Source organism: Enterobacter cloacae complex sp. SYL001 (genome assembly GCF_049237025.1).
Lineage (GTDB): Bacteria > Pseudomonadota > Gammaproteobacteria > Enterobacterales > Enterobacteriaceae > Enterobacter > Enterobacter intestinihominis.
On record NZ_JBMKJI010000033.1, the window covers coordinates 1 to 43877 of the forward strand.

Genomic DNA, 43877 nt, shown 5'->3' on the forward strand with positions numbered 1-43877 from the left:
CAGCCGGACCAGGGCATCGCTGACAGCCCTCAGTCATTTAGAAAGCAACTTTATTGCTTCTGCATAAAAAAATTACTGGGGATCCCTCAGCCCTGTGGGAGAGGGCCAGAGTGAGGGCACAGCCCGCAGCGGAGTTTAGCGGCTAAAATGTCTGGAGATGGCGCCCTGTCCTGAAGCCGTCACAACCACCTCCCTGTACCCCGCCACCCGCTGGATCCACCCTTTGCTTTCCAGATAAAGAAGCAGCGCTGCGCCGGCTTCGCCTCCGAGATGAAACCGCCGCTCGCTCCAGTCCAGGCAGGCGCAGCACGCTTTTCGGCGCGAATGAGCGCTTAACGAAACGCCGAGCTTCAGAAACTGCTCCCGACCATACGGCGTGAGCGCTGAACCGTCTACCTCCAGCCAGCCTGCTGCCTGCATGAAATCGTAGATCTGCACCGCCACCGCGCCTGCGAGATGGTCGTAGCAGGTCCGCGCCTCCCGCATGGCTTTCGGCGCGGTAGTTTCCGGCGGGGTAATGCGGCTCCACGAAAGCCCCATCATCTGTTCCACCAGCGCCGCCACGTCGTGCCCGGCAAGACGATAATAACGATGCCGCCCTTGCGACAGGCAGGTAATTAGCTGCCCTTCAACCAGCCGGGCAAGATGCCCGCTGGCGGTCGACGGCGCAACGTCTGCCGCCGCACTCAGTTCGGTGGCCGTCCACGCCCGCCCGTCCATTAGTGCACAGAGCATTTTCACGCGCGACGGATCGGCCATTGCAGCCGCTACAGCGGCAATGGCCTTTTCCAGCATCGCGCTGTTATCAGAGGGTAAGCTCGTCTTTAACATTTGTCGCCCAGGGTGTGGTGATCTCAGCGGCCAGATTATCATCATCCGTCAGCAGAATAAGGTGATTCGCGTGGTCGCTGTACTGAGTCAGGATAGACACGCCCTTTGCGGCCAGCGCCGCCGCTATCTCGCCCAGCTCGCCAGGACGCTCCTGCTTAAGCTTTCTGATCACCGGCTTTCGCAGCGCCTGCACGGTAAACCCGGCGTCGAGCAGCACACGGCGGGCTTTTTCCCCGTCCTCCACCAGGAAATGGGCATCCGTACCGAAAACGCCGCCCCCCTCCAGCCCCACGCCGTTGCGGCCTAACAGCTGTCCAAAGCGCGCCAGCTCGCCGGGTCTGTCGCTAAAAATCACATGAACGTCATACATCCGCGTGCCCTCTCGTTTCGGAGCTGTACTCCCGCACCAGCTGCGCCACACGAATACGGTAGAAAGAAAAAATCGACTCCCGGCCTTCGGCCTGCGCGGCCTGATGGAAGACATTCTGCTTCCAGCGGCGGACGGCCTCTTCATCCCGCCACCAGGAAAGGGACAGGATTTTGCCGTCGATGCTCAGGCTCTTAAAACGTTCTATATCAATAAAGCCGTCGATGTCCGCCAGCAAAGGCTTGAGTTCAGCGGCAAGCTGCAGATAGCGCGCCTGATGATGAGGCTCCGCTTTGGCTTCAAAAAGGACTGCGATCATGGGTGTCTCTCCGTAGTGAGGGTGTGGAGAGAATGCAGGAGGAAAAACCACAATGCTTCGGTATGGAGCGAAGTGTTTGCCGGATGGCGCTGCGCTTATCCGGCCTACGGGCTCATGTAGGCCCGGTAAGCGTAGCGCCACCGGGCAGGGTTTAACCCACCATCGACTTCGACTCCATAAACGCCCCAATCCCCCACTCGCCTGGATTACGGGCGCTGGTGGCGATGATCCGCGAGCGCGGAATTATTCCAGGTTAGCCTTGTTCAGACCGTAAGCCGCATCCAGCGCGCCCGGCTCCATGCGGGAGGTAATGCCCAGGCGGTTCCAGGCGTTGATCGCTACGATGGCGAAGTTCAGCTCTGAAATCTCGACATCCGAGAAGTGCTCCGCCACGCTGCGGTACAGCGCATCGCTCACGCCATGTACGCCAATCTGGGTCAGCGCTTCGGTGAAGGCCAGCGCCGCTTTTTCACGGGCGCTAAACAGCGGGGACTCGCGCCAGGCCGCCAGATGGTACAGGCGCAGCTCGCGCTCACCGGCGATTTTAGCCTCTTTCGAGTGCATATCCAGACAGAAGGTGCAGCCGTTCAGCTGCGATACGCGAATGTCGATAAGGTGCTTAAGCGCCGGGTCGATGGAGGTTTTCGCCACCTCCATGCTCAGGGCAGAAAGCGCGTTGGCAAGTGCAGGTGTGGCTTTGTGGTGGTTTACGCGGGTGCTCATTGTCTTTCCTCTTTTTGTGCCGTTTTTTTCATGCGATAAGGCAAATCTACGCCGTTAATGACATAGTAAAAAGACACAAAAAGCGTGAAATGAGGTAGGACATGAAGCCGGGCTATCATGAGATTTATTCCCGCTATCGCGACAACATCACGCGCGGCGTGCTGAAGCCGGGCGATAAAGTGCCTGCCATCCGCGTGCTGGCGGAAGAGCTTAAGGTCGCGCGAAAAACCGTCGAGACGGCGTATGCCATTCTGACGGGCGAAGGGTATCTGGTAAGCCAGGGCGCGCGCGGGACGCGGGTGAACCCGGATCTTCTGCTGCCCGCGCAACACGCCCCCGCAGAACAAGCGACCGGCACGCTGCCGGCGTCGTTGATTAGCCAGCGCGAACGGGCCGGTTTTCTGCGCCCCGGCATTCCGGCGCTCGACAGCTTCCCCTATAAAAATGGCTGCTGCTGGCGGGCCAGGCGACGCGCGCCATGCGTCAGGATGAAATGCTCAACCCGCCGGTGCTGGGCTGGTATCCGCTGCGCGAGGCGATTGCCCGCTATCTCAATATCTCGCGCGGGTTATCCTGCACCGCCGAACAGGTACTGATCACCAGCGGCTACAGCGGCAGCCTGCGCCTGATCCTTGACACGCTTGCCAGCCGCAGCGACAAGGTGGTGTTTGAGGATCCGGGCTATTTTATGGGCCAGCAGCTGCTCAAGCGGATCGTGCCCCGCCTGCACACCGTGCCGGTTGATCGCTGCGGCATCGATACGGACTACCTGCTCCGTCATCATCGCGACGCGCGTTTTGCCATCGTTACCCCGTCGCATCAGAGTCCGCTGGCGGTGACGCTCTCACTGCCGCGCAAGCAGCAGCTGCTCGACTGGGCGTCACAAAACGAGGCGTGGATTATCGAAGACGATTATGACGGGGAATTTCACTACACCCGCAAAGTGCTGCCGTCGATGAAAAGCCTCGACCAGCATGACAGGGTGATCTTTATGGGCACCTTCAGCAAAACCATCATGCCTTCACTGCGCATGGGCTACGTGGTGATGCCCGCCAGCACCGTCGGGGCCTTTACCGACTGCGCGGACATTACCACCAGCGGCCAGCCGGTGCTGACGCAAAAAATCCTCACCGCATTTCTCAACGAAGGGCATTTTTTTCGTCATCTGAAAAAGATGCGCGCCCTGTATCAGATCCGCCGCGACTGGATGATTGCCGCCCTGGGTGAGGTCTATGGTGATCTGTTCTTCACCGAGCAAAACGACGGTGGAATGCATATTGTCGCGTTCCTCGCAAAGGGAAGCGCTGACCGGGAGATCGCCCGCTGCTGGCAGGAACAGCAACTACAGGTTAATGCGCTGTCGGAGTGGTATCGCGGGTCGGGCAAACGCTACGGGCTGGTGATGGGCTATAACAACGTGCGGTCATATCAGGAGGCGGTTGAGCTGCTGGAAAGGCCGAAACGGCAGACGCTTGCGCTGTTGAGTTGAAAACCGCCGGGTGGCGGCTGCGCCTTACCCGGCCTACGGTCTCCTGTAGGCCCGGTAAGCGTAGCGCCACCGGGCAACCCTATGCTTACACATCATATCGCGATAACCCAACGTCCTTGAGCTGCTCGTCGCTCATCTGGCTCAGAATGCGGCGGGTACGGTTGATGCGATACCAGTTACGCAGCGTTTTCGCTACCCAGACAAACGCGATAAACGGACGTTTTGAACGATTCTCGTAGAATTCCATGATGCTCTCCTCGCTGTGCCAGTGGGGTTATCATCATGGAAAACGGCCAGTACAATACAGATTCAAAAACTGCTTTTGTTTACCATACAGATCCGCTAAAACGGTATCTGCATGGCGTTTTACCCACCAGTCTGTACTGGTTTAATAATCTGTATGGTGAAAACAAAGGATACAGCATGACGCGCTATCAACATCTGGCCAACCTACTGGCGGAACGTATCGAACAAGGGCTGTATCGCAGCGGCGAACGTCTGCCGTCGGTACGCACGCTGAGCCAGGAACACGGCGTGAGTATCAGCACCATACAGCAGGCCTACCAGATCCTCGAAAATCTCCAGCTGATCACGCCCCAGCCGCGCTCCGGTTATTTTGTCTCGAAACGCAAAGCGCAGCCGCCCGTACCGGCGATGACGCGCCCGGTGCAGCGCCCCGTGGACGTCACCCAGTGGGATGAGGTGATGATGCTGCTGGACGCCCGCGCCGACAAAGAGATGATCTCCTTTGGCGGCGGCTCGCCGGACATCAACCAGCCGAGCCTGAAGCCGCTGTGGCGCGAGATGAGCCGCATTGCGCAGCATAACCCTGGCGAAATGCTGAGCTATGACGTGCTCGATGGTCGTCTGGAGCTGCGCGAGCAGATCGCCCGCCTGATGCTGGACGGCGGCTCCACCGTGGCGGCAAACGAGATTGTGATCACCAACGGCTGCCACGGCGCGCTGTCGATCGCCCTGCTCTCGGTGTGCAAGCCGGGGGACATCGTGGCGGTCGAGTCGCCGTCGTTTCATGGCACCATGCAGATGCTGCGCGGCTTCGACATCAAGGCGATTGAAATACCTACCGATCCCGAGACCGGGATCAGCATCGAGGCGTTAGAGCTGGCGCTGGAGCAGTGGCCGATCAAAGCGGTGATCCTGGTCCCCAACTGCAATAACCCGCTCGGGTTTATCATGCCGGAAGCACGTAAAAAGCAGGTGCTGGCGCTCGCCCAGCGGCACGATATTGTGATTGTGGAGGATGATATCTACGGCGAGCTGGCCGCAGAGTACCCGCGCCCGCGCACCATTCACTCTATGGACATTGATGGCCGCGTGATCCTCTGCAGCTCCTTTACCAAAACCGTGGCGCCCGGGCTGCGCGTCGGCTGGATTGTGCCGGGGCGCTATTACGACCGGGTGATGCACATGAAATACGCCGCGGGCGGTTTTAACGTGCCGGGCACGCAGATGGCGGTGGCGGCGTTTATTCGCGACGGCCATTACCATCGCCACGTGCGGCGCATGCGCCAGATTTATCAGCAGAATATGGAGACCTATACCTGCTGGGTGCGGCAGTATTTTCCGGCAGAAATATGCGTTACCCGCCCGCAGGGCAGCTTCCTGCTGTGGGTCGAGCTGCCGGAGATGGTCGACATGGTGTGCGTCAGCAAGCAGCTGTGCCGTCTGAAGATCCAGGCTGCGGCCGGGTCGCTGTTTTCCGCCTCCGGTAAGTACCGCAACTGTCTGCGGATCAACGTGGCGCTGCCGCCGACGGATAAACATCGCGAGGCGTTGAAAAAGATGGGTGAGGCGATTGTGATTGCGATGGAGGGGTAGTGCGGCCTGTTGCCCTCACCCCGGCCCTCTCCCGCAGGGAGAGGGTGAAAACCGATCCCGTAGGCCCGGTAAGCGCAGCGCCACCGGGCATTGGCTAACGACTCAGAACGTCCACGAAACGCTGCCGACAATGCTGCGCTCTGCACCGAAGTAGCAGTAAGAGAGCGAGTTACACGCCGCAACGTAGCTTTTGTCCGTCAGGTTATTGACGTTCAACTGCGCGCTCACGTCCGTGAGCCCCACTTTCGACAGGTCATACCCCACGACCATATCCACCAGGGTGTATGACGGTAGCGTATGGGTGTTCTGACGATCGCTGGCGATCCCGTTGACATAGCGCACGCCGGAGCCGACGGTCAGGCCGTCCAGCGGACCGCTTTTGACGTCGTAGCTCAGCCAGGCGCTGGCCATGTTACGCGGGGCATAGACGGCGCGCTTGCCCTCCTCTTCCGGGCTGCTCTTCTTGTAGCGAATATCCGTATAGGTGTAGGCCGCCTGCATGCGCAGGCTATCGGTCAGCTGTCCAATCGCCTCCAGCTCAACGCCTTCGGATTCGATTTCACCGATGGAACGGTACGGATCGGTCGGCTCCTCTTTAGTGGCAATGTTCTTCTGGTTGATGCGGAACACCGAGGCGCTGAACTGGCTGTTCATCCCCTCCGGCTCATACTTCACGCCCGCTTCCCACTGCTTGCCCTTCATCGGATCCAGGATATTCCCCTGCTCGTCGGCAAAGCTGGTCGGCGTAAAGGCGGTGGAGTAACTGACGTACGGCGCGACGCCGTTATCAAACAGATACAGCAGCGCCGCGCGGCTGCTGAAGTTGTTTTTATCCAGATCGCTGCGGGTATGGTTGAAGTTGTCGACGTTCGACACGCTCACCTGGTCGTAACGCCCACCCAGCGTGAGGCGCCAGTGGTCAATGGACATCTGATCCTGCAGGTAGTAGCCGGTCTGGCGCAGCTTATGCTTTTCCCTGCTGTACTGGGTGATATAGTCCGGCTTCGCGCCATAAGCAGGATGGAAAGCGTCAATCGGCGGGAAGCCGCCGTAGTAGCCGGTGACGTTGTTGGTGCGGTCCTGGTAGTCCATGCCGATCAGCACGCGGTGGTTCACCTCGCCGGTATCGAAGCTGCCGTCGACCTGGTTATCCAGGGTGATGGCGTTCATCTTCTCGTCGGAGCCGGAATAGCCGCGGTTCAGCTCGGTGTCGTTCAGCCAGCCTGCGGCATACACCTGGTTCAGCTCGACTTTGGTGTGCAGGTAGCGCAGCTTCTGACGCACGGCCCAGCCGCTGTCAAACAAGTGCTCGATGTTATAACCGACCATGTTTTCCCGACGATCGTACTTGTCGTAATCGTCTTCACCTTCAAAAAAGGTGTTGGAGATTTTCTTACCGCTGTGCGGCACGACGGTGCCCTCATACGGCAGGCCGGAGTGGCTGCCGCCTTCCGGATCGCGGTGCAGGTAGGCCATCAGATCCAGACGGGTATTATCGGTGATACGCCAGGTCAGGCTCGGCATCAGCGCGTAACGCTCTTCTTTGAGCGGATCGAACTGGGAATCGGCATAGCGGGTCATCCCGCTGAGGCGCACCGCCACGCGGTCGTTATCATCAACCGGGCCGGTGACGTCGAACATCGCCCCGCGCTGGTTATTGTTACCGGCGAAGAGCTTGATCTCCCCGCCCGGATCGAACGATGGCTTACGGGAGGTGAGCGCCACGATGCCGCCCGGCGATGAGCGACCGTACAGCACGGAGGCCGGGCCGCGCACGACTTCGATACTGTCCAGGAACCACGGATCAACCACCAGCGAGCTGTGGGAATTGGTGTCGCCCATCATCTTCAGTCCGTCGAGGTAGACGTTGTCCAGGCTGCCGTCCGAGAAGCCGCGCAGCACCATGTAGTCGAAGCGGTTTGATGCCCCAATCTGGTTGCTGTAGACCCCCGGCGTGTAGCTCACGGCCTGACGCACGCTGGTTGCGCCCTGCTCTTCGAACTGCTCGCGGGTGACGATAGAGACCGATTGCGGGGTTTCAATATCCGGCGTTTCAAGCTTGGTGGCCGCAGACTGCATCTGCGAGGTCACCACCACGGTGTCAGTTTTTTGGGCATCCTGTGCCAGTAAAGGAAAAGCGACGCTACCGGTAACCCATCCCACCAGCAGTGCCAGACGCGATTTAGCAAACATAACCCTCTCCAGAGATATTTCTTATTGTTAATAAGAATTATTACCTTTTTGAGGGTGCAAACAGCTATGCGCGCCGCCAGGTTATGTATGCGCGATGCTAAACCGCACGGGATACGTTCGCGCGATGGACAAAATTACGTTAGCGGAATTTGCGCACGTCACCCGGTGAAATCCCGTAATGACGACGAAACGCGGTGGCGAAGTTGGTGGCATGCTGATACCCGCACATCCACGCCGCCTGCTGTACGCTGTGGCCTTCCAGCAGATAGCGACGCGCCAGCGCAAGGCGACAGTCGCGGAGATAATCGAAGAGTGTGTAGCCGTAGCGTTGACGGAACTTGCTGCGCAGGCTGCTTGGGCTCATGGCAGCAAGGGCTGCCAGCTGCGCGAGTGTATGGTCACGTTCAGGAGACTGTTCCAGCAGGCACCGGACGCGTTCCAGACGCGCATGCTCAGGGCGGCTCGGGCAGGGCAGCTGGCACTGGTTCAGGCCGTGGCCGAGCAGCTGGTACATGAGCCCCTCCAGCAACAGCTTACGCGAGAGCACGCTTCCCCCCTGCCGCTGTGCATGCTGAATGCCTGACATCACAAACTCGGGAACGTGCCAGACAAACGCGGGGGTATTCAGGCTTTGCCATTCCAGCAGCAGCGACTCAAGCAGGGCTTCACGTCCGGCATCGTGCGGGTACACGCCAAACGAGAGCGTTTTCAGCGTGCTGTCAGCATCGTGACGCGCGCTCATCACCTGATCTTCACTCAGACGCGAGCTGAACGCCATGCCCGGGCGGACGGGATAATCGATACCATTGAGCGTGAGCGTCACGCACCCTTCCAGCACCACCAGCATATAAAGCGGGCTGCTGTGGCGAGAGGTGGTTTCATAGGGCTGTAATACACGTACCTCGGAATGGGTCAGTGAAATGCCGGACGAGAGCGTCATCTCTTCAACATTCCCCTGCAACACGGGGCTGCCGCTGACCTGCTCATCTTTTAGCTGCGGGAAACGGTAGTCGATGCCGTAGCGCTCGCCGAATATTTGAAAATCCTCAACAAAAAAAATGCGCTTCGCTGATGTATTTTCACTCTGGAGCATAATTCGGAGCCTGCATCGGGGAAAGGACAGGCAAAACAGTACCATTCATTTGCCATGGCAGCAATCACCGGGCGCAGACACTATTACGCTCCGGACGAAGCCGGAGCGAAGGCGTATATTTCTTTACGAGAAATATATTTATGCTTCCTGCCACTCAGCAAAAACCTCTTTATGGTTTTTGGTCAGGACAACTTTATTATCTTCGACCTTATCGACCCAGCCGAGAGGAATAAAGTGGTGCTTGCCGCCTGATTCCGGATCGCTCTTCGCAAGCTTGATACGCTCACCATCAAGATGGTCCACAACCCCGACATGCGTTCCGCAGCTGGCGACAACCTGAGTGTGATCCTTAATTGCGCTTTTATCTACCATATTAATTCTCCTGTTTCGGTTATTTGCCTGTTGCACGAAATTAACTGTAGCGCATAAATTCGGACCTGAAATGCGTATTAGCATTTTGAAACATCATTGACAGAACCGAATATTATGTCTATTTAGCGCCGAATTGAAAAAAAATAAGAATGAGATGAATTATTAGCGACTGATTATTTTCCGTTCATAATTAAAGTATCGCAACCAACGAGGAGGTATTTATGACGATTCGCAACAATCGGACAGAAATTTCGCTGGCTCTTGGTGAAGCGGTCTTAGACATCGTGCAAAAAGGCCATGAGGTATCGCGAGAAAATCTCGCCCAGGCGATGAAAATTAAAGCGGAAAAAGAGCGCGACGATGAGCGGCTTCTGAACTACTGGAAGGCCTGTAATATGCTGGTTTAAACGTAGCGGCGTTTAGTCTGACTAAACGCCGCTGTCTGTTACTCGTCGAAGTACCAGTATCCCTGGTTAATCAATCCGGTCAACTCTTCCACAAACGCCGGATTATTCAGCGCTACACCCAGCTCGGCCTGGCCGAGCTGGGTGTAGCGGGACAGCGCGTCCGCCCCGTTCACATCCACCGTCTCCAGCTGTTCGCTGTTGATAAAGAAGCAGCCGTTGATGTTCAGCACGCGCAGCCCGCTCAGGCGTGATAGCGTTTCGCCCCCTTGCAGCGCGTCGAGCACCTCGTCTGCGGAATACGGCGGCTCGGCGGCGGCAATATCCAGCTCGTGACGCGGCGTGGAGACGAAGCTGCCGAACCATTTTGTAAAATCATCCGGCTTGCTAATCATGTCGATCATCATCTGGCGAATGCGATCGAGCTCGTACTGCTCCACGCGGCCCGGGTGTTCGCGGCAGGTCAGATCCGGATCGCTGTAGTGCTCGCCACCCAGATCGTTTTCCAGCGCGTAATCGGCAAAGCTGCTGATCAGATCGCGACCGTTCGGCCCGCGGAAACCGACAGAGTAGTTGAGCGCGGTTTCATGGGTGAAGCCGTCATGCGGGAATCCAGGCGGAATATAGAGGATATCGCCCGGGGCCAGATCTTCGTCAATGATTGGCTCAAACGGATCGACGTGCAGCAGGGCCGGATGCGGACAGAACTGACGCATCGGCAGCTTGTCACCCACGCGCCAGCGACGGCTACCCATCCCCTGAATAATAAACACATCGTACTGATCGATATGCGGCCCAACGCCGCCGCCCGGGACGGAGAAGGAGATCATCAGGTCATCGAGACGCCAGTCCGGCAGGACGCGGAACGGACGCACCAGCTCTGCGGCGGGCATATGCCAGTGGTTCACCGCCTGCGCCAGCAGAGACCAGCCGGTTTCACCGAGGTTATCGAAATGCTCAAACGGGCCATTGCTCGCCTGCCACTTGCCGTTAGCATGGCTTACCAGGCGGCTGTCGACTTCCGGCTCCATCGCCAGACCCGCCAGTTCATCAGGGGTAATGGGGTCGACAAAATTCGGGAAGGCATTTTTCAGCACAACGGGTTGTTTTTGCCAGTATTTTTCAAGAAATTCCGGCCAGTCGAGGTTCAGTTGATACGCCATGGTTAGCACCAGTGAGAGGGGAGACAGGCGCGATTATAGAAGAGACAGCCAGGGGGGAACTTGTCATGGGTCAATCGAGCGCGCGTAGGTCGGGTAAGGCGAAGCCGTCACCCGACGCACGCGCGGGCTAAAACTTAATCCAGGTTCAGCTCGTCATAATGGGTGATCAGTTTGCCCACGATGCCGTAGTCCAGCGCTTCCGCCGGTGACATCCAGAAGTTACGGTCGGTGTCCTTCTTCACTTTCTCCAGCGGCTGGCCGGTGGCGTCAGCAATCAGTTTGTTCACGCGTTCCAGCATGCGGATAATCTCGCGCGCTTCGATTTCGATATCCGTTGCCTGACCGCGCACGCCGCCCAGCGGCTGGTGGATCATAAAGCGGGTATTCGGCAGCGAGTAGCGGTGCTCTTTTTTCGCCGCCAGGAAGATGGTGATCCCGGCGCTTGCCACCCAGCCGGTGCCAATGACGTGCACTTCCGGTCGGATAAACTTAATGAAGTCGTGGATGGTGTCGCCCGCTTCCACGTGGCCGCCCTGGCTGTTGATGTACAGCTTGATCGGATCGTTGCTGACGCTTTGCAGCAGGATCATCTGAGTGATGACTTTCTGGGCCAGTTCCTGGTTGATCTCACCGGAGATGACAATCGAACGGGATTCCAGCAGTTTTTGCTGTAGAGCGCCCGCGCCGCTTGTTCCTTCCGCTTTTTCTTTATCGTCACTGCTTTTCAGTGTGTAGTGCATCGTTATGTCCTCAGCTTGTCGCGCTCAAAATCAGAGTGTAGCCTGTTTTACCCGTCGGCGTCCTCACACAAAACATCGTGGCTCAGGATGAATATCGCCTGTGTCACGCTCTGGCTTCGCAGCCGGAAAGGTCTCTAAAAACAGCGTTCCGATCCTAACCAATTCGCCACATTTTTATTACACTTTCATATCATCTTCATATTGCCGAATGATAATAATTATTAATGTGTTAGTATGAATGAGGATAGCAAACAGTCGCTTACGTTCAAAAAGGCGCATTTTATTCTCGATGGTTTACTGATCACACCGGGGCGGTGAATGGAACACATTGTTTATGTGGTTGATGACGATGACGCAGTCAGGCAGTCCGTTGTTGGGCTGCTGGAATCAGCGGATATACACGCCCTTGGCTTTTCCTCAGCAGAAGCCTTTCTCAGCCATCCCTTTGAGGATTTGCCCTCCTGCGTGATCCTCGATATGCAGATGCCCACGATCACCGGGTTTGATGTCGCAGATGCGCTGAAAGCCAACGGGCGGGAAATACCGATCATCTTTCTCACCGGTCACGGCACCATCCCTATGTCCGTCCGGGCGATCAAAGGCGGGGCCTACGAATTTCTCACTAAACCCGTTGAATCCAGCGCCCTCATTGGCTCTATCGAATCCGCGCTCAGGCTGGCACAGCACAACGCCGCCCGCGTCAAAGAGCACTACGCCCTGAAACAGCGCCACATGTCCCTCACGCCGCGCGAGCATGAGGTGCTTGAGCTTGCCATCAGCGGCAAGCTCAACAAGCAGATCGCCGCCGAGCTGGGCGTCAGTGAGATTACGGTGAAAGTACACCGCCGCCGGGTGATGGAGAAAATGCAGGTCCGCTCCGTGGCCGAGCTGGTCAGGGCCGTCGAGCGCCTGACAAAACATCAGCCAGCGGAATAACCGTTACGCCTCCTGTCCGGCAAGCGGCAGCGCGAAGGTAAACACCGTGCCGTACGGCTCTCTGCGGCGCGCGCTCAGTTTTCCCCGGTGCCGTTCAATGATGCTGGCGCTGATGGTCAGCCCCATCCCCATTCCCTGCGCTTTGGTCGAATAGAACGAGTCAAAGATCCGCTCGGTGAGCTCCGGCTCAATGCCGCTGCCGGTATCGGCGATCTCAAAGATCACCTTCCCTTCGGCGCAGTTCGCGGTGGCGATCGTGATGCTGCACGGGCGATCCGTCACTTCCGCCATCGCTTCCATCGCATTCATCACCAGGTTAAGCAGCACCTGCTGGATCTGCACGCTGTCGCCGATGATAAAGCTGTCGTCAGCGTTCAGGAGATAATCAACGCTTATGTGTCGCAGCTCAAGTTCGCTGCGGGAGAGCATAATAATGTGGTGGATCAGGAAGTGCAGATCGATGCGCGTAAACGTGGGGTCCTGTTTGCGCGTCAGAGATTGAATGCTGCGGATGATCTCCCCTGCCCGCTCGCCCTCGGCAGCGATCTCCTCCAGCCCCTCTCGCACTTTGTCCAGCCGCGCCGGATCGCGGTTGAGCCAGCGCAGGCTCGCGCCGGCGTTCGAGACAATCGACATCAGCGGCTGGTTGATCTCGTGCGCGATCGAGGAGGTCAGTTGCCCGACGGTGGTGGCCCGTGAGACTCGCGCCAGATCCGCCTGCGCCACCCGCATCGCATCTTCCGCCGCCCGCTGGCTGGTGATGTCGGTAATGATGCCGTAATACTCATTCACTTCGCTGCCCACGCCCACCGGATCGCCAATCCCGAGGATGTAGCGAACGGAGCCGTCGGTGCGGATAATGCGAAACTCCGCGCGCATCGACAGCCCGTCACGCACGCTCTGATTAACGAGGTTACCGATCCGGCCATAATCATCCTCATGCACGAAGGTCAAAAACTCCGCCATTGAGATCATCTTTTGCTGCTCCGGCAGGCCAAGAATACGGGCGTACTCTTCGGACATAAACATCAGATCCTGCACCAGCTCCCAGCGCCAGCTGCCGGTATGGCTGATCTGCTCACCCAGCATCAGCGAGGTCTGGCTGGCGCGCAGCTCTTTCTCCACCCGTCGGCGGTGGATGTTTTCCGCCAGCAGCTCGGCGTAGAGCCGTGCCGTCTCCAGCGAAACCGCCGCCTGCGCGCCCAGCAGGCTGACCACGCGCGAATGTTCGGCGGTAAACACTTCCGGCATCAGGCGGTTTTCCAGATACAGAACCCCCACCAGTCGCGCCTGTTTGAACATCGGCACGCACATCACGGCGGCGCCGGACGTCACCAGATAAGGATCCTGGCTGAACGGGTGAAATTCCTCCGGTTTGCCGGTGCGGATCTCCTGCCCGGTGCGGATCACCGCGGCCAGCACCGACAGCGGCATGTCCGTCGCCATCGGTGTCTCTTTCAGGATGCGAACCCGCACCCCGTCGGTGCTGGTCCAGGCGCTGGCTTCGATCTCCGGGATGTGATTATCGCTGACGCGAAGCAGCAGGCCACGCTGCGCCCCGGCCCGTTCAAGCAGCAGCGTCATCAGGTTTTCAATTAAACGCTCGAGGTTGATTTCTTCGGACAAGGCGCGTGAGGCTTTGATGACGCTCTGTAAATCGCGGATCACCTCGTTCTGGGCAAATGCCACGGTGTCGTACGCGCGGCTCTGCCCGGAGGCCAGCAGATGCGGGAAATCCTGCTCCATCTGACGCACCTTGGCCTGCGCCCCAGCGCGGCCCCAGGCGGCAATCGAACCGCGGAAATGGGCGTCGGAGGCGGTCGGGTAGCCGCAGGCCAGCGAGAAACGCCCTGCCAGCTCGTGGGCCAGGGCATTGATCGGGTTAAACCCGCCCTCCCGCGAGAGCCGCACCGCCTTTTCATACTGCTCCAGCGCGATGCTGTTCATGCCGTCCAGACGGACGATTTCGGCATAAATCAGCGCCTCTTTATCGGCAAACGTGCCCGGATTGATCCGCGCCCAGAGGGCAATTTTGTCGTAATGGTGATGAATACTGCGGCGATAATCCGCCGAGAAGGTCTCCGGCGAAAGCTGGCGGGAAAGCGCCAGCGCGCTGTAAAAATGGTAATCCAGCAGATGGATATGGCCCGGCGCGGACCACGCATACCAGCCCGCCCTCTCTAAATCCGCCTGCGCGTCGGCGTATTCGCCGCAGGTAAAGTGCGCCATCCCGCGATAGAGCCAGTACCAGAACAGCATGGTCGAGGTCTGCTCGGGCGCCTGCTCCGGCGGTGCGGGCAGCAGATCGTCAGGCAGCGCCTGGGCGGCGCTCCATGTGCCCGTCACCGGCGTGCGTAAAAACTCCACGTAGCGGCGCTGAATGTGCAGAACGGTTTCAATGTCCTGATAATCCGTTTTACGCACAAAAGCCAGACCGCGATCGATGCTGGTCAACACGCCGTCCAGATGATCGCCCCGGGAGAGGAAGTTAATGATCTGATGACAGGCCGCGAAGCAGGCCATCGTCATGTCGCCGTGGGTCACCGCCGAGGTAAAGCAGGCCTTGGCGCACTCGATAGTGTACGACAGCGGCTGGGTCCAGACGCTGAGCTGGTCGAGCGGCAGCAGAGTTTTAGCTTCATAGGCATCATAGCCGTGGCGGTTCACCAGCTCGCGAGCCAGCGTGCCGTACTCAAACCCGAGACGGTATTCGGCGTAGCGGTGGCCAATCAGCACGCCAAACCAGGCCATCGCCGTGGTGGATGCGCCGGTTATGCCGCGATCGAGCGTGAGGTGCATCATCCGGCACAGGAGTAAGAAGTGCAGGCGCGGGCAGGTAAAGCTGGCGAAAATACTGGCGCTGTAAAGCAGGTTCATTACCGCTTCGGTCTCCGCGCTCTCCATCAGCTTAAGCTGAGTAAACGGGTTCTGCGGCGCGTCGGCGGTGCGTTGACAGAACTGCTGCCAGGCCTCGTCACATTCGGCATTTTCCGGGTAGCGGCTGATCTGGATCCCGAACACGCCCAGCCAGCATAACGACGCCTCCAGCGCCAGGCGGATCTCCGACTGGCGCATATAGACTTCCGCCAGCAGGTTAGCGGCCAGCGCTTTCTCCGTCAGCCCGCCCGGTGAGCCGAGGATCGTATCGCACAGCGCGCGCGTGCGCTCCAGGTGCCCGAGCGCGAACTCACAGCCCGCCTCTTCGATATCCAGCATAAAGTCCGAGACCGGACCCGCGTTCCCCAGCGCTCTGGCGGTCTGGATGTAACTTAAGGCGGAAAGGTAATCGCCGGTACGCTTCGCACGCCGCGCGGCCTGGAGGCTCAGCTCACGGAATCTCTGGCGCTGCGGCGCAGGCTGGATGCAGTCCAGCGCGGCGCTGACGTGGTGAACCGCGCGGAACAGCAGTTCGTTACCCGCCGTCTGCCGCGCGGCATCCGCCAGCAGGCTGGCGGTGGTCAGGTGCAGATGGCTTTTCTCGCCCTCATCCAGCAGGGCAAAGGCGGCTTCCTGCACCCGATCGTGGGTAAAAGCGTACTCTTTCTCCGTCAGCACAATCAGCTGAGCGGTAACCGCCGGATGAAGGGCGTAGCGGATTTCCGCCGCCGACTGCCCCACCACGCGGCACAGCATCTCCAGCTCGCCCGTGCAGCCGAGGCAGGCGATGCTGCCCAGCAGGCGGCGCGTCTCGTCGGGCATCTCTTTGAGCTGTTCAAGCACCAGCGTCACCACGTTCTCGGTGTAATGCCGGGCGCGGATGGCCTGGAGATCGTAATGCCATTTCCCCTGATATTTGTTGTGCACCACCAGTCCGTCATCGACGATGCGGCGGAAAAATTCCTGAACGAACAGCGGGTTGCCGCCGGTTTTTTCATGGATCAGCGTGGCAAGATCGGAGGTGCCGGTACTGCGGGCATGAAAAATCCCCCCGAGCCAGCGTGCCACGGCCTTCACCGACAGCGGCTGCGGCACGATCGTCATGGCATGCTGCGCCGCCTCCGGCAGGCTCGCCAGCGCGGTCTGCAAGCTGGGATCAGAAAGCGAACTGAGATCGCGGTGCGCCACCACCACCAGCAGCGGGATGGCGCCGCAGGCGCGCAGCAGGTAATCGAGCGTTTGCAGGCTGGCGGCGTCGATCCACTGCACATCATCCAGCAGCAGCACCAGCGTCGCGCCCTGGGTGGCGAAGGTTTTCACCAGCGCCAGCACCATATGGCTGAAGCGCGCCCGCGCGTCGATGGAAAATGTATCCGCAGAGAAACGCGGTTTGTTCTCAAGAAATAAATTCAGCTCCGGCACCAGGCTGACAGCCAGCTCCTCGAAGCCTTCCAGCGCGCGCGACAGGCGGATTTTCCATGTCGCCACCTCCCCGGCTGGCAGCCCGAGCAGGTGCAGCGTGAGCGTCCGAAACGCCGAACTCAGCACGCCGTAGGGCAGCGTGGGAGAGTATTGATCGACCTTGCCCACCGCCAGCAGCACCTTGCGCTGTTGCAGCGATTTCAGCGTGGTGGCGATCACGGAAGATTTGCCGATCCCCGACGGACCGCCAATCGTCACCAGTTCCGGCGCACCGCTCTGGCTGACCCGCTCAAACGCGGCGATGACGTCGCTGGCCTGCGGATGCGCAGAGAAAAGCGAATCGGCAAGATGGATCGCCGGAGAGCGATCCTGCTGGCCGGGAATAAAGTCGACGATCTCACCTTCGGCGGTCAGCGTCGCCTGGCAGCGCCTGAGGTCGGCAATCAGCCCGTCGACGGTCTGATAGCGATTCTCCGGATTCTTCTCCAGCAGCTTAAGGATAATGGTCGACAGCATGCCGGGTACGTCCGGACGCACCCGGCCCGGCGCAAGCGGCTCGGAGGCAATGTGGTAATGCGCCCAGTTAGTCTGGTCATCAGCGCTCAGTTCAAACGGCAATCGCCCGGTCAGAAGTTCATAAAGCACGATACCCAGACTGTAGAGATCGCTCCGGCTGTCGACGGCGCGCTGGGTACGCGTGGTGTGTTCCGGTGACATGTAGGCGGGCGTGCCGCCAGACGCGGCAAGCCGGGACTGGGAGAATGCGTCGGAAGTGGCGCAGGAAAGACCAAAGCTGCACAGACGGCTGGTGGCGTCGTGATGAACGAAGATCGACCCGGGTTTGATATCGCCGTGGATCAGGTTGTGCAGATGCATCTGGCGCAGGGGACCGCAGATGCGGATCGCCATCTCGATAAAGCGGGCGATCCCGGAAATCGCCTTACCTGCCCGGCACGCCAGCAGTTCAAAGCAGAACGGCGCGTAGACCAGCGCAAAACGTCCGCGGTACTGGGTTGAAGCGACGGGCCGGATAGCCCAGCCGTCATGAAGTCGATCGCGCAGGGCAAACTCGTTTTTAAGCAGCCGCGTTGCCCGCTCCTCTTCTTCATCGCTGACCGCGGTGGCAATAATAAACGAACCGCCGGACTGGGGATGCCGCCCGTTCATCCAGGAGATGCCGCCCTCCTGCGCCAGCACGGTAAAAATAACATCCTCTTTCAGAACAAAAGCCCGCCCTTCATGGAGACTTCCCCGGGCGGGCCAAAATGCAGGCGACGTTTGTTCGTTCATCCGCGATCCTTATTGTCGGCGGGTCAGCTCCCGCTGAATATGATCCAGCAGAATATCGATGTTAATCGGCTTACGCAAAAATGCAGCGGCGCCCAGGCTGAGTGCATACCGCTGCATATTTTCATCCGCATGGCCGGAGATAAACAGTATTGGCGGCGGCGGCGTGGCCAGCAACCGCAGCTTCTCAAACAGCTCGATCCCGTTCATGCCGCGCAGCTTGATGTCGGTGATCACCAGCGACGCGCCGGACAGGGCGAGAGGGTGGCTCAAAAACACCTCTGCCGAATCGAAGGTATCGGTAGCATACCCTTCCGATTGCAGCAGGTTACTGAGCCCGCTGCGAACAGAGCGTTCGTCATCAATGATGGCAATGCGCCACGGCAGCGTCATGCTGTCTTTCCTCAAACAATTCGTTACGCGTCGCGGCTTTCCTTCGCGGGCGCTGGGGGCGCGGTACCGCTGATTTTCGGTACGCATTCATGACGAAACCAGGCCAGGGTCAGCGGTTCGCGGCTCACCAGACGACGTCCGATGGGGAGCAGTTGTTCACCCACCAGCATGCCGAACAGGCCAAGCAGCGCGACGACCGGCGGCGCCGGGGAATGCACGTCGAGCAGGGCGTAAATTACCCCAGCCGCGACCCCGCACACCAGCGAAATAATCCAGGCCTTCATGATGACGCTCCGGTCAGGTGCTGAACGTGGGGAACCGTCACCTGCACGCCAGCGGGATTATCGCGGGATAAAAGATGACGCATCGCCTGTTCCCCTGCCAGCATCCCCAGCAGGCCAATCAGCGCCAGCGCGGGCGGCGCGGGGGAACGCACCTTCAGCACGGCGTACATCAGGCCAATCAGCACGCCTGCCGCGAGGGATATCAACCCTGTACTCATTGTGAACTCCAGAGAAAAAGGCAGTGACGAGCCGGATGAGGGACCAGCCCGCCGCCGGGATTTAGCGTGCCGGAACCGGCGCTAAGGTACGGTGCTCGCTCTTCTGGCGAGACGGCGCTTTGTGCACCATGGTGTAGGCATAATCCACGCCCATGCCGTACGCACCGGAGTGCTCGCGCACGATATCCATCACCGCGGTGTAGGTCTCTTTATGCGCCCAGTCACGCTGCCACTCCAGCATCACCTGCTGCCAGGTCACCGGGATCACGCCCGCCTGGATCATGCGCTGCATCGCGAAGTCGTGGGCTTCTTTGGAGGTGCCGCCGGACGCGTCCGCCACCATATAAATTTCGTAGTCGCCTTCCAGCATCGCGCACAGGGCAAAGCTGTTGTTACACACTTCGGTCCACAGGCCTGCGACAACCACCTTCTTCTTGCCGTTAGCCTTCAGCGCGTCACGCACCTTCTGGTCGTCCCAGGAGTTCATGGAGGTACGCTCCAGGATGTCCTGGCCCGGGAACACATCCAGCAGCTCCGGATAGGTGTTACCGGAGAAGCTTTCGGTCTCTACGGTGGTGATGATGGTCGGGATGTTGAACACTTTTGCCGCTTTCGCCAGCGCCACGGTGTTGTTTTTCAGCACCTGGCGGTCAATAGACTGCACGCCAAACGCCATCTGCGGCTGGTGGTCGATGAAGATGATCTGACAGTTGGCTGGGGTTAAGACTTCGAGCTTTGTAGTGGTCATAAGATTATCCAGTGAGGTTAAAGGTTAAAATCGCCGCGAACAGCACGCCGATAAAATCGCATTCATCCTATGACCCACGCCGCTGGCGCGTAATTATCTCTTCGTATAGTTAACCTTAGGTATAGTTATACTTTGGTATACCTATCCTATTGTATAACTGGATCTTTCCCAAAACCGGTTCCCATAATCCTGACCATTCCCCTCTCAGTCTGGAGCAGTTATGGTTACCCTCGGTAAAGCCGATCTCATTCTGGTTAACGGCCAGTTTCACACCGTCGATCGCGAGAACCCTCTCGCGGAAGCCGTTGCCGTGCGCGACGGGAAATTCCTGGAAGTGGGCACCGTCGCCGAGGTGATGCAACACCACTGCGACGGCACTAAGGTGGTCGACTTAAAAGGCCACACCGCCATCCCCGGCCTGAACGACTCGCACCTGCACCTGATCCGCGGCGGGCTGAACTACAACCTCGAGCTGCGCTGGGAAGGCGTGCCGTCGCTCGCCGACGCCCTGCGGATGCTGAAAGAGCAGGCCCTGCGCACGCCGTCGCCCCAGTGGGTGCGCGTGGTGGGGGGCTGGAGCGAGTTCCAGTTTGCCGAGCGTCGTATGCCGACGCTGGATGAAATTAACGACGCCGCGCCGGATACGCCGGTGTTTATCCTTCACCTGTACGACCGCGCCCTGCTCAACCGCGCCGCGCTGAAGGTGGTCGGCTACACCAGGGACACGCCGAACCCGCCGGGCGGGGAGATCCAGCGCGACGCCAACGGCAACCCGACCGGGATGCTGATCGCCCGCCCGAACGCCATGATCCTGTACTCAACCCTCGCCAAAGGGCCGAAGCTGCCGCTGGAGCAGCAGGTCAACTCCACGCGCCAGTTCATGCGCGAGCTGAACCGCCTGGGGCTGACCAGTGCCATCGACGCGGGCGGCGGCTTCCAGAACTACCCGGAAGATTACGAGGTAATTGCCGAGCTGCACGAGAAAAAGCAGATGACCATCCGCATCGCCTACAACCTGTTTACCCAGCGTCCGGGCCACGAGCTGGAAGACTTTGAAAAATGGACCGACATGCTCACGCCGGGCCAGGGCAGCGACTTCTTCCGCCACAACGGCGCGGGCGAGATGCTGGTCTTCTCCGCCGCCGATTTTGAAGACTTCCTCGAGCCGCGCCCGGATCTCGCGCCGGGCATGGAGGACGAGCTGGAGCGCGTGGTGCGCCATCTGGTCGAACACCGCTGGCCATTCCGCCTGCACGCTACTTATAACGAATCCATCAGCCGCATGTTGGACGTGTTCGAGAAGGTGAACCGCGACATTCCGTTCAACGGGCTGCACTGGTTCTTCGACCACGCCGAAACCGTGTCACAGGCCAACATCGACCGCATCAAAGAACTGGGCGGCGGCATTGCCGTGCAGCACCGCATGGCCTTCCAGGGGGAATATTTCGCCGAGCGTTACGGCATCGAAGCCACCCGCCACACGCCGCCGGTGGCGAAAATGCTGGAGACCGGCGTGCCGGTGGGCTTAGGCACCGACGCCACCCGCGTGGCGAGCTATAACCCGTGGACCGCGCTCTACTGGCTGGTCTCCGGCCGCACCGTTGGCGGGATGCAGATGTACGATCACAGCGCCCGTCTGGATCGCGATACCGCCCTGATGCTCTGGACCCAGGGCAGCGCGTGGTTCTCCAGCGAGCAGAACCAGAAGGGGCAGATCAAAACGGGCCAGCTCGCGGATCTGGCGGTGCTCAGCAAAGATTACTTCCGCGTGCCGGAAGAGGAGATCAAGGGCATCGAGTCCGTCCTCACCGTGGTCAACGGCGATATCGTCTACGCTGCTGGCAGCTTTGGCCCGCTCGCGCCGCCCGCCATTCCGGTCCTGCCCGAGTGGTCCCCGGTGGTGAAGGTGCCGGGCCACTACCGCAGCGCGCCGCCGCAGGCCGCACGCGTCGGCATGAGCGCCGTCCACCACTGCAGCGGCCCGTGCGGGGTTCATAGCCACCAGCATGATTTCGCCCGCACGTCAGAGATGCCGGTGTCCGACGATAACGCTTTCTGGGGGGCGCTGGGCTGCAGCTGCTTTGCATTCTGATGAAACAAAATGACGCTTTGCCCCGGATCGATCCGGGGCTGTTCTTCCTGCGCCTGACCGGCAGCCTGCTGCTGCTGTACGTGCACGGCCTGCCGAAGGTGCTGCACTTCAGCGAAGAGCTGACGCGCATTGAAGATCCGTTCGGCTTCGGGCCTTACGCGAGCCTGATCCCGGCGATCGTCGCCGAGGTCATCTGCCCGCTGTTTATCATTGCAGGGGTTTACACCCGCCTGGCGTGCCTGCCGATTATCGCCGTGCTGCTGGTGGCGATGCTGGCGGTGCACCCGGACTGGTCGATTGCCGAAGGGCAGTTTGGCTGGCTGCTGCTGATTATCTTCACCACCCTCGCCCTCACCGGACCGGGACAGTGGCGGCTGCAGCGTAAGACGATGGAGAGGTTCGCATGACCCAGGTTAACGACGTTCGCGACGCACACGCCGAGACGACGCCCGCATCGGCGGCTTCGCCCTGGCAGCCGCTGAGCCAGCCGGTGTTCCGCATGCTGTGGATCGCCACGGTGGTCTCTAACGTCGGCTCATGGATGAGCGACGTCGGTATCAACTGGAGCATGCTGACCCTGAGCGCCGATCCTTTGGATATCGCGCTGGTGCAGGCGGCCAGCAGCCTGCCGATGTTCCTCTTCGCCCTGCCGTCCGGGGTGATGGCGGACATCGTTGACCGACGAAAATACCTGCTCTTCTCCCAGCTATGGGTATTCATCGCCGCTGCCGGGCTGACGCTGCTCTCTTTTACCGGACACGTCACCCCCACCGTTCTGCTGGCGGCAACGTTTCTGCTGAGCGTGGGCGCGGCCATGAGTTCGCCGCCGTTTCAGGCGATTGTGCCTGACCTGGTGAGCAAGCCCGAGCTGGGTTCCGCCGTGGCGCTTAACTCGCTCGGGGTCAACATCAGCCGGGCGATTGGCCCGGCGCTGGGCGGTTTCCTGCTGTCGCTGGCCGGGCCGTGGATGGTGTTTGCGCTTAACGCGCTATCCGTGGTCGGCGTGGCGTGGGTGCTGTGGCGCTGGCGTCCGGCGCCTTCCGTGCAGCGGCTGCCGCCGGAGCACTTCTTCTCGGCGGTGCGGTCCGGCATTCGCTACGTGCACGCCGCCCCGGTGCTGCGCAACGTGCTGGTGCGTACCGTGGCGTTCTTCGTTTTCGGCAGCGCGGGCTGGGCGTTACTGCCGCTGGTGGCGCGCCGCGAGCTGGGCTTAGGCCCGGCGGGCTACGGCGTGATGCTGGCGTGTATCGGCCTGGGGGCGATTGCCGGGGCGATCCTGCTGCCGCGCCTGCGCCAGCGGCTGAATGCCGATCGGCTGATGGTGGCCGCCAGCCTGACGTTTGCCCTCACCATGCTGGCGCTGGCGTTCGTGCGCCACTTCTGGCTGCTGAACCTGTTTGAGTTTTTTACCGGCTTTGCGTGGATTGCGGTGCTCTCCACCCTCAACCTTGGCGCACAGCGCAGCGCCGCCCGCTGGGTAAAAGCCCGGGCGCTGGCTGTGTATCTGACGGTGTTCTTCGGCTCGATGACCGCAGGCAGCGCCGTCTGGGGGCAGATCGCCTCGCAGTTCGGCACCCCGACCTCGCTGGTGGTTGCCACGCTGGGGATGGTGCTGGCAAGCGCGACGGCATTCCGCTGGAAGCTGGAGAAAGATCCGAATTTAAATCTCGACCTGAGCGGGCAGCCGCTGGACGGCGTGGAGATTGAACTCCCGAACGAGCGCGGCCCGGTGCTGGTGTCGCACGAGTACATCATCGACCCACAGGACGCGAAAGCGTTTTTGCAGGCCGTGCACGAGCTACGCCGGGTGCGCCGCCGCGCCGGAGCGATGAGCTGGGCGGTGTACGAGGATATCGAACGTCCAGGGCTGTTTATCGAGACCTTCCTGATGGGTTCCTGGATTGAGCATTTGCGCCAGCAGGAACGCCACACCATGAATGACCTCCTGTTGCAGAGCCGCGTTCTGGCTTTTCATCAGGGCACAACATCACCGGCAATTCGCTATCTGGTCGCGCCGGTATAACCATAACAATCACCTGCACAGGAACACACTATGGCACTGTTTAAGGCAAAAGACGGCACGCAGATTTACTACAAAGACTGCGGCGCGGGCAAACCGATCCTCTTCAGCCACGGCTGGCCGCTGGACGGCGACATGTGGGACAGCCAGCTAAACTACCTGGCCGAGCGCGGCTTCCGCGCCATCGCCTTTGACCGTCGCGGCTTTGGGCGTTCGGATCAGCCGTGGAACGGCTATGACTACGACACCTTTGCGTCCGACATTAACGACCTGATTACTACCCTGGATCTGCGCGACGTAACGCTGGTGGGCTTCTCCATGGGCGGCGGCGACGTGACCCGCTACATCAACAACTACGGCAGCGAACGCGTGGCTGGTCTGGCGCTGCTGGGCGCGGTGACGCCAATCTTCGGCAAATCCGACTCCTTCCCGCAGGGTGTGGATCAGAGCGTGTTCGACGGCATCCGTGACGGACTGCGTAAAGATCGCGCCCAGTTCATCAGCGACTTCGCCACCCCGTTCTACGGCATCAACGCTGGGCAGACCGTGTCCGCAGGCGCGCTGACCCAGACGCTGAACATCGCCCTGCTGGCATCCCTGAAGGGCACCATCGACTGCGTGACCGCCTTCGGCGAAACCGACTTCCGCCCGGATATGGCGAAAATCGACGTGCCGACGCTGGTGATCCACGGCAGCAACGACCAGATCGTGCCGTTTGAAAGCACCGGCAAGCTTGCGGCGGAGATGATCAAAAACGCCACGCTGAAGGTGTACGACAACGCCCCGCACGGCTTCGCGCTGACCCACCAGGATCAGCTCAACGAAGATCTGCTGGCGTTTGTGAAGTCGCTGTAACGTCGTCCAGGGGCATGTTGATCCGGCATGCCCTTATAGATCACTGTTTTAGGTAGTTATTCACTCAGGCTTGCAATCCCGTAAAATTCATTCGCCAGGTTACCGAAGCCTGTAATTTTACTGGAGAGCATATGGACGCAGTTGAGCAAGACGTCAGATTCGAATGGGCAGACTTTTATCAGGCTTTTGCCTCTCAGCTACTGACCTGGCGAAATCGAAGAGAGGAGTTGGTGGCGGGTATTCACCGCATTGCTGCTGAGATTGGTAGTATGTCACACCTACAGGACAAGCCCGCTAATGGCGTCCCCCATCCTTTGAAAGACATTTGTCCTTTCACCACTATGGGCTTGTTTAATCGCTCGCTTACCGTTACCAACCGAAGAAATATCGCAGCCAGCCTGGCAAAACTGATAGGCGTACGCGAAAAGGTTCCTGAATCGTTCGACGGTATTCCGCTACTTAACAATCAGAAATCATGGTTCTTTGGCTATGAGAAATCACGTAAGCCTGAAGACATCGATACGCTGTGGGAAATGTTTTCTCAGGCAATCTCCTTCGCCGACACCCCAAACGCCGATCCCGCTGACTTCCTCTTTTCTTATGACGCCGCATCTAACGTGCGCAATGTGGGCTGGAACCTGACAATGGGATTGTACTGGCTACGCCCCTGGTTCTACCCTACGCTGGATAGCCAGTCTCAGTACTACATCCAGAAAGTCCTGAACATTAAAATCATTAAAAAAGGTGCCAAAGGGCGCTGTAGCGGACACAACTATCAGACCGTAGCCCTGGCGCTCAAAAAGGCTTTTACCCAGCCAAACTATCCGGTTCACTCCTTCCCTGAACTCTCTCTGGCGGCATGGAATATCGATTTGCAACAGTCAAATGATGAAGTCGAGCGGATGACATGGAAAGCGTATTTGCTCAATAAGATCAAGGTGCTGTGCCTACGAAAAGACAGCCCATTTTTCTCTTTGAGGGAGTTAAAAGAGGCCTATCTGGATGAGATTAAGGCGGATTATCCCAATAACAATACTATTGAATCATCCATTTCATATTATCTGCAAAAACTACGTGATGATGATGAACTGGAGTTTCAGACCCCCGGCAATTATGAATACCTCAACTTCGATAAAGGTGAATTGCAGAGCATCACCGAGGAAACGGTTGAAGAGAACGTGCCCGCAGAAATCCCCCACAAGCCTTACGCGATAAGCAATTTGATCGATGAGGGCTGCTTTTTAGAAGAGGAAAAAATCCAATTCATCCTTCAGCGGTTACAGGCCAAAAAAAACCTGATCCTTCAGGGCCCGCCGGGAACCGGTAAAACCTGGCTTGCGCGCCGTCTGGCGTATTGTCTGATGGGCGAGGAAACCTCTAAGCGCATCAGCGCGGTGCAGTTCCACCCTACCCTCTCCTACGAAGACTTTATTCGCGGCTGGCGTCCTAACAATGAAGGACGTTTAGCACTGGTAGACGGGCCTTTTCTCCATGCAATCGACAAAGCAGTAAACGATCCGACAACTAAGTACGTGGTCATTATTGAGGAGATTAACCGGGGCAATCCTGCGCAAATTTTTGGCGAAACGCTGACGCTGATGGAGGCGGATAAACGTACGCCGAATGAGGCGCTTGAGCTCTCATATCGATCTGATATGGATGAAAAAACCTACATTCCTGAAAACCTGTATATCATCGGGACGATGAATATCGCTGACCGCTCGCTTGCCCTGCTAGACCTGGCATTACGGCGCCGCTTTGCGTTTATTGATCTAAAGCCCGAGTTTAACGACGCGTGGAAAAAATGGGTTAACCAACGGTTTAATGTGAGCCTGGACACATTAGCCCTTATCGAATCCAAATTAACCGCTTTAAATGAAAAATTGTCCAGGGATGCGGCCCTGGGACCTCAATTTTGTATCGGGCATAGCTATGTAACCCCACCTGCGGGGTTGAAAATTGACGACGGGATGACCTGGTACGAGCAGATTGTCGAAACCGAAATCTGCCCTTTACTTGCCGAATACTGGTTTGATACGCCGGAGAAAGTCCAGGATTCCAGAAAGGAGCTTCTCAGCGTATGACCGATCTTGCTGAACGTGACGATACGCAGGCTCGGGCAGCTGTATCGCGTATTCCTTTGCGGAATATCTGGCTATTGATGCTGTACGCCTCCAGTCTGTTTCGCCACCACGGGCGCAGCATGGTTGCCGCTGAAAACAACCCGGAGGAGATCCCGGCGCTGGTGGCCAGGATCCTGCTTCACGAAGTGGAGCAGCGGCTGTTAAGGCATTTAAGTATGGGATACCAAACTCGCCGCGCCACGCTTAACAGGGTAAGGGGACGCATTGATGTTCTGCGCACAACTAGTCGACAATTGCTTGAGCGGGCACAGGTAACCTGCCAGTTTCAGGAAATGACGCTGGACACACCACGAAATCGCTATGTTCGCTCTGCGTTAGAGCACCTTGTTCCGCTGCTCAGCAACGGCACGCTGGCTGCACAATGTCGCACAATGGCAATCAATTTGCGTCGTCGTGGTATTGAGGGGGGTATGCCCGGCAAAGGTGAACTGCCGTCAATCACACGTTTTGGCCGCCATGATGCGGCGGATAAAGCCATGGTCGATGCCGCGAAGCTGGCATTTGAATTATGGCTACCAACCCAAACTGCGGGGCAAAAACTGTTGCCAACGCCTTCTGATGACCCTTATTGGATGCGCAAGCTCTTCGAGAAAAGTATGGCGGGTTTCTATCACTTCCATCTTCCCAAAAAAGACTGGACAGTCGCTGCCGGAAAAGAGTTGAAATGGGGATTAACGTCTCAAAGTGCAGGGAGCGAAAGTATTTTCCCAACCATGAACTCGGACATTATTCTTGAGCACAAGCAACCTCCACAGCGCGTCATCATCGACACCAAATTCAATAACATTCTGACTAAAGGCTGGTATCGCGATAAGAGCTTGCGCAGCGGTTATATCTACCAGATTTATACCTATCTGCGAACGCAGGAGAACCGAACAGACCCATTATCTCTCTGTTCAGCTGGATTATTACTTCATCCAGCCGTCGATGTAATGCTCTACGAATTCGTTGAGGTACAGGGGCATAAAATCCACTTTGCCACCTTAGATTTAGCAGCAGATGCCGCCACAATGACTCAGCAATTATTGAAATTAGCGCGTGATTGCTGTGGGATAACTGACGTGAATTAAGTTCTGAAGTGGACGCCTGCATGACAGGCGCCCATTTCTCTTAGTTCGCCGGGGCCGGACGCTCCAGCCGCTCATTCTCCGCACGGCTATTTTCTACATGATGCCTACGCTCCGCCAGCAACCGACAAACCTCCGCATGCTTCTCCTCGGTAAAGGTAAAGCGCGACATAAAGCCCATGCGGATCAGCGACCCAATCGCCGGCAGCAGGCAAATCCCGAAGAACAGCCCCGACAGCACGCCTTCGCTCTGGATTTGCGCCTGCGGCACGTAGCCGATCATCGTCAGAAACACGCCGATTAACCCGCCACCCACCGCCACCGACATCTTGCCGGTAAAGGTCTGCCCGGAGAAGGTGATCGCCGCGCAGCGCTTGTTAGTGTGGTACTCCGCGTACTCGATGGTGTCGGCAATCATCGACGAGGTGAGGATGTTGGTCATCATCACGAACAGCGTGCTCAGGCCGAGGAGAATAAACAGCATCGTCACCTGTTGATACCCGACAAACCACATCACCACGCGCACCGCCACGTCCAGCCCGCAGAGGATCATAAACAGCTTCCGCTTCTGCATCCGGCGCGTCAGCATCGGGGCGACCAGGCACAGCACCGCCGCCACAATGCCCATCACGCCAATCGCCATCTGCAGGCTGCCGTCGCCCAGGTTGTTGATAAAGAAGTAGATATACAGCCCGCCCGCAACGTTGTGGAACACGCAAAAAAAGAACGACAGCAGGACGATAAACAGCGGCTTGTTCTGGCGCAGGTTGTGGAAGGTGTCGCGCATCGTCACCTTTTCCGGGCTGGGCGGGACGCGCTCTTTGATCTGCATAAAGCCGTTGAGCATCAGCGGCAGGCCCACCAGCATCATCACCAGCGCCGCCATAAAGTAGCCTTTATCGTTGCTGTACTGGGCGAAGAACGCCGCCAGCTTCGGGAAGAAGATATTGGCGCAGGCAATCCCGGCGTTCACCCCGAGCATCGCCGCCGTCACCGCGCGGGTGCGCTGGGCGGAGTCGTTGGTCATCACCGACGACATCGACCAGAACGGGATATCGGAGATGGCGTACAGCGTCCCCCACAGGATATACGTCACCCCGGCGTAGAGGATTTTGGTGGTCATGTCCGCTTCGATTTTATAGAACGACAGCAGCGTGACGCCGGTGATCAGCAAAGGCGCGATCAGCAAAAAGTGGCGAAACTTGCCGAACCGGCTGTTAATCGTGTCCATTATGCTGGCAAACAGCGGATCGTGAACCGCGTCCCACGCGCGGGCAATCAGGAAGATGGTGCTCGCCGCCAGCGCCGAGATCCCCAACACGTCGGTGTAAAAATAGTTAATAAACGAACCCACTAAACCAAAACTAAAACACTGACCTAAACCATAGCCAAAATAAGACCACAACTCGCGAGACGGTATTTTCATTGTCGTTGCCATAGTGCGTACCTGGTTGCCCGGCGACAGCGCGCCGGGTCGTTATTATTAGCCCTGCGGATTCGGGGCGATTTTGCGCAGCTTCTGCATCAGCGCAATTTCAGCGCGTGAGAACGGAATGCCGTTCTCCTCAAACACGTCGTGGAACCAGAGGCGACAGTAGTCCGTGGACTCCTTCATCACCACCGGCCACGGCAGCCACGTCTGGGTTTTGCCGCGCACCAGCCCCCACTGATACGGCGCAACCTTCGCCATGTACATCAGCGGAAGCTGCTCTTCAATCGTGCTGCCCACGTGGCGCGCCAGCCATTCGGTGCAGAACAGCGGGCGACCGAGCGCTTGCAGCTGCTGAATCATCGCCGTCATGCGCCCCGTGTGGGTGTAGGCGTGGAAGCTCACCACGTCCGAGAGCGCCAGCGCGGTCTGGTCCAGCGGGTGCTGGAAGAACGTCTCGCCCTCCTCTTCCGGCGGGACGCGCCACGCGCAGACGGTGAGCGGCTGGGTCGGGTCTTCTTCACGCACCCACTGGAACGCCAGCTTCATCAGCGCGTGGGCGCAGGTCTCCAGCTTCGCGTCGTACTGCACCTCCTGCGTGCCCGTCGCGAAAATGCCGCGGTTGCCCGGCTCGTTATACAGATCCCAGAGCAACACGCGCTTATCCTCGCGGAACTGGCGCACAACGTCGCGGATATAGCGCTCAATCTGTGGCCAGCAGTCGCGATCGCACACCTTGTCGCGTCCCGGGCTTGCCGCCGCCTGGCTGTTGTGTTTGCCCGGTACGGGCGGCTTTTGCGGGCCGAGGTACGGCTCGTCGCCGGAGAAACCGCAGTCGTCCATCAGGGTCAGCATGGTGCTGAACCCGTTGTCGTCGGCAATCGTCAAAAACCGGTCGATGCGCGCCATCAGCCCGTCGCGGTCGTGCTCCCAGACGATGAACGGCAGGTTGATGCGCAGGGTGTTATAGCCCGCGTCCGCCGCCCAGCCCAGCTCGCGGTCGATAGTGGCGGCATCGAAGGTCTCTTCCTGCCAGATATCGGTCCAGTTCACCGCTGTCGACGGCAGATAGTTGAACCCGCACAACCAGCCTTTTTGCTGATACCACGCCTGTGCCTGTTCTTTACTCCACTGCTCTTTCATTACGCATCCTCTTGCTGATAATGTTTAGCTAATAAATATTAGCTGTGGGATAAATGCGCAAATCGCGGTGCAAAGAAAAGCGACGCCTCTCACAAAGTTCACGCTTCGATGAATGAGAAACGTGATCGGCGGCGCTAAAGCGTGCGGTTAGGGTATGATGCAAATTCGCGAAAGGGAGAGGACGGATGAAGCGAAAAATGAAAGTGACGATGAACGATATTGCGCGGGCGGCGGGCGTGTCGCAGGCGACGGTATCGCTGGTGCTTAACCAGTCCCGCAACATCAAGCTCAGCGACGACACCCGCCAGCGGGTGATCAACGTCGCTACCGAGCTCGGCTACGACCGTCTTCCTGCCATTCACGCTCCGCGCAACCAGGAGGAGATCGCCCTGCTGGTCAGCTCGTTGCAGAGCTTCGACCCGTTTATCGACGCCATCAGCCAGGCGCGGGAAGCGGCGTGGCGCAACGAGACGCTGCTCACCGTCTACGACTACGGCGACGACGTGGAGCTGGCCCTGAACATCATCCGCCAGCTGGACAAGCGCAACTGCATTGGGATTATCCTTGCCTCTCCGGTCACGAACGTCGTCGATATGACGCCATTTCAGGACTGTACCCGCATCCCGCTGGTGCTGCTCAACCAGCGCGACCCTGGCTCGCCGCTGCTGCCGTCGTTTATCCCGGACGACTACGCCAACGCCTTCCAGGTGACTAAACACCTCATCGCCTGCGGCGCCAGCCGTATCGCCCACATCACCGGCGAGAGCTGGATGGAGGCCTCGCGCCAGCGTCTGGCGGGCTACCAGGCGGCATTGAAGCAGGCCGGTTTAACTTGTGACGAGAGCCTGGTGCGCCAGACCAACTGGCAGTTCAGCGAGTCCTTTACCGCCACCACGGCCCTGCTGGAACTGACCGAGCGTCCGGACGCCATCTTCTGTGCCAGCGACTGGCTGGCGATTGGCTGCTACCAGGCGCTGGCGGTGAATGGCGTGCGTATCCCGCAGGACATGCTGCTGGCGGGCTACGACGACCAGAAGATTTCCGAACAGCTCACCCCACCGCTGACCAGTATCCAGCTGCCCTACAGCGAGCTGGGACGGCTGGCGGTGGAGTACCTGTGCAATCAGGAAGATGCCGCCACACACGTGACGCTGGCGGGCAGGCTGAAGGTGCGCGCCTCAAGCCCCGTCTGAAGTAAATACCATGCCCGCATAGGGCTTCTCGCGACACGCCGCCAGCCGCGCGGCGAGGCTGCCCACGTGCAGCTCCAGCTTGTGCCCGTCCGGGTCGAGAAAATAGAACGACGCCCCCTCGCTTTTGTTCTGCTTCCAGACGGTGACGCCCGCCTGCTCAAGCCTTTGCGAGAGCGGTTCAAAATCCGCTTCCGCCACGGTAAACGCGTAGTGGGTGTAGTCGCTCTCCTGCGGTGGCACGTACTGGCGCGCCTCGTCGTAGGACAGGCAGACCCATAGATCGCCGCAGGTGAGATAGGCCCCGGTATTCCAGCGGGCGTGCAGCGCAAGCCCCAGCAGCTCGTGCCAGAAGGTGACGCTTTTTTGCAGGTCGCTGACCGCGAGGGTCAGATGGTTGAGTGATTGCAGCATGACGTGCCCTTTTGTTTTTCGCGCCGGACGTGATACGGTAATGAGATGAACATAAACCACGCCGTGCTCACCGTAAACCGCTGGTGGCTGCCTTCTTAAGGCGGCACGGAGTAGTTTTCCCCATTTTCAGATAGCCGCCGAAAGGCGGCTTTCACATTTCTAAGACCCCTTTCGGCATGACAACGTTAAGGAGTCTTTATGAACGCACCAACCATCCTCACCGGCGACCGCCCAACCGGCCCACTGCACCTCGGCCACTTCGTCGGATCGCTGCGCCAGCGCGTGGCGCTTCAGCAGACGCACAACCAGTTTGTGCTGATTGCTGACCTTCAGGGGCTGACCGACAACGGCAGCAACCCGCAGAAGATCCGCGACAACATCCCCGAAGTGCTGGCCGACTACCTCGCCGCCGGTATCGACCCGAACCTGACCACGATCTGCCTACAATCCGCCCTGCCCGCCCTCGCCGAGCTGACGATGCTGTATATGAACATCGTCACCGTCGCCCGCGTGGAGCGTAACCCGACGGTGAAAAACGAGATTGCGCAGAAGGGCTTCGCCCGCTCGCTGCCGGTCGGGTTTATGGCCTACCCCATCAGCCAGGCAGCGGACATCACCGCGTTTAAGGCCGAGTGCGTGCCCGTCGGCGACGACCAGTTGCCGATGATTGAGCAGACCAACGAGATTGTGCACAAGATGAACAGCCTGCTGCCCACCCCGGTGCTGCGCCACTGCAAGGCGATGCTGAGCGACACCAGCCGCCTGCCCGGCATCGACGGCAGCGCCAAGATGTCGAAATCGCTGGGCAACACGCTGCACCTGTCGGCCAGCGAAGAAACCATTCACCGTGCGGTAAGCGCCATGTACACCGACCCGAACCACCTGAAGGTGAGCGACCCGGGGCAGATTGAGGGGAACGTGGTGTTTACGTATCTCGACGCGTTTCACCCGGACAAGGAGAAAGTGGCGGCGATGAAGGCGCATTATCAGGCGGGCGGGCTGGGCGACCGGGTTTGCAAGAACGAGCTGGAGGCGTGTTTGCAGGAGCTGATTGCGCCGATGCGGGAGCGGAGGGCGATGTATATGCAGGACAAGGGGGAGCTGATGGCGATGCTGAAGCGCGGCACGGAACGGGCGCAGGGGGTGACGCAGGAGACGTTGAGGGAGGTGAAGGTTGGGCTGGGGGTGCCGGTGTTTAGTTAAAGTAGGTTTAGCGGTGAAGTGCGGGGGATTGGCATGAAGCCGCTAACTTGATTATTGCGTAAATAAGCGAGGCGCAAAAAATTCTTAAATGCATTATTAGCCATTTTCGTTTGTCATTCTGTTAAGAGCGATATATTCATAGACTCTTTATTTTTTTAACCGTCTCGGTAAATGCTATGGGCAAGTTTATTATTTACATGCTGAATATATTATTCTGTGGTTATGTACTGGCTACATGCCTCATTTCTTTGGTTGGTTTTGATAACTGGGAGGACCGTACAATCGCAATAACAATCATATTAGGAAGTGCACAACTTATTGCGACATTACTTAATCGGGCACTGCCTCATAAGTTACATATTTTAGGAGGGATAGCTGAACTGATAGAAGGTCCGCTATTAGTTATTGGCGCAATTGTGTGTCTGGATGTGTTTGAACCCAGGCCTATGAAGATTATTGGAATGTTCGCGTGGGTTATTTTTATGATGTTTCGGCCATCATTTACGAAAAGGAATAAAGAATGATATTCCCTGCCCGCACAAACGAAACGCTGGCGGGCAAGTTCAACATAGAATCAAGCAGCGGAACCCGATGTTGGACGTTCGTTCCACGCGTCGTGCGCTAACAAGTTACCGTCCTTGTACAAATGGGTAATCTTCTCATAATTAAACGCCACTTCCTCCATATGCCCCGTCCCCGGACAGCCTCGGGTGTCGTACATTACTGGACTCACAGAAATGACCTTAACGTTCTCGAGCGTGATTCGGTAATACTCCTCCTCCTGCCCGGAATAGTTAATATGGTAAAACCTGAATTCAGCCGTTTTAAGGGTCTGACCCGTTGCTGCCGCTTTGAACAGATAGGGCGAAGAGCTATCCAATTCCTTGGTAAACTGAAACGGCGAATGTTGGCGAGTGCCAGTGACCTTTCCCGTTGCCGAGTCGGTTGGCAGGCTGAGGTTATGTTGTAATCCTCTTAGCTCAATACTTCCCTCCCTTTGTGCAACGTCACAAGAACCACAAATCATTGTGCCGCCGTCATTGGTTAAAAAGAGATGTACAGGTACGGCCATTCTATTGCTCCTTGCGTTTTAGTCGTATAACCATTTGCCCGCTTTTGCGGATTCGATAAGCATTCCAATAGTGAAATCTGGAACCATCACCACCGGGAATTTTTTGAATGGATTCCATGAAAAAGGCTCATCAGGGTAGTAGGTGTTTATGTTAAAATTCCCTCTATCAACATCAAATTCTTTAAAAAATTCTTCCATTAAATCTTCTGCTTCAGTGACATCAAGCTGCATGTCAGTATCCAAATCAGTTTTTGCATTCAGTAATTTCTGCTTCGCTTCGTTATTCATCAGATAAACGCCGTTATAGCGTCTGGCTAAGGCGTAGATGCGCTGCTCAATATCCTCTACCATAGTTTGTCGCTGCCCCGTGCGATTCGATTATAATCACGTATTGCAGCATAGGTGATTAGCGATACATCAGCGACTAATATCACCATACCAACTAATGGAATCGTTCTTCCGATAAACGTACTGATTTGTGAAACCATCCTACAGCGTACAGTCCATGGCGTGTAGCCGCCAATCCATGTCGGGAGCCTAATGCCATACGGGAACTTAGCTTGTTTGAAATAGCGCCTCATGGCTTTCGAGGCTCGGGACGTTCCTTCCTTCGCTCCCGCGGGTTTCTTTCTGGTCTTCTGATTATTAGCACCGCTATATAACGCAGCAATACCAGCGACATCGTCAATACTAAAATGATCGGCAATTGACTCACAGTAAATCATAAAGAAAAGGCCGCCAGCGGTAAGATTTGTTCTGCCAGCATAAAAATACGTTCCATTTAGTTCTTCGGTTGTGTCCATAGTTCATTCCATTGAGTTGCTCCAGGAAGAATCATAAATGTTGGACAATAATTAAATTGAGATCTCTAACATACTTCTGAAAAAACTCCCTATATAACCACAATGATAAGAATACAGCCATATCATTCAGTTCAATAATATTATTGAAAAAACAGATTACCCCTTCCACTAATTTAAACACCCTCGTTTCAGGAACAAGGGTGTTCCAATACGTTATTATTTTGCTTGGCCTATATTGCGCTTAACTAACGGGATATCTCCAGTATCATTCAGCGCTCCCGGAAACGTCTTCAACCACTGCGCGACTTTTTGCTTATTTATATTCACCACACTCATACCTTCCAGGCATCCCCATAATTCTCTTGTATGTTGTGGCGTAATCACAATGCAGTCTTTCATGGCGCGGATTTTCACCGGCATGCCGTCGATAAAGCCCGCACGTTTTAACCAGTCGCCGCCCAAAAGAAGGTATTTCATATCGATGCGTGCATAGAGTTCGCAGCAGGCGGCACTGTCCTGCGGCGTTTCCGCGCGGGGATGAATGGGTGCCGCGTTGGGTTGGTTGCCGTGAAGACGGCGGGCGCTGTTTTTGCGTACCAGCTCGCGGTTTTCAATCATGCCGGTGAAAGCGTCTGATTCTGTTTTGCAAACAGTAAACTCTGGCTTAAAATTCGTCGCAGCCATTTTCAACTCCTTTTCAGTTGCTGGTGGTTAGCGGTATGGGGGTGTTGCAGCACCTTCATATCGCGAATTCTTCTTCAAATTCTCTTTGATACTTCCTTTGCCGTTCGGCGTAATTTCTGGTGCTCATTATACAGGACTGAATATAAATACAGCGGTTTGGCGTGGGGTAAATTTGGAATTTGCGAGGGGGATTCAGGAAATAGGGTTATGTGCGGTAAGGTCATGTTTTTGTTGATTGTGGGTTGATTGGTCTGGGTTTTGCGAGCATTATCGCAATTATTTACCCTCTTCCGTAACGCGATGGCTTCCAGCAAAACTCTCGAGCAGGCAATTGCCGACATCACCATCTGGCGCAAAGGCGAACAGCGTGCGCCGCATAAACCTTTATTGCTTCTGTACGTGCTGGCGAACTATCAGCATGGGCATGCGCGATTGTTTGACTATGGAACCGAAGTCCACGAACAGTTGCTTAGCCTGCTAGAACGGTTTGGCCCACAGAGGAAGACGCATTACCCGAATATGCCCTTCTGGCGGCTCAAGGGGGACGGGTTTTGGGATCTTCAGAATACTGAGTTCTGTTCGACCACGGGCAGCAAACAGCCGCCTGTTAAAGAACTTGTGGAGCAGAAGGTCGCAGGCGGGTTTGATGAAGAACACTTTGCGCTGCTGAATAAGAACAAAAATCTGATCGGCTCGCTGGCGCAGCAGATCCTTGAAGCGCATTTTCCTGAAAGCATTCAGGAAGAGATCGCGGATGAGATGGGTTTTGATATCCAGCAGATCCGTAAGATTCGCGATCCGCTATTCCGCCAGCAGGTACTGCGTGCTTAAAACTATGAATGTGCCATCTGCGGATTCAACATGCGACATGATAACGCCTCCGTTGGACTTGAAGCCGCGCATATTAAATGGAAGCAGTTTGGCGGGCCGTGTGAGATCCCGAACGGGCTGGCGCTGTGTGCGATTCATCATAAGGCGTTTGATAAAGGATCGATTGGGCTTGATGAGAGTATGCGGGTGCTGGTGTCCGAGGCAGTGAATGGGAATGGGATCGTTGGGCGGTTGTTCTGGGATTTTGCAGGAAAGCAAATTGCGCTGCCGGTGGTGAAAGGGAATTATCCAGGTGAGGGGTTTGTAGAGTGGCATCGGAGGGAGGTTTTTAGAGAATGAGTGCGAAGGCCGGACTCGAATTTTACACTCAATAGACTGATATCAATGTAGTTTATAAGCAGAGATAAATGGTTATACCCGCACTTGTACCCACGAGTTAAAATCCGTACAAAAAATAGACATTTCGAATGGGTATAAAGCCGTACCAGTAGAACACCGATATGGCTATCAAAGCAAGATTCACGCAGGCAGGAAAGTCTTCTTCAGAGTGAATCGCAACGGATAATCTAGACACTTCCGAGCCGTTGATAATACTGCTTTTCATATTCTGTCGGTGACATCTGATTGCTCGAACCATGCCGACGCTTACTGTTATAGAACATTTCGATGTAATCAAAAATATCGCTGCGGGCTTCTTCCCGCGTTCCGTAGATCTTTTTCTTTATCCGTTCGCGTTTCAGCAACTGGAAAAAGCTTTCTGCAACCGCATTATCGTGACAGTTACCGCGACGGCTCATGCTCCCCTCCAAGCCGTGTGCTTTTAGGAACGACTGCCACTCATTGCTTGTGTACTGACTGCCCTGGTCCGAGTGAACCAGCACCTGTTTTTGGGGATTACGCCGCCATACAGCCATCAGCAGTGCGTTCAGGACAATGTCCTTTGTCATCCGTGATTGCATTGACCAGCCGATAATTTTGCGTGAGAACAGATCAACAACCACAGCAAGATACAGCCTGCCTTCGTGGGTCCTGACGTAGGTTATGTCCGTTACCCAACGTTTATCCGGAGCATCCGGATTGAACTGTCGCTGGAGCCTGTTGGGCGATACGATACTGGCCTCGCCTTTGCGTGCCCGCGGGCTACGGTAACCGACCTGAGCCTTTATCCCGGCACGATTCATCAGTCGCCAGACTCTGTTCACTCCGCACTGTTGCCCGCTATCCCGCAAGTCCAGATGGATCTTGCGATAACCATAAACGCAACCGGACTCCAGCCAGAATTGTTTGATCTGTCCCGTCAGTCTCAGATCTACCTGATGGCGCTGAGAATACGGTTGCTTAAACCAGGCGTAAAAGCCACTGGGATGAACATCCAGCACCCTGCAGAGCAGACGAACAGGCCAGCAACGGGAGTTGTCACGAATAAAGGCGTACCTCAGTCGGACAGCTTTGCGAAGTACGCAGCGGCTTTTTTTAATATGTCCCGTTCGTCAGTAACCCGCTTCAACTCCTTCTGGAGTCGGCGGATCTCGGCCTGAGCATCTGACTGTTCTTTATTAGTGGATGAGTCCGGACCGTACTTCTTTATCCAGGCGTAAAGGCTGTGGGTGGTGATATCGAGACGTGTTGCAACGCTGGAAACAGAATGACCGCGATCAATAACCTGTTTGACTGCTTCAATTTTAAACTCTTCGGGATAACGTTTACCGCTCATGGGCACCTCTCTTTAAGTCATCTTAAATGACTCCGAGGTGTCTGTTAAACCCGTGGCGATTCAAGTTTTGACCAATTAGTAAAAGCGGCCAGAGAGCGTAACCGGGCATTTTTCGACAAGCTTGGATTGCCTTCCGCTTAGGATTGGTAAGGGGGAGTGAGCAATAGAATTTACTGTGTTGCTAATGTCAGGCCGCACTGGTGGTACAGGATTACAAACTCTTGCATCTTGCTTTATCAAAAACACGAGCACTTCAGCAATCGATATTTTGGAGCAGTAACGTTGAAAAACTGAATTATTTACAGTGTCTTTGGCTGAATTATCATTTTTTCCCAAAATGGCTGCATGCCTAAGCCACACCATATATGGCTCTTACTAACTGTAATAAAAGAATAAAATGTGGAATAAAGATCGATATTGTGCAATATCGATCTTTATCAACCACAGGATCAAAAAAATACGTCTAGCTATCTTTACGGCTAGGCATCTTTTTTATTTAGTGCTCAACTTCACGAAGTGAATTTTATACTGCGGAACTATCGCCCTGTCGATTCACTCTATCAATCTTTGAAAAATCAAACGGACTAACTCCCTTCTCCCGATTCGCATCCAGATAATCAGCCCACCACTGCACCATCAACCTGCGCTCCCCCAAGTGCTCAGCCTTATGAATGTATGCCGCACGCACAGAATTACGCTCCTGGTGACTCATCTGTCGCTCTACCGCATCTTTTGACCATAAACCCGACTCAATCAATGAGCTACACGCCATTGTCCTAAAACCATGCCCGCATACTTCAACTTTCGTATCGTAGCCCATAACCCGCAGAGCCTTGTTCACCGTGTTTTCACTCATAGGCTTACGCGGATCGTGATCGCCGACGAAAATCAGCTCTCGATTCCCATTCATACTTTTGATCTTTTCCAGAATAGCTAAGGCCTGACGCGATAAGGGAACAAGATGGGGCGTCCGCATCTTTGAACCACGCTGTGAATGTTTAACACCGTCCAGCGGTTCACGCTCACCGGGGATCGTCCACATAGCCGTTTCAAAATCCACTTCTGTCCAGCGTGCAAAACGCAGCTCGCTTGAACGAATGAAAACCAACAAAGTGAGTTCAACCGCCAGTCGGGTTAACGGCCTGCCAGAATAGTGATCGATGCGGTGAAGCAATTCAGGAATGCGATTAAGTTCCAGAGCAGCACGATGCTGTCTTTTCGCCGTAGCAACCGCACCGGCAATCTCTTGTGCTGGGTTGTAATCGATTAAGCCACTCTGCACGGCAAAGCGCATAATCGCGGTAGTGCGCTGCTGTAAACGGGCGGCGACTTCAAGACGCCCGGATGACTCCACAGCTTTGATGGGTACAAGCAGATCCCGTGTCTTCAACTCAGCAATGTTCCGCTTACCGATGGCCGCGAAGAGATTATCTTCCAGGCTTTTCAACACGCGAGCACTGTGCGACTCAGACCATTTCTGATTACTGGCATGCCAGTCTCTGGCGACTACTTCAAACGTTATCGCTTCTTGCTCTTGTTCTACCTTAACAGCTTTCTTGTTCTCACTGGGATCGACGCCATTCGCTAATAGCTTACGGGCCTCATCCCTGCGAGCTCTGGCATCTGCCAATGACACTTCAGGGTATTTCCCCAGCGCCAGCATCTTCTCTTTACCACCAAAGCGATAACGTAGCCGCCAGTATTTGGAGCCGTTAGGGTGAACCAGCAAAACCATGCCTTCACCGTCAGTTAGTTTGTAGGCTTTTGCTTCAGGCTTTGCCGAACGAACCTTCACATCACTCAGAGCCATGATGAGTATCCTTTCAAGGGTTCTGTGTGGGTACAAACATTATCGAACCGGGATATACCCGCAGTTGTACCCGCATCAGTAAGTTGATGTAGATTGAATCAGGTTGACTTAGGTTGAGTGAAAAAGCGAGGAAAGCCTTGCAGATACTGGATTTCAGGCACAAAAAAAGACGTCCGTTGACGTCTATTGATGTTCCGATGGTGCCGAAGGCCGGACTCGAACCGGCACGTATTTCTACGGTTGATTTTGAATCAACTGCGTCTACCGATTTCGCCACTTCGGCACTGAAGGGGATGCGGAAACGTTGTGGATTATACCTGTCGCGCGCCGCCATGCAAGCGACGACGCGCGAAACCCGCGCTAAGTGCCCAAAAAACCAGCGCCCTTCGTCACTCCAGCTCAGACACCGCCAGCCGAATCACCCCTGCCGCCTTCTGCTCCGGCAGCGCCAGCACCTTGGCCCACATCTCCTGCACCATATCGCAGGAGAGCTTCTCTTTGCCCGCCGCCTTCTCCGGCATCTGCAGCAGCTGGATGTCCTCACCGTACTTATCGGCAAGCGCTTTCATAATCGGCCGCACGTCCTCGACTGCCGCCTCGCGTTCGGCTTGGGTCACGGTGTGGCGATTTTTTCCGTAGGCCGCGCGCATCATGTCGGCGTCGGCCTGCATGCGCCGCGCCATCAAATCTTTATCCAGCATGCGCATCGGGTTGATGCCGCCCTTCACCATCGGGTAGAGGAAGCGGAAGCAGGCGTCGTCGCTCACCTTCTGGATGGCGGCGGTCTGCTCCATGTTGATGGTCATGTAGTTCACCACGTTGGCGTCCGGGGCGTTTTGCAGGCGCGTCATCTGCAGATGCAGGATCTGCGGCTGGATGGTGTCGATAATCTGCTGCTCCGGCTCGCCCGCTTTTTGCAGGGCGGCCATCTGGTCGAGGATGCGCTGATGCAGCGCGGGCTCCTGCTCCTTAATCACCTGCCAGGCGGGCATCGCGTTGAGGGCGTTATCCATCTGCCGTTCCGGGGCGCGCTGCCTGTCGAAAAACACCCAGAACGCCACGGCGGCAGCCGCAATGACGATAATCACAATACGGGTCCACTTTTTATTCATCTCGCATCCTTATCCTTGAGTTATGCCGGTTTACACCGGCACGCCGCTGTGGAAGCGAAACTCGTGGTCCGGTGTCGAGATAAGTGTGGCTTCAATTTCGCCAAAAAGCTGTATGCGCGGTGAGATATCGTCGTCGCTCACCTGCTGAGCCAGCGTCAGGTAGTCCTGATAATGGCGCGCTTCCGAGCGCAGCAGCGAGAGATAGAACTTCTGCAGGTCGTCGTCGAGGAACGGGGCCAGCGCGGCGAAGCGTTCGCAGGAGCGGGCTTCGATGTAGGCGCCGCAGATGAGCTTGTCGATTAGCGTCAGCGGTTCGTGGGTGCGCACGTCCTTCAGCATCCCTTTGGCATAGCGGCTGGCGGTGATTTTGACGTAGGGAATGTCGCGGGCCAGCATCGCCTCGCGCACCTGCCAGAAGTGGTGCAGCTCCTCTTTAATCAGCAGCACCATGCTGTCGATGAGCGCCTGTCCCCACGGGTCGTCGGTTTTGGGCATCACGCTTTTGCCAATCTGCCTGTGCAGGGCGATGAAGTCCGGCTCCGGGCCGTCGCGGAAGGTGAACTGTTCGTAGGGCTTGAGCCAGTCGAGCAGCGCATCGGCACCGCTTTCGTCGGCGACGTATTTACGCACGAGTAACAGCGCGGTCTGGGCGGCCTTGAGCTCGCACACCATATGGTCGGTGAGCAGCAGCGGCAGGTTCGCCGGGTCGCGGGCTTTATCAATCCATGCTTGCGGGGTCGGGCACTGGAGGAAGTTGAGTACGGGGGCGAGTATCTGCGGGTAATCCATGGTTCTGCCTTGAAAAAAGCGGTGGCGCGTGCCACCGCCTGAAACGCTTAGTGACGCACGCCGTCGTCGTCTTCGTCGACGTAATCTTCGTCGTCGCCTTCTTCGCCGTCTTCACCGTTCGGATCTTCGAAGTAGGTTCCCCAGCCGTCGTATTCCACGTCAAACTTCTCGGCCAGGTTCATCAGCTGTTCTACCTGCGCGTCGATCAGCTCCGCCTTCAGCGCGCCTTCGCTCAGGATATCGCAGCAGATGACGGTGTCGCCCTCTTCCACTTCCAGCTCTTCCGGCTCGGTCACTTCGTAACCCAGCTTGAAGGCTTCCACGGCCATTTTTTCCAGCGCTTCAAAGTCGTCCGCAGAGAAATGGTGTTCGATGGTGTACAGCGCGTCCGGATCGCTACCGTCTTCCAGCAGTTCTTCAATAATCAGACGCGTCTCTTCGCGTTGCTCTTCCAGTAATTCCGGGTTTGCCATGGGTCAATCCTCTTTAAAGTGCGGCAGATACTTCTATTTTCACACACGGACGGGTTTGCCTCCACCTTTGTTGGAAAGATTTGTGAAACGGGGTTGCAAATGAATAATTACACATATAAAGTGAATTTTAATTCAATAAGTGGCGTTCGCCATGCGAGGATAAAATGTCTGATCTGTACAAGAAACACTTTCTGAAATTGCTCGACTTTACCCCTGCACAGTTCACTTCTCTGCTAACTCTTGCCGCACAGCTCAAAGCCGATAAAAAAAATGGCAAGGAAGTACAAAAGCTTACTGGAAAAAACATCGCGCTCATCTTCGAAAAAGACTCAACCCGTACACGTTGCTCTTTCGAAGTTGCCGCATTTGACCAGGGCGCACGCGTTACCTGGTTAGGGCCGAGCGGCAGCCAGATTGGGCATAAAGAGTCAATTAAGGATACCGCACGCGTGCTCGGGCGGATGTACGATGGCATTCAGTATCGCGGTCACGGCCAGGAAGTCGTCGAAACGCTGGCGCAGTATGCGGGCGTGCCGGTGTGGAACGGGCTGACCAACGAGTTCCACCCGACGCAGCTGCTGGCGGATCTGCTGACCATGCAGGAGCACCTGCCGGGCAAGGCGTTTAACGAGATGACGCTGGTCTACGCGGGCGACGCGCGCAACAACATGGGCAACTCGATGCTGGAAGCGGCGGCGCTGACCGGGCTGGATCTACGCCTGGTGGCCCCGAAAGCCTGCTGGCCGGAAGAGAGCCTGGTGGCGGAGTGCAGTGCGCTAGCGGAAAAGCACGGCGGGAAAATCACCCTGACGGAAGACGTGGCGGCGGGCGTGAAGGGCGCGGACTTTATCTATACCGACGTCTGGGTGTCGATGGGCGAAGCCAAAGAGAAGTGGGCGGAGCGGATTGCGCTGCTGAGGGGGTATCAGGTGAACGCGCAAATGATGGCGCTGACCGGCAACCCGAACGTGAAGTTCCTGCACTGTCTGCCGGCGTTCCATGACGACCAGACTACGCTCGGCAAGCAGATGGCGAAGGAGTTCGATCTGCACGGCGGGATGGAAGTGACGGACGAGGTGTTTGAGTCGGCGGCGAGCATCGTCTTCGACCAGGCGGAAAACCGGATGCATACGATTAAGGCGGTGATGGTGGCGACGCTTGGGGAGTGATTGACTCCTCTGCGGTCTGGTGCCCTCACCCCGGCCCTCTCCCACAGGGAGAGGGAGAACACCCAGCCCGTAGGCCCGTGCAAGCGCAGCGCCGCCGGGCGAATCAGGCGACGATGCGGCCTGATGCCCTCACCCCGGCCCTCTCCCACGGGGAGAGGGAGAACA

At 57.0% G+C, this 43877-nt stretch carries 41 protein-coding genes, 1 tRNA gene and 2 pseudogenes; 16 read left to right on the forward strand and 28 right to left on the reverse strand.

All coding sequences use genetic code 11. The annotated features are described in order from the left end of the window. Positions 1 to 135 precede the first annotated feature (135 nt). The 4 genes from ACOTZP_RS21260 to ACOTZP_RS21275 form a co-directional block, all read right to left on the reverse strand. Complete coding sequence (locus tag ACOTZP_RS21260; protein ID WP_045307861.1) at positions 136 to 831, reverse strand: ArsR/SmtB family transcription factor; 696 nt, start codon at positions 829 to 831, stop codon at positions 136 to 138. After that, complete coding sequence (locus tag ACOTZP_RS21265) at positions 806 to 1201, reverse strand: amino acid-binding protein (RefSeq protein WP_271075038.1); 396 nt, start codon at positions 1199 to 1201, stop codon at positions 806 to 808. The genes ACOTZP_RS21260 and ACOTZP_RS21265 overlap by 26 nt, the downstream gene beginning before the upstream one ends. Next, positions 1194 to 1517 carry an antibiotic biosynthesis monooxygenase family protein gene (locus ACOTZP_RS21270; protein ID WP_023299242.1) on the reverse strand — a complete coding sequence of 108 codons (324 nt, stop codon included), beginning with the start codon at positions 1515 to 1517 and terminating at the stop codon, positions 1194 to 1196. Before ACOTZP_RS21270 ends, ACOTZP_RS21265 begins: the two co-directional genes overlap by 8 nt. A 243-nt stretch (positions 1518 to 1760) precedes the next feature. Continuing rightward, complete coding sequence (locus tag ACOTZP_RS21275; protein WP_022646934.1) at positions 1761 to 2240, reverse strand: carboxymuconolactone decarboxylase family protein; 480 nt, start codon at positions 2238 to 2240, stop codon at positions 1761 to 1763. Between the two features lie 101 nt (positions 2241 to 2341). Here ACOTZP_RS21275 and ACOTZP_RS21280 point away from each other — a divergent pair. Then, positions 2342 to 3729, forward strand: a pseudogene (locus ACOTZP_RS21280) (PLP-dependent aminotransferase family protein). 85 nt (positions 3730 to 3814) lie between these two features. On the opposite strand, the gene ACOTZP_RS21285 reads toward ACOTZP_RS21280, so the two are convergent. Next, the gene (locus ACOTZP_RS21285) at positions 3815 to 3976 is read right to left on the reverse strand and encodes a DUF1127 domain-containing protein (protein WP_003863073.1); all 162 of its coding nucleotides are present in this window, start codon (positions 3974 to 3976) and stop codon (positions 3815 to 3817) included. Positions 3977 to 4152: 176 nt separating this feature from the next. Here ACOTZP_RS21285 and ACOTZP_RS21290 point away from each other — a divergent pair, with 176 nt between their 5' ends. After that, positions 4153 to 5568, forward strand: coding sequence for a PLP-dependent aminotransferase family protein (locus ACOTZP_RS21290; protein WP_023305386.1), 1416 nt, complete (start codon positions 4153 to 4155; stop codon positions 5566 to 5568). 102 nt (positions 5569 to 5670) lie between these two features. On the opposite strand, the gene foxA is transcribed toward ACOTZP_RS21290, so the two are convergent. The 3 genes from foxA to ACOTZP_RS21305 form a co-directional block, all read right to left on the reverse strand. Further along, complete coding sequence (foxA, locus tag ACOTZP_RS21295) at positions 5671 to 7779, reverse strand: ferrioxamine B receptor FoxA (RefSeq protein WP_271075073.1); 2109 nt, start codon at positions 7777 to 7779, stop codon at positions 5671 to 5673. Between the two features lie 121 nt (positions 7780 to 7900). Continuing rightward, positions 7901 to 8854, reverse strand: coding sequence for a helix-turn-helix domain-containing protein (locus tag ACOTZP_RS21300; RefSeq protein WP_271075039.1), 954 nt, complete (start codon positions 8852 to 8854; stop codon positions 7901 to 7903). A 138-nt stretch (positions 8855 to 8992) separates the two neighbouring features. Further along, on the reverse strand, positions 8993 to 9226 hold the full coding sequence (locus ACOTZP_RS21305; RefSeq protein WP_003863067.1) for a DUF2171 domain-containing protein: 234 nt from the start codon (positions 9224 to 9226) through the stop codon (positions 8993 to 8995). Between the two features lie 221 nt (positions 9227 to 9447). Between ACOTZP_RS21305 and ACOTZP_RS21310 the strand changes: the two genes are divergently transcribed. Further along, positions 9448 to 9633, forward strand: a complete 186-nt coding sequence (locus tag ACOTZP_RS21310; RefSeq protein WP_010427252.1) for a hypothetical protein — start codon at positions 9448 to 9450, stop codon at positions 9631 to 9633. A gap of 38 nt (positions 9634 to 9671) precedes the next feature. On the opposite strand, the gene ACOTZP_RS21315 is transcribed toward ACOTZP_RS21310, so the two are convergent. Next, positions 9672 to 10793, reverse strand: coding sequence for a cupin domain-containing protein (locus ACOTZP_RS21315; protein WP_171932208.1), 1122 nt, complete (start codon positions 10791 to 10793; stop codon positions 9672 to 9674). A 134-nt stretch (positions 10794 to 10927) separates the two neighbouring features. After that, a complete protein-coding gene (locus ACOTZP_RS21320) occupies positions 10928 to 11533 on the reverse strand; it encodes an ATP-dependent Clp protease proteolytic subunit (RefSeq protein WP_022646928.1) in 606 nt (201 codons plus the stop codon). A 318-nt stretch (positions 11534 to 11851) separates the two neighbouring features. On the opposite strand from ACOTZP_RS21320, the gene ACOTZP_RS21325 reads away from it, so the two are divergent. Then, entirely contained in the window at positions 11852 to 12469 is a 618-nt protein-coding gene (locus tag ACOTZP_RS21325; RefSeq protein WP_022646926.1) for a response regulator transcription factor, read from the forward strand. A gap of 3 nt (positions 12470 to 12472) precedes the next feature. Here the strand turns inward: ACOTZP_RS21325 and ACOTZP_RS21330 are convergent, their stop codons facing one another. The 5 genes from ACOTZP_RS21330 to ACOTZP_RS21350 form a co-directional block, all read right to left on the reverse strand. Further along, a complete protein-coding gene (locus ACOTZP_RS21330; RefSeq protein WP_271075040.1) occupies positions 12473 to 18058 on the reverse strand; it encodes a trifunctional serine/threonine-protein kinase/ATP-binding protein/sensor histidine kinase in 5586 nt (1861 codons plus the stop codon). Positions 18059 to 18067: 9 nt separating this feature from the next. Continuing rightward, entirely contained in the window at positions 18068 to 18448 is a 381-nt protein-coding gene (locus ACOTZP_RS21335) for a response regulator transcription factor (protein ID WP_006810275.1), read from the reverse strand. Between the two features lie 23 nt (positions 18449 to 18471). Next, a complete protein-coding gene (locus ACOTZP_RS21340) occupies positions 18472 to 18732 on the reverse strand; it encodes a XapX domain-containing protein (RefSeq protein WP_271075041.1) in 261 nt (86 codons plus the stop codon). Beyond that, the gene (locus tag ACOTZP_RS21345; protein ID WP_022646923.1) at positions 18729 to 18950 is read right to left on the reverse strand and encodes a DUF1427 family protein; all 222 of its coding nucleotides are present in this window, start codon (positions 18948 to 18950) and stop codon (positions 18729 to 18731) included. Before ACOTZP_RS21345 ends, ACOTZP_RS21340 begins: the two co-directional genes overlap by 4 nt. A gap of 61 nt (positions 18951 to 19011) precedes the next feature. Beyond that, the gene (locus ACOTZP_RS21350) at positions 19012 to 19698 is read right to left on the reverse strand and encodes a hydrolase (RefSeq protein WP_022646922.1); all 687 of its coding nucleotides are present in this window, start codon (positions 19696 to 19698) and stop codon (positions 19012 to 19014) included. A 220-nt stretch (positions 19699 to 19918) separates the two neighbouring features. On the opposite strand from ACOTZP_RS21350, the gene ACOTZP_RS21355 reads away from it, so the two are divergent. The 6 genes from ACOTZP_RS21355 to mcrC all read left to right on the forward strand — a co-directional run bounded on the left by ACOTZP_RS21355 (position 19919) and on the right by mcrC (position 27879). Further along, positions 19919 to 21790: an amidohydrolase gene (locus ACOTZP_RS21355; protein ID WP_023299235.1), complete on the forward strand. Its 1872-nt coding sequence runs from the start codon at positions 19919 to 19921 to the stop codon at positions 21788 to 21790. After that, positions 21790 to 22197, forward strand: coding sequence for a DoxX family protein (locus ACOTZP_RS21360; protein WP_421633779.1), 408 nt, complete (start codon positions 21790 to 21792; stop codon positions 22195 to 22197). The genes ACOTZP_RS21355 and ACOTZP_RS21360 overlap by 1 nt, the downstream gene beginning before the upstream one ends. Next, positions 22194 to 23813, forward strand: coding sequence for an MFS transporter (locus ACOTZP_RS21365; protein WP_332976021.1), 1620 nt, complete (start codon positions 22194 to 22196; stop codon positions 23811 to 23813). The genes ACOTZP_RS21360 and ACOTZP_RS21365 overlap by 4 nt, the downstream gene beginning before the upstream one ends. Before the next feature lie 30 nt (positions 23814 to 23843). Next, positions 23844 to 24665 (forward strand): alpha/beta fold hydrolase, encoded by an 822-nt coding sequence (locus ACOTZP_RS21370; RefSeq protein WP_271075043.1) that lies wholly within the window; start codon positions 23844 to 23846, stop codon positions 24663 to 24665. Positions 24666 to 24796: 131 nt separating this feature from the next. After that, positions 24797 to 26749 (forward strand): AAA family ATPase, encoded by a 1953-nt coding sequence (locus tag ACOTZP_RS21375; RefSeq protein WP_032625327.1) that lies wholly within the window; start codon positions 24797 to 24799, stop codon positions 26747 to 26749. After that, positions 26746 to 27879 carry a 5-methylcytosine-specific restriction endonuclease system specificity protein McrC gene (gene mcrC / locus ACOTZP_RS21380; RefSeq protein WP_032625325.1) on the forward strand — a complete coding sequence of 378 codons (1134 nt, stop codon included), beginning with the start codon at positions 26746 to 26748 and terminating at the stop codon, positions 27877 to 27879. The genes ACOTZP_RS21375 and mcrC overlap by 4 nt, the downstream gene beginning before the upstream one ends. A gap of 40 nt (positions 27880 to 27919) precedes the next feature. Here the strand turns inward: mcrC and ACOTZP_RS21385 are convergent, their stop codons facing one another. Together ACOTZP_RS21385 and ACOTZP_RS21390 are read right to left on the reverse strand one after the other, a co-directional pair. After that, positions 27920 to 29314, reverse strand: coding sequence for an MFS transporter (locus ACOTZP_RS21385; protein WP_032625323.1), 1395 nt, complete (start codon positions 29312 to 29314; stop codon positions 27920 to 27922). A gap of 45 nt (positions 29315 to 29359) precedes the next feature. After that, the gene (locus ACOTZP_RS21390) at positions 29360 to 30448 is read right to left on the reverse strand and encodes a cellulase family glycosylhydrolase (protein ID WP_271075045.1); all 1089 of its coding nucleotides are present in this window, start codon (positions 30446 to 30448) and stop codon (positions 29360 to 29362) included. Positions 30449 to 30633: 185 nt separating this feature from the next. On the opposite strand from ACOTZP_RS21390, the gene ACOTZP_RS21395 reads away from it, so the two are divergent. Further along, positions 30634 to 31641: a LacI family DNA-binding transcriptional regulator gene (locus tag ACOTZP_RS21395; protein WP_271075046.1), complete on the forward strand. Its 1008-nt coding sequence runs from the start codon at positions 30634 to 30636 to the stop codon at positions 31639 to 31641. Here the strand turns inward: ACOTZP_RS21395 and fosA are convergent. After that, complete coding sequence (fosA, locus tag ACOTZP_RS21400; RefSeq protein WP_032625316.1) at positions 31627 to 32052, reverse strand: FosA/FosA2 family fosfomycin resistance glutathione transferase; 426 nt, start codon at positions 32050 to 32052, stop codon at positions 31627 to 31629. The two genes, ACOTZP_RS21395 and fosA, sit on opposite strands and share 15 nt — an antisense overlap. A 198-nt stretch (positions 32053 to 32250) precedes the next feature. Between fosA and trpS the strand changes: the two genes are divergently transcribed. Both trpS and ACOTZP_RS21410 read left to right on the forward strand, forming a co-directional pair. After that, positions 32251 to 33255, forward strand: a complete 1005-nt coding sequence (gene trpS / locus ACOTZP_RS21405; protein WP_032625314.1) for a tryptophan--tRNA ligase — start codon at positions 32251 to 32253, stop codon at positions 33253 to 33255. Between the two features lie 176 nt (positions 33256 to 33431). Then, a complete protein-coding gene (locus ACOTZP_RS21410) occupies positions 33432 to 33779 on the forward strand; it encodes a hypothetical protein (protein ID WP_271075047.1) in 348 nt (115 codons plus the stop codon). 50 nt (positions 33780 to 33829) lie between these two features. Here ACOTZP_RS21410 and ACOTZP_RS21415 read toward each other — a convergent pair whose 3' ends face one another. The 4 genes from ACOTZP_RS21415 to ACOTZP_RS21430 all read right to left on the reverse strand — a co-directional run bounded on the left by ACOTZP_RS21415 (position 33830) and on the right by ACOTZP_RS21430 (position 35814). Then, the gene (locus tag ACOTZP_RS21415; protein ID WP_023315311.1) at positions 33830 to 34327 is read right to left on the reverse strand and encodes an Hcp family type VI secretion system effector; all 498 of its coding nucleotides are present in this window, start codon (positions 34325 to 34327) and stop codon (positions 33830 to 33832) included. Positions 34328 to 34345: 18 nt separating this feature from the next. Next, on the reverse strand, positions 34346 to 34678 hold the full coding sequence (locus ACOTZP_RS21420) for a DUF1493 family protein (protein ID WP_032625306.1): 333 nt from the start codon (positions 34676 to 34678) through the stop codon (positions 34346 to 34348). Then, a complete protein-coding gene (locus ACOTZP_RS21425; protein WP_271075048.1) occupies positions 34672 to 35130 on the reverse strand; it encodes an STM2901 family protein in 459 nt (152 codons plus the stop codon). The genes ACOTZP_RS21420 and ACOTZP_RS21425 overlap by 7 nt, the downstream gene beginning before the upstream one ends. A gap of 216 nt (positions 35131 to 35346) precedes the next feature. Beyond that, a complete protein-coding gene (locus tag ACOTZP_RS21430; protein ID WP_080686362.1) occupies positions 35347 to 35814 on the reverse strand; it encodes a SymE family type I addiction module toxin in 468 nt (155 codons plus the stop codon). Positions 35815 to 36114: 300 nt separating this feature from the next. Here ACOTZP_RS21430 and ACOTZP_RS21435 point away from each other — a divergent pair. Continuing rightward, positions 36115 to 36984, forward strand: a pseudogene (locus tag ACOTZP_RS21435) (phosphorothioated DNA-binding restriction endonuclease). Between the two features lie 227 nt (positions 36985 to 37211). Here the strand turns inward: ACOTZP_RS21435 and ACOTZP_RS21440 are convergent. The 6 genes from ACOTZP_RS21440 to rraB all read right to left on the reverse strand — a co-directional run bounded on the left by ACOTZP_RS21440 (position 37212) and on the right by rraB (position 42543). After that, a protein-coding gene (locus tag ACOTZP_RS21440) for an IS3 family transposase (protein ID WP_421633780.1) occupies positions 37212 to 38359 on the reverse strand; the annotation gives its coding sequence in 2 pieces (ribosomal slippage) (positions 37212 to 38122 and positions 38122 to 38359; 1149 coding nt in all). A gap of 523 nt (positions 38360 to 38882) precedes the next feature. Beyond that, positions 38883 to 40169 carry a tyrosine-type recombinase/integrase gene (locus ACOTZP_RS21445; RefSeq protein WP_410741988.1) on the reverse strand — a complete coding sequence of 429 codons (1287 nt, stop codon included), beginning with the start codon at positions 40167 to 40169 and terminating at the stop codon, positions 38883 to 38885. Positions 40170 to 40367: 198 nt separating this feature from the next. Then, positions 40368 to 40452, reverse strand: a tRNA-Leu gene (locus tag ACOTZP_RS21450). 106 nt (positions 40453 to 40558) lie between these two features. Beyond that, positions 40559 to 41281 carry a hypothetical protein gene (locus tag ACOTZP_RS21455; protein WP_032625255.1) on the reverse strand — a complete coding sequence of 241 codons (723 nt, stop codon included), beginning with the start codon at positions 41279 to 41281 and terminating at the stop codon, positions 40559 to 40561. 30 nt (positions 41282 to 41311) lie between these two features. Next, positions 41312 to 42070: a tRNA isopentenyl-2-thiomethyl-A-37 hydroxylase MiaE gene (miaE, locus tag ACOTZP_RS21460; protein ID WP_032625253.1), complete on the reverse strand. Its 759-nt coding sequence runs from the start codon at positions 42068 to 42070 to the stop codon at positions 41312 to 41314. Positions 42071 to 42117: 47 nt separating this feature from the next. Then, positions 42118 to 42543 carry a ribonuclease E inhibitor RraB gene (gene rraB, locus ACOTZP_RS21465; protein WP_032625251.1) on the reverse strand — a complete coding sequence of 142 codons (426 nt, stop codon included), beginning with the start codon at positions 42541 to 42543 and terminating at the stop codon, positions 42118 to 42120. A 99-nt stretch (positions 42544 to 42642) separates the two neighbouring features. Here rraB and argL point away from each other — a divergent pair, with 99 nt between their 5' ends. Together argL and argF are read left to right on the forward strand one after the other, a co-directional pair. After that, positions 42643 to 42738 carry a putative translational regulatory protein ArgL gene (argL, locus tag ACOTZP_RS21470; RefSeq protein WP_213083700.1) on the forward strand — a complete coding sequence of 32 codons (96 nt, stop codon included), beginning with the start codon at positions 42643 to 42645 and terminating at the stop codon, positions 42736 to 42738. Then, positions 42708 to 43712 carry an ornithine carbamoyltransferase gene (gene argF, locus ACOTZP_RS21475; RefSeq protein ID WP_032625248.1) on the forward strand — a complete coding sequence of 335 codons (1005 nt, stop codon included), beginning with the start codon at positions 42708 to 42710 and terminating at the stop codon, positions 43710 to 43712. Before argL ends, argF begins: the two co-directional genes overlap by 31 nt. The last annotated feature ends 165 nt before the right edge of the window (positions 43713 to 43877 follow it).

Coding starts and splice junctions, on each gene's coding strand:
- ACOTZP_RS21260 (WP_045307861.1), bottom strand. CDS start 831: ATGTTAAAGACGAGCTTACCCTCTGATAACAGCGCGATGCTGGAAAAG.
- ACOTZP_RS21265 (WP_271075038.1), bottom strand. CDS start 1,201: ATGTATGACGTTCATGTGATTTTTAGCGACAGACCCGGCGAGCTGGCG.
- ACOTZP_RS21270 (WP_023299242.1), bottom strand. CDS start 1,517: ATGATCGCAGTCCTTTTTGAAGCCAAAGCGGAGCCTCATCATCAGGCG.
- ACOTZP_RS21275 (WP_022646934.1), bottom strand. CDS start 2,240: ATGAGCACCCGCGTAAACCACCACAAAGCCACACCTGCACTTGCCAAC.
- ACOTZP_RS21285 (WP_003863073.1), bottom strand. CDS start 3,976: ATGGAATTCTACGAGAATCGTTCAAAACGTCCGTTTATCGCGTTTGTC.
- ACOTZP_RS21290 (WP_023305386.1), top strand. CDS start 4,153: ATGACGCGCTATCAACATCTGGCCAACCTACTGGCGGAACGTATCGAA.
- ACOTZP_RS21300 (WP_271075039.1), bottom strand. CDS start 8,854: ATGCTCCAGAGTGAAAATACATCAGCGAAGCGCATTTTTTTTGTTGAG.
- ACOTZP_RS21305 (WP_003863067.1), bottom strand. CDS start 9,226: ATGGTAGATAAAAGCGCAATTAAGGATCACACTCAGGTTGTCGCCAGC.
- ACOTZP_RS21310 (WP_010427252.1), top strand. CDS start 9,448: ATGACGATTCGCAACAATCGGACAGAAATTTCGCTGGCTCTTGGTGAA.
- ACOTZP_RS21315 (WP_171932208.1), bottom strand. CDS start 10,793: ATGGCGTATCAACTGAACCTCGACTGGCCGGAATTTCTTGAAAAATAC.
- ACOTZP_RS21320 (WP_022646928.1), bottom strand. CDS start 11,533: ATGCACTACACACTGAAAAGCAGTGACGATAAAGAAAAAGCGGAAGGA.
- ACOTZP_RS21325 (WP_022646926.1), top strand. CDS start 11,852: ATGGAACACATTGTTTATGTGGTTGATGACGATGACGCAGTCAGGCAG.
- ACOTZP_RS21330 (WP_271075040.1), bottom strand. CDS start 18,058: ATGAACGAACAAACGTCGCCTGCATTTTGGCCCGCCCGGGGAAGTCTC.
- ACOTZP_RS21335 (WP_006810275.1), bottom strand. CDS start 18,448: ATGACGCTGCCGTGGCGCATTGCCATCATTGATGACGAACGCTCTGTT.
- ACOTZP_RS21340 (WP_271075041.1), bottom strand. CDS start 18,732: ATGAAGGCCTGGATTATTTCGCTGGTGTGCGGGGTCGCGGCTGGGGTA.
- ACOTZP_RS21345 (WP_022646923.1), bottom strand. CDS start 18,950: ATGAGTACAGGGTTGATATCCCTCGCGGCAGGCGTGCTGATTGGCCTG.
- ACOTZP_RS21350 (WP_022646922.1), bottom strand. CDS start 19,698: ATGACCACTACAAAGCTCGAAGTCTTAACCCCAGCCAACTGTCAGATC.
- ACOTZP_RS21355 (WP_023299235.1), top strand. CDS start 19,919: ATGGTTACCCTCGGTAAAGCCGATCTCATTCTGGTTAACGGCCAGTTT.
- ACOTZP_RS21360 (WP_421633779.1), top strand. CDS start 21,790: ATGAAACAAAATGACGCTTTGCCCCGGATCGATCCGGGGCTGTTCTTC.
- ACOTZP_RS21365 (WP_332976021.1), top strand. CDS start 22,194: ATGACCCAGGTTAACGACGTTCGCGACGCACACGCCGAGACGACGCCC.
- ACOTZP_RS21370 (WP_271075043.1), top strand. CDS start 23,844: ATGGCACTGTTTAAGGCAAAAGACGGCACGCAGATTTACTACAAAGAC.
- ACOTZP_RS21375 (WP_032625327.1), top strand. CDS start 24,797: ATGGACGCAGTTGAGCAAGACGTCAGATTCGAATGGGCAGACTTTTAT.
- mcrC (WP_032625325.1), top strand. CDS start 26,746: ATGACCGATCTTGCTGAACGTGACGATACGCAGGCTCGGGCAGCTGTA.
- ACOTZP_RS21385 (WP_032625323.1), bottom strand. CDS start 29,314: ATGGCAACGACAATGAAAATACCGTCTCGCGAGTTGTGGTCTTATTTT.
- ACOTZP_RS21390 (WP_271075045.1), bottom strand. CDS start 30,448: ATGAAAGAGCAGTGGAGTAAAGAACAGGCACAGGCGTGGTATCAGCAA.
- ACOTZP_RS21395 (WP_271075046.1), top strand. CDS start 30,634: ATGAAGCGAAAAATGAAAGTGACGATGAACGATATTGCGCGGGCGGCG.
- fosA (WP_032625316.1), bottom strand. CDS start 32,052: ATGCTGCAATCACTCAACCATCTGACCCTCGCGGTCAGCGACCTGCAA.
- trpS (WP_032625314.1), top strand. CDS start 32,251: ATGAACGCACCAACCATCCTCACCGGCGACCGCCCAACCGGCCCACTG.
- ACOTZP_RS21410 (WP_271075047.1), top strand. CDS start 33,432: ATGGGCAAGTTTATTATTTACATGCTGAATATATTATTCTGTGGTTAT.
- ACOTZP_RS21415 (WP_023315311.1), bottom strand. CDS start 34,327: ATGGCCGTACCTGTACATCTCTTTTTAACCAATGACGGCGGCACAATG.
- ACOTZP_RS21420 (WP_032625306.1), bottom strand. CDS start 34,678: ATGGTAGAGGATATTGAGCAGCGCATCTACGCCTTAGCCAGACGCTAT.
- ACOTZP_RS21425 (WP_271075048.1), bottom strand. CDS start 35,130: ATGGACACAACCGAAGAACTAAATGGAACGTATTTTTATGCTGGCAGA.
- ACOTZP_RS21430 (WP_080686362.1), bottom strand. CDS start 35,814: ATGGCTGCGACGAATTTTAAGCCAGAGTTTACTGTTTGCAAAACAGAA.
- ACOTZP_RS21445 (WP_410741988.1), bottom strand. CDS start 40,169: ATGGCTCTGAGTGATGTGAAGGTTCGTTCGGCAAAGCCTGAAGCAAAA.
- ACOTZP_RS21455 (WP_032625255.1), bottom strand. CDS start 41,281: ATGAATAAAAAGTGGACCCGTATTGTGATTATCGTCATTGCGGCTGCC.
- miaE (WP_032625253.1), bottom strand. CDS start 42,070: ATGGATTACCCGCAGATACTCGCCCCCGTACTCAACTTCCTCCAGTGC.
- rraB (WP_032625251.1), bottom strand. CDS start 42,543: ATGGCAAACCCGGAATTACTGGAAGAGCAACGCGAAGAGACGCGTCTG.
- argL (WP_213083700.1), top strand. CDS start 42,643: ATGAATAATTACACATATAAAGTGAATTTTAATTCAATAAGTGGCGTT.
- argF (WP_032625248.1), top strand. CDS start 42,708: ATGTCTGATCTGTACAAGAAACACTTTCTGAAATTGCTCGACTTTACC.